The sequence below is a fragment of the Allobosea sp. AAP35 genome, assembly GCF_001295925.1.
Classification (GTDB): Bacteria; Pseudomonadota; Alphaproteobacteria; order Rhizobiales; family Beijerinckiaceae; genus Allobosea.
Map to the genome: position 1 here is coordinate 113,415 of NZ_LJHQ01000022.1, position 42,336 is coordinate 155,750.

Sequence of the window (42,336 nt, forward strand, 5' to 3'; positions counted from 1 at the left end):
CGCGCGCGCCGTCCAGGGTCGCCGACATCACCAGGATGCGCAGATCCTCGCGCAGGCCCGCTTGCGCATCGAGCGCCAGCGCCAGCCCGAAATCGGCGTCGAGCGAACGCTCATGGAACTCGTCGAAGAGCACGGCGGCGATGCCCTCCAGCGCCGGATCGTCGAGGATCATCCGGGCGAAGACGCCCTCGGTCACCACCTCGATGCGCGTCTTCGGGCCGATCTTCGAACCGAGGCGGACGCGCAGGCCGACAGTGTCGCCGACACGCTCGCCCAGCGTCTGCGCCATCCGGTTGGCCGCGCCGCGCGCCGCCAGCCGCCGTGGTTCCAGCACGATCAGCTTGCCGCCCTGGGTCCAGGGCTCGTCGAGCAGCGCGAGTGGCACCCGCGTCGTCTTGCCGGCGCCGGGCGGCGCCACGAGCACGGCGTTGGGCTGCGCGCGCAGGGCGGCCGCGAGATCGCCGAGCACGGCGTCGATCGGAAGGGGCGTGTCGAAGGCGCGCATGACCCGCGGGATGTGACGCAGCCCGGCGTCCTGCGCAAGCGCAACCCTCTCGCCAGCCCGCGCGCGTCATGCTAACCGCTCAGGCCATGACCAATCCCAGTATTTCCGACATCCAGACAGCCACCGGCCAGGCTCACATCCAGGCCCGCTTCCAGGCCTGTGCGAAAGAGGGCCGCGCCGCGCTGGTGACCTTCGTCACAGCCGGCGATCCCGACTTCACGACGGCGAGCGCCATTCTGGCCGCGCTGCCCGGGGCCGGCGCCGACATCATCGAGCTCGGCGTGCCCTTTACCGACCCGATGGCGGACGGCATTCCCGTCCAGCTCGCCGGCCAGCGCGCGCTGCATGGCGGCCAGACGCTGAAGAAGACGCTGGCCATGGTCGCGGAATTCCGGGCCAAGGGCCATGACACGCCGATCGTGCTGATGGGCTATTACAACCCGATCTATGCCTATGGCGTCGAACGCTTCCTTGGGGACGCCCGCACCGCAGGCGTCGACGGGCTGATCGTCGTCGATCTGCCGCCGGAAGAGGATGTCGAGCTCTGCCTGCCGGCGCTCGCCGCCGGCATCAGCTTCATCCGCCTGGCGACGCCGACGACCGACGACAAGCGCCTGCCCAAGGTGCTGCAGAACACCTCGGGCTTCGTCTATTACGTCTCGATGAACGGCGTCACCGGCGGCGCGATCGTCAATTACGACGCCGTCGGCGATGCGGTGGCCCGGATCAAGCGGCATACCGACCTGCCGGTCGCCGTCGGCTTCGGCGTCAAGACGGCCAAGGATGCGGAGGCGATCGCGCGCGGGGCCGACGGCGTCGTCGTCGGCTCGGCGCTGGTCGAGCGCCTGCGGCTCTCGCTGGACGCGGAGGGCAAGGCCACGGAAAAGACCGTTTCGGCTGTCACCTCGCTGGTTTCAGAATTGGCTGCGGGCATCCGCTCGGCCGCGAAGGCGGCGGCCTGAGGCCTTCGGCCCTGCCCGCCCTCCGCGCCCCAATCAGGATTTGATCCATGAACTGGATTTCCGAAGTCGTCCGGCCGCGCATCAAGACGCTGTTCAAGCGCGAGAGCCCGGAGAATCTCTGGATCAAATGCCCCGATTCCGGGCAGATGGTCTTCCACAAGGATGTCGAGGCCAATGGCTTCGTCATTCCCGGCTCCGACCACCATATGCGCGTCACCGCGCAGGACCGGCTGAAGTTGACCTTCGATGACGGCAAATGGCTCGACGTGCCGCTGCCCGAGGTCGCGACCGATCCGCTGAAGTTCCGCGACGAAAAGCGCTATATCGACCGGCTGAAGGACGCCCGCGCCAAGACCGGCGCGGCGGACGCCTTCAAGGTCGGCTATGGCCGGGTCAAGGGTTTTGCGCTGACGATCGCGGTGCAGGATTTCCACTTCATGGGCGGCTCGCTCGGCATGGCGGCGGGTGAAGCCTTCATCAAGGGCGCGCTCACGGCGATCGAAAAGAAGACACCCTATGTCGTCTTCGCCGCCTCGGGCGGGGCACGCATGCAGGAGGGCATCCTCTCCCTGATGCAGCTGCCGCGCACCACCGTCGCGATCCGCATGCTGCGCAAGGCCGGCCTGCCCTATATCGTCGTTTTGACCAACCCGACCACCGGCGGCGTCACCGCCTCCTATGCCATGCTCGGCGACATCCACATCGCCGAACCCGGCGCGCTGATCGGCTTCGCGGGCCCGCGCGTGATCGAGCAGACGATCCGCGAGAAGCTGCCCGAGGGCTTCCAGAGGGCGGAATACCTCAAGGATCACGGCATGGTTGATATGGTGGTGCACCGCCACGACCTGCCGGAGACGCTGGCGCGGCTCGGCCGACTTCTCACCAAGCAGCCGGCGCCAGTCAGCGAGGCCGCGCCGATGCTGCCGCCCCAGCCCGTCGCCGAAGCCGTCTGACGCGGCTGCCTGGCCTGATGGGTTCGTCCGACGCGGTCCTGGCGCGCCTGCTGGCGCTGCACCCCAAGCTGATCGATCTCTCGCTCGGGCGCATCCTGACCCTGCTCGAGCGGCTGGGCGATCCGCAGAAGCGGCTGCCGCCGGTGATCCACGTCGCCGGCACCAATGGCAAGGGCTCGACCATCGCCTTCATGCGGGCGATCCTGGAGGCGGCGGGGCTACGCGTCCATGTCTACACTTCCCCGCATCTCGTGCGGTTTCACGAGCGCATTCGGCTGGGAGCGCCTGGCGGCGGCCGCTTCGTCGATGAGGGCGTGCTCGTCGAGGCGTTGGAGCGCTGCGAGCGCGTCAATGCCGGCGACCCGATCACCTTTTTCGAGATCACAACGGCCGTGGCGCTGCTGCTCTTCGCCGAGATCGAGGCCGATGTCGTGCTGCTCGAGGTCGGCCTCGGAGGGCGGTTCGATGCCACCAACGTCATCGCCAATCCGGCCTGCACGGTGGTGACGCCGGTCTCGCTCGACCATGCCGAATATCTCGGCGACAGCGTCACCAAGATCGCGGGCGAGAAGGCCGGCATCTTCAAGCGCGGCGCCCCGGCCGTGATCGCGCCGCAGGAGCCCGAGCCGACCGCCGTGCTCGAAGCCGTGGCCGAGCGGGCCGGCGCTTCCAAGATCCTGATCGGTGCGCAGGATTTCTCCGTGCACGAGGCCGGCGGGCGGCTGGTCTATGAGGATGGCGACGGGCTGCTCGATCTGCCGCTGCCGAAGCTCGCCGGGCGCCATCAGCACATCAATGCCGGCACCGCGATCGCCGGCCTGCGCGCTGCCGGCTATGGCGGCCTGCCGACGCGGGCTTTCGAACAGGGCATGCTGGAGGCCGACTGGCCGGCGCGGCTGCAGCGGATTGCGCGCGGCAGGCTCGCGGAACTGGTGCCGGGCCGGGCCGAGCTCTGGCTCGATGGCGGGCACAACCCCGATGGCGGCCGGGTGCTGGCCCAGGCCATGGCTGATCTCGCCGACCGCAACCCGGCGCCGCTGGTGATGATCGCCGGCCTGCTCTCGACCAAGGATGCGGGCGCGACGCTCGGCCATTTCAAGGGGCTGGCGCAGATGCTGTTTGCCGTCCCGATCCAGAACCAGATCGTCGCCCGGCCGGCCGAGGAGGTCGCGGTTCTGGCCCGCTCAGCCGGTCTCACCGCCGAGGTCGCGGGCTCCGTCGAGCAGGCGCTGCGCGAGATCGCGGCGCGCGACTGGTCGGCCCCGCCGCGCATCCTGATCTGTGGCTCGCTCTATCTGGCGGGCGAGGTTCTGTCGGCGAACGGCACGCTGCCGGCCTGAGTCGGAGCGCCTCGGCAGTGTATTTCAGCCGACCTCGTGCGGATCGCGGCGATGGCCGTCGCGGTCATCGTGCGCAAGGCTTAAATCCGCCGCAGCCAGCGCGCGATACGCCTCGATCGTGATCAGGACGTGAGACGTCCTTCCCTGCTTCGTAATGAAGACCGGTCCGTTGCGAGCGGTTTTCTTGACCGCACCGGTTCTGCGGTCAAGTTCGCGGCTGGAGATCGTCGTCTGCATCGAGAGTTCCGTTTGGGCGAGGATCCTGAGGGTCTCGCCGGAGTTGGATTATAATCAGGAATGTTTGCCAATGATACACGCTCTGCGTGCGTCCAATGGAGTGACCCATGACAGACAAGCCGTTCGGAACGACCCGCCGTGATATCCCCGCCATCGGGCAGGGCAGCTGGTATATCGAGCGTGGCGACCGCAAGCAGGCCATCGCGGCGCTGCGGCGCGGGCTCGATCTCGGCCTGAACCATATCGATACTGCCGAAATGTATGGCGACGGGCAATCCGAGGCGATCATTGGCGAGGCCATTACGGGGCGGCGCGAGGAGGTGTTCTTGGTGTCGAAGGTGCTGCCGCACAATGCCTCGAAAAGCGGCGTGCGCGCCGCCTGCGAGCGCTCGCTGCGCCACCTCAAGACCGACCGGCTCGATTGTTATCTGCTGCACTGGCGCGGACCGCATCCGCTGCCCGAGACCTTCGCGGCTTTCGAGGCGCTGAAAAGCGAGGGCAAGATTTTGTCCTGGGGCGTCAGCAATTTCGACGAGGACGATCTCGACGAGGCGCTCGGCGTCGCCGGCCCGGGGCAGATCGCCTGCAATCAGGTACTCTATCACCTCCGCGAACGCGCGATCGAGCATGCCGTCATTCCCTGGTGCGAGCGCCATGGTGTGGCTGTCACCGCCTACAGCCCGTTCGGACATGACGGCTTCCCGGCCTCGGGGAGCGCCGGCGGCAAGGTTCTGGCCGAGATCGCAGCCGCCCAGGACGCCAGCCCCCGGCAGGTCGCGCTCGCCTTCCTGACGCGGCGCGACAGCGGCTTCGCGATCCCCAAGGCCGGGACGCTGGCCCATGTCGAGGACAATGCCGGCGCGCTGCGGTTGACGCTGACGCAGGACGAACTCGCGCGGATCGAGGCTGCCTTCCCGCTGGGACGCAAGCCGGCCTCCCTGCCGATGTTATAACGCGCCTTGGCTCAGGCGGCGCGGGCGAGCCGCTCCAGCGCGGCGCCGGGGTCGATGCGGCCGTCATAGAGGGCCCGGCCGGTGATCGCGCCTTCGAGGATCGCGGCGTCCGGCGCCATCAGGCGCTCGATATCGGCCATGGAGGCGAGGCCGCCCGAAGCGATGACGGGGATGGTCAGCGCCTGAGCGAGGCCTATCGTGCTGTCCCAGTTGATGCCCTGCAGCATGCCGTCGCGGGCGATGTCGGTGTAGACGATCGCCGCCACGCCGGCATCCTCGAAGCGCCGGCCGAGATCGGCAGCCGCCAGCGACGAGGTCTCGGCCCAGCCTTCCACGGCCACGAAGCCGTCGCGCGCATCAATGCCGACCGCGACCTGGCCCGGAAAGGCCTTTGCCGCCTCGCGCACGAAGCCGGGATCGCGCACGGCGGCCGTGCCGATGATGACGCGGGCAATGCCCTTAGACAGCCAGCCTTCGACCGTCTTCATGTCGCGGATGCCGCCGCCGAGCTGAACCGGGAACGCGACTTGGCTCAGGATGGCTTCGACTGCGGCTGCATTCATCGGCTTGCCGGCAAAGGCGCCATCGAGATCGACGACATGCAGCCATTGGAAGCCCTGGGCCTCGAAGGTGGCCGCCTGTGCGGCCGGGTCGTCGTTGAAGACCGTCGCCTGCTCCATGTCGCCCTGCTTGAGGCGCACGCACTGGCCGTTCTTCAGATCGATGGCGGGGAAGAGGATCACGGCTTCCATCCCAGGAAATTGGCGAGCAGCTTGAGGCCGAGGGCCTGGCTTTTTTCGGGGTGGAACTGCGCTCCGGCGATGTTGTCGCGGCCGACCATGGCCGTGACCGGCCCGCCATGGTCGGTCACGGCCAAAACCTCCTGCGGATTCTGCGCCGCCAGCGCGTAGGAGTGCACGAAATAGGCGTGCAGGCCGTCGGGCCCGGTCTCGATGCCGTCGAGCAAGGCATGGTCGCTCTGCTTGCTCAGCGTATTCCAGCCCATATGCGGGATCTTGAGCCCTTCGCCTTCCGGCACGATCAGCGTGACATCGCCCGCAATCCAGCCAAGGCCGTCCGTCACCGTGTATTCGAGACCGCGCGAGGCCAGGAGTTGCATGCCGACGCAGATGCCGAGGAAAGGCCGGCCCTTGGCAAGCACGACGTCTTCCAGCACCTCGACCATGCCGGGCACGGCGTCCAGGCCACGGCGACAATCGGCGAAGGCGCCGACGCCGGGCAGGACGATGCGGTCGGCGGCGCGGACCTCATCGGGCTCGCTGGTGACGCGGATCGTCGAGGCGATGCCGGATTCAGCCGCCGCGCGTTCGAAGGCCTTGGCGGCGGAGTGAAGATTGCCCGAGCCGTAGTCGATGATGACGACGGATTGGCTCATCGCCCCCGTGCCTCGGGGAAGAGTCCGATGATCGGGACGGGCCCGGCCGGCTGCGGACGAGCCGCCGGCAACGGCAAGCGCGGCGGCACGGCCTCGCCGGCCAGCGCGCGCTCGAAATAGCGCCGCTCGGCCTCGGGCAGATCGCGCGCCTCGACGACGTCGGCCAGACGCCAGCCCTGGCGCGCCAGCTTGCGCGCGATGAGGTTCTGCCCCTCGAGCCCGAGGAACAGTGCCATCGTCCAATGGGCGATCATCAGCGCGCCGGTCGTCAGTCCAAGCCGGTTGCTCGCATACAACAGCGCGCCCCAGAGCAGGGCGTAGACCAGCGTCGCCAGCCACAGCCGCTGGACGAGCAGCCAGAGCCCGCCGAGGAAAAAAGCCGACCAGGTGAAGGTCTCCGGCAGCAGCCGCGCCTGCTCGATCTCGTCACGCGCGCCGCCAGAGCCCGGCGGCGGGATCATCACCGTGTAAAATGCCATGACCCGATCCTTTCAGAGTGCGCCCTTGGTCGAGGGCACACGGCCGCCCTCGCGCGGATCGACTTCGATCGCACGCCGCAGCGCGCGCGCCAGCCCCTTGAAGCAGCTCTCGGCGATATGGTGGGCGTTGTCGCCATAAACAGTCTCGACATGCAGCGTGATGCCGGCATTCATCGCAAAGGCCTGGAAGAACTCGCGCACCAGTTCGGTGTCGAAGGTCCCGATCTTCTGCGCCTCGAAGCGGGTGCGGAAGACCAGGAACGGCCGGCCCGAGACATCGATGGCGACGCGGGTCAGCGTCTCGTCCATCGGCAGGTGGATGTCGGCATAGCGGCGGATGCCCTTCTTGTCGCCAAGGGCCTGCTTGATCGCCTCGCCCAACGCGATGCCGGTGTCCTCAACCGAATGATGGTCGTCGATCTGGGTGTCGCCGGTGACCGCGACCTTGAGATCGATCAGGGAATGGCGGGCGAAGAGGTCGAGCATATGGTCGAAGAAGCCGACGCCGGACGAAATCTCGGCCTTGCCGGTGCCGTCGAGAACGAGCGAGACCGCGATATCGGTCTCGTTGGTGCGGCGCTTCACTTCGCCCAAACGCATGATGGCCTCTGTTTTCAAAGCAATTCTCGTGGCTTTAACAGGCAAGGCCAGCGAAGGCCATGCTCTGCGACATTTCCGCGGAGCATCCGCTCGTCCAAGCGACGCCGTCATTCCGGACAAGCCGCAAAGCGGCGCCGCTCCGGAATCCATCATAGAGCGCCGTCGGTGCCCTATGATGGATTCCGGGTCTGCGCTTCGCTTGCCCGGAATGACGGCATGGTTGTCGCGGACAGCACCGTCTTCTGCATCTTACACCCCGGCCAGCGCGCGCTCCAGATCGGCCACGAGATCATCGGCGTGTTCGAGGCCGACCGAGAGCCGGATCAAGCCTTCCGATATGCCCATGCTGGCGCGGATTTCCGGCGAGAAGCGCTGATGAGTCGTCGTCGCGGGGTGAACGATCAGGCTCTTGGCGTCGCCGAGATTGTTGGAGATGCGGATCAGCTTGAGTCCGTTGAGGAAGCGGAAGGCGCCGGCCTTGCCGCCTTCGACCTCGAAGGCGACCAGCGTGGACGGGCCCGTCATCTGCCGGGCGATGATGTCCGCCTGCGGATGAGACTTCAGGCCGGGGAAGATGACCCGGAGCAACTGCGGCTGCGCGACCAGCCAGTCGGCGACGATTGCGGCGTTATGCGCCTGCTGACGCACCCGCAACGGCAGCGTCTCCAGCGCCTTGAGCATCACCCAGGCGTTGAAGGGCGAGATCGCCGGGCCGGTCTGGCGCAGATAGGTCTGCACATGCGTCTCGATGAAGTCCTGCGAGGCGAGGATCAGCCCGCCGAGGCAGCGGCCCTGCCCGTCGATATGCTTGGTGGCCGAATAGACGACGCAGTCGGCGCCCAGTTCCAGCGGGCGCTGATAGAGCGGCGTGGCGAAGACGTTGTCGACGACCAGCGTCGCGCCGACCTCCTTGGCCAGCGCGGCGACGGCGGCGATGTCGATCACCTCCAGCGTCGGGTTCGACGGGCTTTCCAGAAAGAACACCTTGGTCTGCGGCGTCACGGCCCGGCGCCAGGCATCGATGTCGGGCCCGTCGACCAGCGTCGAGGTGACGCCATAGCGGGGCAGATGCTCCTCGACGACATAGCGGCAGGAACCGAACAGGGCCTGGGCCGCCACGACATGGTCGCCCGCTCGGACCTGACCCATGATGGCGGCGGTGACGGCGGCCATGCCGGTGGCCGTGGCACGGCAGGCTTCCGCGGCCTCGAAGGCAGCCATGCGCGCTTCCAGCATGGCGACGGTCGGGTTGGAGAAGCGGGCGTATTGGAAGCCCGGATCCTTGTTCAGGAAGCGCGCCTCGGCCTGCTCGGCGCTGTCATAGACATGGCCCTGGGTCAGGAACAGCGCCTCGGAGGTTTCGCCGAACTGGGAGCGCATCGTTCCGGCATGAACGAGACGTGTCTCGGGATGCAGGCCGGCGATGTCGCCCCTGGGTGCCGACATGATGAAAACTCCAAACCGTTCGTTTTAACGAACCGGTGGCGTATCATCCTGCGCCGAGCCCGTAAAGGAGAACGGCATTCTCCCGCTTGGGCCCAATCAGCGTGCCAGCGGCGTCAGGAAGCCTGTCAGATCCGAGGTGACGTGGTGGACATGGCCGGCCTCGACGGCGGCCTGCTCCCAGGCTTCGCGGAAGGGATCTGGCGTCTGCGGGATGATCAGCACCGTCTTCATCCCCATCGCGCTGGGGACCAGCAGGTTCTTCTCGATATCCTCGAACATCGCCGCCCGACCGGGGTCGACTGCATGTTTGGCGAGAAAGAGTTCATAGGTCGAGCGCTCGGGCTTGGGCGTGAAGCCGGCCGCGACGATGTCGAACACATCCTCAAAATGCTCGATGATGCCGAGCTTGCCGGCGACATTGCGGGCATGGGCGACCGAGCCGTTGGTCAGGATCAGCTTGCGCCCCGGCAAGGCCGCGATCGCTGCGCCCAGGGCCGGATCGGGCTCGAGCAGGCTGAGATCGACGTCATGCGCGAAATCGAGAAAGTCGTCGGGCTCGACCCCATGCTCGACCATCAGGCCGTTCAGCGTCGTGCCGTAGCGGTGATAATAGTAATTCCGCAGGGCATGGGAGGAGAGGCCGTCGAGGCCGAACAGCTCCTGCAGGAACAGGGTGATGCGCTGATTGACCTGCGGCCAGACCCGGCTCTCATGCGAATAGAGCGTGTTGTCGAGGTCGAAGACCCAGTGATCGACATGCGCGAACGCCTCGACCTGGAGCGGCGGGATCGCGACGGGTGAGGCAGCTTGCGTGGTCATTGCGGTCTTGCGCCAGAGCGGCTCCGTGATGTGGGGCTGCGAGCCTGACATGCAAGTCCTGACATGCAAGTCCTGACCCAGCCCTTACCAGCCGATCAGCTTCGGCAGCCCCGTCGCCAGGCCGGGAAACAGGAAGACGACAAGCACAGCCAGGATCTGCATGCCGACAAAGGGGACGACGCCGCGATAGATCTCGGCGGTGGTGATGCCGGCTGGCGCCACGCCGCGCAGATAGAACAAGGCCCAGCCGAAGGGGGGCGTCAGGAAGGAGGTCTGCAGCATCACGCAGATCAGCGCCGCGATCCAGACCGGGTCGGTGCCTGCGTTCTGGAAGACCGGCAGGAACAGCGGCACGGCGATGTAGCAGATCTCGATCCATTCGATGAAGAAGCCGAGCACGAAGACGATCATCAGCATGAACCAGACATCGGCATTGGCGCCGCCGGGCAGGATCGCGAACAGATCCTCGACCAGCCTTTCGCCACCGAGCCCGCGAAAGGCGATGGCGAAGATCTGGGCGCAGATCAGGATGAACATCATCTGCGCGGTGATCTTGGTGGCGTCATAGACGGCCTCCTTGACGATATTCAGCGAGAAACGGCCGCCGATGGCGGTCACGAGCAGCGAGCCGAGCGCGCCCATGGAGGCCGCTTCCGTCGGCGCGGCGATGCCGGCGATGATCGACCCGAGCACGCAGCCGACGAGGCCGAGCGGTGGAAGCGCCACCCGCAGCAGCTTGGTCAGCAATTCGCGCCGGCCCATCGCGTCGCGCTCGGCTTGGGGCACGGGCGGCACCATATCCGGCCGCAGCAGCCCGAGCCCGAGGAGATAGGCGATGTAGATCAAGGAGAGCAGGAGCCCCGGCAGCACGGCGGCGGCAAACAGGGTGCCCACGGATTCGTTCATGATGTCGGCGAGCAGAATCAGGATCAGGCTGGGCGGGATGATCTGGCCCAAGGTGCCGGAAGCACAGATGACGCCGCAGGCCAGCCCCTTGTCATAGCCGCGCTTCAGCAGGCTCGGCAGGGTCAACAATCCCAGCGTGACCACGGTGGCGCCGACGATGCCGGTCGTCGCGCCCATCACGATCCCGACCAGGATGATGCCGACGCCGAGCCCGCCCCGGGTCTTGCCGGCGAGATGGCCGACCACCTCCATCAGATCTTCCGCCAGGCGCGACTTCTCCAGCATCACCCCCATGAAGACGAAGAGCGGGATGGCGAGCAGCGTGTAGCCGGTGACGACACCATAGATCCGGCTCGGCAGCAGGTTGAACAGGCCCGCGCCGAAGCCGAGATAGCCGAAGACGAAGCCCGACAGCGCCAGCGTCAGCGCCACCGGGAAGCCGACCATGAGGAAGCCGAAAAAGGCGACCAGCATCGCGATCGCGTAGATCTCATTCATCGGCACGGGCAAAGGCTTTCGAGACGGCGGGCCTGCGAGGGAAGGCTGGGACGGCAGGGCTGCAAGGGTTGGACGGTGACGGCCCGGCTCAGGCGGCGAGGCGGCGCAGACGCGCGAGATGGCGCAGGCTTTCGGCCAGCATCTGCAGCAGCAGCAGGGCGAAGCCGAGCGGCAGCAGGCTCTTCAGGGCCCAGCGATAGGGAATGCCGCCGGGATTGGCCGAGCCCTCCGACTGCCCAAAAGACTGCGCGACATAGCGCAGGCTGAGCCAGATGATGATCCCGGCCAGCACGGTGAAGGCCACCGCGCAGCCGAAATCGATTGCCGCCTTCGTGCGCTCGCCGAAGCGGGCATAGAAGATGTCGACGCGGACATGATCGCCATGGAGCAGGGCATAGGACATGCCGAGCAGGCAGATCGGCACGAACAGGTGCCATTCCAGCTCCTGCGCCCAGACCGAGCCGAGCGAGAAGCCGTAACGGAGCAGGACATTGCCGGCCATCACCAGGACGAGCGCGAAGAGGCAGAAGGCCCCCAGGCGCCCGCCGGCATCGACGACACGCTCGAGCCGGGCTGCCGCCCGCTCCAGCGCGCTCATCAGAGCCTGACCTTGTTGTGATAAACCCCCTCCGAGAGGGCGGTCCAGGGCTCGTATTTTGCCTTGAAGGCGAAGTAGCTGTCATGGACCTTCTTGGCGACCGGGTCCTTGGCGATCGCCTCCTCCAGTACCTTGCCGGTGATCTCGCGCAGGGAAGCGACGACGGCATCGGGCAGCGGCGCGGCGATGACGCCCTGGTTCTTGACCAGATCCTCGAAGGCCTCCGAATTGTTCTTCTGGCACCAGGCCTCGCTCACCGCGTTGCAGGCATCGGCCGCGCTGGTGACGATCGCCTGGAGGTCCTTGGGCAGGCTGTCCCAGGCCTTCTTGTTGATGACGAGCTCGGAGACGGTCGCGGTCTCGTGCCAGCCGGTGGTGTAATAGTGCTTGGCAACCTTCTGCAGCCCGAGCTGGCGGTCGAGGAAGGGGCCGACGAACTCGGCCGCGTCGATGACGCCGCGCTCCAGCGCCGGGAAGATCTCGCCGCCGGGCAGCAGGCGCACATCGACGCCGAGCTGCTGGTAGACGCGGCCAGCGAGCCCGGGAATCCGCATCTTCAGGCCCTTGAAATCGTCGATCGTCGTGATCGGCTTGCGGAACCAGCCGGTCATCTGCACGCCGGTGTTGCCGCAGGGCAGCGGCACCAGGCCGAAGCGGTCATAGACCTCGCGCCAGAGCTGGATTCCGCCGCCCTCATAGAGCCAGCCATTCATGCCCTGGAAATTCAGGCCGAAGGGCACGGCTGTGAAATACTGCGCGGCGAAGCTCTTGCCGGTCCAGAAATAGGAATTGCCGTAGTTCATCTCGACGGTGCCGGCGGACGCCGCATCGAAACCCTCGAAGGCGGGCACGAGTTCGCCGGCACCGAAGAACTGGATCTTGAGGCGCCCGCCGGACATGTCGTCGATGCGCTTGATCAGGTCGGTCGCGCTGCCGGGCCCGACGGAATAGAACGCCGCGCGCGAGCCATAGGCGCTGGTCATCTTCCAGCTGAAGCGGCTCTGCGCGCGGGCAACAGCCGGCGCGGCGATCGTTGCGGCGGCAACCAGCGCGCCCGATTTCAGCAGATTCCTGCGGTCCATTCTCGCCTCCACGATTTTCAAGTTTCGCAAGGCGGTCAGCAAACGCTGTGCCAGCGCGAGAACGCAGAGGTGGAGAGGTCGAAGAGCGCCGGCAGGGCTCCAAAAATACCAAACCCCGCCTCAAATTGAGGCGGGGTCTGCATCAATCGCCCGAGGAAGCGCCAGAGGCTCAGCGCAAAGGGATCGACACCGGCGGATCAGCGCCGGATGATCGTGCCCGAGCCCGTGTCGGTGAAGAGCTCGATCAGCACCGCATGCGGCACCTTGCCGTCGAGGATAACCACGGCCTCGACGCCCTTTTCCAGCGCATAGATGCAGGTCTCGATCTTCGGGATCATGCCGCCCGAGATCGTGCCGTCGGCGATGAGACGCCGGCATTCCTCGACCGTCAGCTCGGGAATGAGCTCCTTGTCCTTGGTCAGGACGCCGGGCACGTCGGTCAGCAGCAGCAGCCGCTTGGCGTTGAGCGCACCGGCGATGGCGCCCGCGAAGGTGTCGGCGTTGACGTTGTAGGTCTGGCCGTCGGCCGCCGCGCAGACCGGCGCCAGAACCGGGATCAGCTCGGCCTTGAGCACGGAATCGAGCACGGAGGTGTCGACCCTGTCGGGCTCGCCGACGAAGCCGAGATCGAGCACCTCCTCGATTTTCGAATCGGGATCGACAATGGTGCGCGTCACCTTGCGGGCGGTGACCATGTTGCCGTCCTTGCCGCAAAGCCCGATCGCCTTGCCGCCCTCGCGCGAAATGTAGCCGACGATCTCCTTGTTGACCGAGCCGGCCAGGACCATCTCGACGACGTCGACGGTGGCGGCATCGGTGACGCGCAGGCCCTGCTTGAACTCCGACTGGATGCCGAGCTTGGTCAGCATCCGCGCGATCTGCGGCCCGCCGCCATGGCAGACGACGGGCTTCAGCCCCGATTGCTCGAGCAAGACGACGTCCTCGGCGAAATCCTCGGCGGTCGCCGCGTCGCCCATGGCATTGCCGCCATATTTGATCACGATGATCTCCTGATCGTAGCGCTGCATGTGGGGCAGCGCCTGGACCAGCAGGTCGGCCGATTGCGACGGCGTCAAATGGGCGTGGGCGGGGTTGATCATCGGTCGGGGCTCCGCGACGGCGCGCGAGGCATCCGCGCCGGGTGCGGTGTCTAGCGGAAGAAGCGGGCGCAAGGAAGCAGGCAAACGATCCGCTTCAGGCGCGGCGCGCGGCCTTCCGGATCGCGTCGGCCATGCGCGCGCGCCAGTCGGCGCCGTCGCTCTTGTAGGTTTCAATCAGGCTCGGCTCCAGGCGCAGCGTCACGACCTGCTTGGCCTCGTCGAGCCGGGGCCGGCCGGGACCGCGCGTAAGGGTGCCCTGGGCCGGACGGATCACCTTGTCCGCGATCGCGAACTCTGCACGGGCGATCTGGTCGTCGGTCCATTCCGGCCCATCATCGGGGTCAACGAAGGGCTGGGAGGACACGCTGTGCTTCGCGTTCATGACAATGCCTCATCGAAATTATATGTCGCGCCTCGCCGCGCGGCGTCCAGACCACCATCACGAGACGGCCGACGAGAAGCCCGTAAGTCAGGAAGCGCTCTTCGCCATAGCTGAAACGGTCGTCCAGCTGTGTCAGAACCGGACCGGCGAAAAGGGGCGCCGCATCGACGAAGTCGAGTCCACGCTTCCAAGGTCGCGTTACGTTTCGTGTCGTGGAACGTGATCTTCACAAGAGCTAATTATAGGGTCTGCTCGCCCGGCAAGTCAATTTTCGTATTACGAAAATGTCAGCCACGCCGTGCGAACAATGCCGACATCGCCAGCACCAGCCAGCCCCCCAGCATCAGGAAGCCGCCGATCGGCGCGGCGCGCGGGAACAAGGCCTCGCTGGAAAAGCCGCGCCGGGAGAGGTCGGCGGCGAAGAGCGCGACGCCCAGGATGATCAGGGAAAGCGCGATGCGCGCCACGAGATCGACGAGGTAGCCGGCCTTGCGAGCGGCGGTCGCGCCGAAAACCAGCGGCGCGTGAAACAGCAGCATCTGGCCGGCTGTCTGGACGTTGCTGGTGCCGGTGACATGGGCGGCCGAGGCCAGCAGCGCCACGCCGGCCAGCCCCATTAGGGCGGCCAGGACGAGATGGATCTTGGCTGCGGTCATCGGGGGCCCCTTGGCTGCACGCCTTTGCTGCGCCCCGTGGCGAGGCGAAGGCACGCTGGCTGGGTGCCGGGGCGGGCCGCCGGGGTCAAGCGGCAGCGGCAGCGTCCCGGTGACGCGGCGCGCGCCTTACTGCCCGTCGAACCAGGCCTTCCACTGCGGCACGGCCGTGGCGAAGGTGCCGCGATGGCTGGTGTCGCCGGTCGGCACCGCCTCGACCGTGTCGTTGCCGATCGCCTTTTGATAGGTCATCGGCAACTGGCCGATCTCGATGCGGATCGCCTCGTCGGTCAGGCCATAGAAGTTTCGCACCGGTGTCTTGATCACCCAGCGATAGGCGCTGGTCTGGGCCACGAGCCGGCCATAGGCCGAGTTGGCGAAGAACTGGGCGTCAAAATATTCCGGCCGGATCAGCTTCTTCAGGTCGGTTGGGACGTCGTTCTGGTTGAAAGGCTCGCGCAGATAGGCCTTGCGCGAGATCTCGTAGGTCTCGTCGGTCAGGACCGAGCGCGCGAGGCCGGGAATGTTATGGTAGTTTTCGAAAGAAAACACGTTGAGGATGAAGATCGTCGTGATCCAGCTCGCGTCGATCTTGCGCGGGAAATTCAGGAAGCCGTTGAAGGCTGCGAAGGCGTCGGCAGGCGCGCTGGCGGTGGTCGCAGCCTTCACCGGCATGCCGACCGCCTCGAGCCGCTCCAGCATGGCAAGCGTGACGAAGCCGCCCTGCGACCAGCCGCTGAGGAAGAGCTTGCTGTCCGAAAGCTTGAGATCGGCGAGCACGGCGCGGCTGGCGACCAGCATGTCGTAGGTCGCCTGCTGGTGGCTGCCCTTGACGAGATAGCCTTCCGGCTCCTTCGAGGCGCCCATTCCGAAGTAGTCGGCGCCGGTGACGAGATAGCCCTGCCCCGCGAACTGGGCGATCATCAGTTGCGTCTCGGGTGACTGCTCGGGAAAGGACGGGACCTGTTCCTTCCCGTAAACCGTGCCGTGCTGGTAGGAGACCATCGGGAAGACGGTTTCGGCCGTGTCCGGCACGGCCAAAAGCCCGGTGGCGGCGATCGGCCGGTTGCCCTGCTCGGGGACCACCGACGGATAGCTGACGCGGTAGAGCTTCACGGCATTGCGCGCCGGCGTGTAGCTGACGGTGACGCCGGCGAATTTCGGTGTGTCGGTGGTCAGGATCTGGTTGAGCCTGGCGACGTCCCAGCGCCCGATCAGTTCGTACTGGACACCCGACGTGACCTTGATCGGGGCCGACGGGGCCGGGGCTGTCGGAGCCGGAGCGGCCGTCTGGGCCTGGGCCGGGAGGCCGAACGTCATAACCGCCGCCAGCAGCGTGGCGAATGAGCGAATGCGAATCGATGGCGACATCAAGGCTCCCCCAGGGCCGCCGGGACGGAACGGACATCAGGCCCGACCGTCGCCGCGACGTGTCCGGCACCCTGCACAGCCGATGTAAAGATTTGGTGGCCGGCCCTCTATCAGGCGCGCCTCAGCCGCGCTCCGCCAGAACCCGCCCAACGGCGGCGCGCAGTTCGGGGATGCCGAGACCGGTCTCGCTGGACGTCATCAGCACTTCGGGGAAGGCGGCGGGGCGGCGCTTGATCTCGTCATAGGTCGCCTCGCGCATGAACTGCTGGTCGGCGGGCTTGAGCGCGTCGCCCTTGGTCAGCACGACCTGATAGGACATCGCCGCCTTGTCGAGCGTCTCGAGCACGGCGTTGTCGACGTCCTTGAGGCCGTGGCGGGCGTCGATCAGGAGATAGACGCGCATCAGATTGGGCCGGCCGCGCAGGTAATTGTGGATCAGGTTCGTCCAGGAGGCGACCTTGGCCCGGCCGACGGCGGCATAGCCGTAGCCCGGCATGTCGACGATGGTCAGGCGCTCGTCGCCGCCGACCTGGCGGAAGAAATTGAGCTGCTGGGTGCGGCCGGGCGTATGCGAGGTCCGCGCCAGGGCGTTGCGGCGCGTCACGGCGTTGATCAGGCTCGACTTGCCGACATTGGAGCGGCCGGCAAAGGCGATCTCGTGGCCGACCATGCTCGGCAGGTCGTCGATATGGGTCGAGGCCCAGACAAAATCCCACGGCCCCTCGAAGAGCTTGCGGGCGGATTCGATCTCGTCGTCGGTGAAGGGTGTGGTCAAGCTGGAGGTCATGGGTCGCGATCTTGGCTTCTGCCTGTTGATCAAAAACAGAAGCCCTCATCCTGAGGAGCCGCAAAGCGGCGTCTCTAAGGATGCTTCAGATGGCGCTGGCTGGAGCATCCTTCGAGACGCAGCCTGAAGGCTGCTCCTCAGGATGAGGGCTGAGGATGTCCTGTGTTCTACACGGCCGCGCGCAGCGCGTCGATGTCGGCGCCGGCGATCGCCGCGACATTGCGGCCGATCTTGTCGGCCTCCCAGTCCCACCAGGCGATCGCCAGGAGCGCGGCGACCGTTTGCTCGGGAAAACGCATTCTCGCGACACGCCCGGGATTGCCGACAACGACCGCATAGGGCGGCACATCCCGCGCCACCTGCGCGCGGGTGCCGATGATGGCCCCGTCGCCGACGGTGACCCCGGGCATGATCACCGCCTCGCGGCCGATCCAGACGTCGTTGCCGATGATCGTGTCGCCGCGATGGGGCTGGTTCTTGACGTCGGGTGCGCAGTCGATGCCGAACATCTGGAACGGATAGGTCGAGAAGCCGCCCAGCGGGTGGTTGGCACCGTTCATGACGAATTGCGCGGCTTGGGCGATCGCGACGAATTTGCCGATGATCAGCCGGTCGCCGATGAAATCGAAATGGTAGCGGACGCAGCGGGCGACGAAATGCTCGGGGCCACGCGAGTCGTCATAATAGCTGTAGTCGCCGACCTCGATCAGCGGGTGATCGACGATCGCCCTCAGGAAAGCCGTGCCCTTCCAGCCGGGGATGGGATGGCGTGTGAGCGGATCGGGCAGCGGCATCGGTTCTAAAAGGCAAAGGGCGGGAAACCCGCCCTTCGCTCCTCACTTCTTGTTGCTGTTGGCAGGCTTGCCCGGCGCCGATGCGGGCGCTGGCGAAACCGCAGCGGGGGCCGGATCGGGCTTCTTGCCGAACATGCTCTTGATGTTGTCGAAGAGCTCGATCTTCACCCCGAACTTTCGCATGATGTAGCCCTGCTGCAGGACCGAGAGCAGGTTGTTCCAGGTCCAGTAGATCACCAGGCCTGCAGGGAACGAGCCGAGCAGGAAGGTGAAGAACACCGGCATCCAGGTGAACATCATCTTTTGGATCGGGTCCGGCGGCTCGGGGTTCATCTTCATCTGCACGAACATCGTAATGCCCATCAGGATCGGCCAGGCGCCGATCAGCAGGAAGGCCGGCACGGCGAAGGGAAGCAGGCCGAACAGGTTGAAGATCGAGGTCGGGTCCGGCGCCGCCAGATCGCGGATCCAGCCGAAGAACGGCGCGTGCCGCATCTCGATGGTGATAAACAGGATCTTATAGAGCGCGAAGAACACCGGAATCTGCACCAGCACCGGCCAGCAGCCGGCGAGCGGGTTGATCTTCTGGGTCTTGTAGAGCTCCATCAGCGCCTGCTGCTGCTTCATCTTGTCGTCGGCATAGCGCTCGCGGATGGCCAGCATTTCCGGCTGAACCGCCTTCATCTTCGCCATCGAGGCGTAGGACTTGCTGGCGAGCGGGAAGAAAACGCCCTTCAGAAGCAGCGTGACGACCAGGATCGCAACGCCGAAGTTGCCGACATGCTTAAAGATCCAGTCGAGCAGGAAGAACATCGGCTTGGTGATGAAGTAGAACCAGCCCCAGTCGATCAGAAGATCGAAGCGTTTGATGCCAAGGGTCTGCTCGTAGCCATTGATCGCGGCGACTTCCTTGGCGCCGGCGAAGAGACGTGCCGTGCTTTCAGCGTTGGCGCCCGGCGCGACCGTCACGGCCTCGGCCAGGAAATCGGCCTGATAGGTGCGCTGCGCCCCGGTCTGGACCGAGGAGAAGCGGCCCTCATAGCGGCGGGACTGGTCGGGAACGACGGTCGCGGCCCAGTATTTGTCGGTGATGCCGATGAAGCCGCCGACGATGTCCTTCCAGACGCGGCCATTGGTGCCGGGCGACAGCAGCGGCTCCTTGTCGACATGGTCGTAAGTGAATTCCTGCAGGCCCTGCTCGCCGAGCACGCCGATCAGGCCTTCATGCAGCACGTAATAGCCAAGCGTCGGCGGGCGGCCGTGGCGGACGACCTGGGCATAGGGGAACAAGGTGACGGCGGCGCCGCCCTTGTTCTGGACCTCGTCCTTGACCGAGAACATCGCATTCTCGTCGATCGTCACAATGCGGCGAAACAGCAGGCCCTGGCCATTGTCCCAGGTCAGGGTCAGGGGCTTGGCCGGCGTCAGCACCTGTGCGTCGGGCGTCCAGACGGTCGTGGCATTGGGCAGCGGAACGGATGTGCCCGGTGCTGCAACCCAGCCGAAATCGGAATAATAGCCGTTGGGGCCGCCCAGCGGCGAGAGCAGCACGATGATCGGGCTGTTGGGATCGACCGTCTCGCGGAAGGCTTTCAGCGAGATATCGTCGATGCGCGCGCCAGTCAGCGAAATCGAGCCGGTGACCTTAGGCGTGTCGATCCGCACGCGCGGACTCTGGGCCAGGGCCTGGTCTCGCGTCACCGCGATCGCGCCGACCGGTGCTGCGCCCGGCACCGAGGTCGCCGCCTGGCCGGGCACGCTCGATGGCGAGGGCGCCACACCGGTTCCAGGCGCCGGCTGGCCGAGGGCCTGCTGGTTCTGCTGCGCGATCTGCTGCTGCTTCTCCATCTGCGGCTTGGCATAAAAATATTGCCAGCCGAGAAGGATGACCACCGAAAGCGTGATCGCCAGAAGCAGGTTGCGGTTGTCTTCTTTCATCATGATCGGAAACAGATCTCGCTGACGCCCCGTCGGGCTCTAGGGATTCAGTTGCTCTAGGATGTGGGGTCGGCGTCGCCGGTGTGGACCTTCGGCTCCGCCCCGCTCGGCTTGGCCCCGCTCGGCTTGGTCATATCCGTCTTGGCGGCACCTGCCTTGGACACCATTGCTTTGGACGCACTTGCCTTGGCCGGGCGGGGCTTGCGGCCCTGCCCCTGCGGCCGGGCGCGCTCGACCGCGATGGACAATTCGGACACGAGCGTGGCGAAACTGGCGGTCAATGTCTCCGGCCGCGCGACGATCACGACGTCGCAGGGCGTGCTCGTCTGTGTCGCGAAGGCCTGGTGCGCCGCAACGCGCAGGCGCCGGCGGATGCGGTTGCGCTTGACGGCGTTGCCAACCTTGCGCGACGCGGTCAGGCCAAGACGCAGGCCCTGGGGCTCGGCTGCCTCGTCGGCGCCGCGCTGCGGCGCGTCCAGCACCTGGACGGTGAAGGCGGACGAACGAAAACGGCGGCCTTGATCGGCCGCCGCCAAAAATTGCTTGCGTTGCGTCAGACGGGCGAGGCGCATGGCGATTGGCCAGTCTTCCGGATCAGGCGCGCGGACATTACGCGCCTGTCGCTCAGGCCGAGAGCTTCTTGCGGCCGTGAGCGCGACGAGCTGCGATGACCTTGCGGCCGCCGACAGTCGCCATGCGGGCGCGATAGCCATGGCGGCGCTTGCGAACCAGCTTGCTGGGTTGATAGGTTCTCTTCATCGTCCGTCTCCGGGGCCTTGCCAGCGCGGCGGTCGCGGCTTCCAGAGGAAGCGTGGCCAACCGAGCCTGTCATGCGATAAGGGTCCGCGCCACCCCGAGGGCTGCGCAAGTCGCGGGCTTATGACGGATGGGCCGGTCCAAGTCAATGCCGAAGCGCGCGGCTGCGACGAAGCTTCGCGGCTGTTTCCGGGCTGGCGAAAACAGTTGGGCGCGCTTGCGCTGGCGCCGCATATCACCGATATAGCGCCCGGGAGGTTGGCGAGGGACGTCTCACTCGCCAACCGGGTCAGGTCCGGAAGGAAGCAGCCCTAACGAGACCGAACGGGTCTTCGTCCAGCCTCCCACCTGCCAGCTGATGTGTCGGTGCGCTGTCCAGGGTGCGCGGTCGCGAAGGCGTGCGCTTGATGTCGATTAGACACCGATTTGCGAGCCCGATCGCCGTCGCCGTGTTTCTCATTGGCTTGACCGGTTTCATACCATTTTGCATCCGCGCAGCGGATTGCAGCCAGCACGGTGCGGGCCGTTCAGGCTGAAAGTGGCAGATCTGAGCGGGTCGCATACTTCTGGGATCTCAATGAGGATTGCACTGTCAAGCGAGGCTTCAACGTCCGCGTCGGGCGGATGCCGAGGCATGGCACGGTGCGTCTGGAAAAGGCGCAGGCGACAATGACAGAGCAGTGGGCTCGTCAAGCCAGTTCGCCCAGGCGCTCGACTCTTGCAACACGATGCATGGGCCGGACGGTGGCGGTGATATACGCCTTCTACCAGTCTCGTTTTGGCTATGTTGGGTTCGATGATCTGATGCTGATCGTGGCGTCTGCGGATCGCGCAACCGAGCTTCACAGAGAAATTAGACTCGCAGTGAAATAGGCGGCTCGTCGATCCGGCGATAACGTGTGTTGACTGTGTCGCCACGCTCGGGCGTGATGCCAAGACAAGAGAGCGGGGTGTCGATGCGGCGGTTGACTGGACTGCACATGATTTCCGGCGCCAGCATTCTCGCGCTCGGCTTAACAGTCGCGTCTTCGGCACGGGCGCAATTGGAAGTGACAAGTGATCGCATGGTTTCGCGTTTTGTCGCGAGTGGCAAGGAAGAGAGAGTTGGGTTCTTTTGGGGCCTCAACGACGATTGTACGGTCCAGCGCGGCTTCAACGTCAGCATTGCCCAACTGCCACGGCAAGGTCAGGCTAGGCTTGAAAAGACGCTTCAGGTACTTGGTCGTCGATTGCTCGCACGGATCTCGGGAAGTGGCCTTCAGGCCGAACGGCTGCGTCGTTGCGTTGGTGTCGAAGTCCCCGTCATTTCCTTGTTTTATCGTTCCCAGCCGGGCTTTGTCGGCTTTGATGAACTGGTGGTCTTGAGAACAACGCCTGATGGACGCCGTCAGCAGCGGCGTGACGTCCGGATCGCCGTGAGGCCCTGAAATGCGATCAGCGGCGAAGGCCGCGAAACGGGCGTTGACCCCCGCCCGGCGAAACGCCACACCAGACCCATGAGCGACGACACGCACGCAAGCCCGCCCGCCGATGAGCCGGGCTTCGCCGGCTTCGACCCGGCGCCCGTCGTCGTGCCTGCAACTGCCCCGACCATGTCTGCAATCACGCCTGTCTCGCCGTACCGCGTCCTGGCGCGCAAATACCGTCCGGCGCATTTCGGCGATCTGATCGGCCAGGATGCGATGGTGCGGACCCTGACCAACGCCTTTGCGGCCGGCCGAATTCCCCAAGCCTGGATGCTGACCGGCGTGCGCGGCGTCGGCAAGACGACGACCGCCCGCATCCTGGCGCGGGCGCTTAACTATCAGACGGAAGATGGCGGCGGCGCGCCGACGACCGACCTCCGGGAGTTCGGCGTCCACTGCAAGGAGATCATCGAGGGCCGGCACATCGACGTGCAGGAGATCGACGCGGCCTCCAACAACGGCGTCGACAACATCCGCCAGATCAACGACGCGGTGCGCTACGCACCCGTGTCGGCCCGCTACAAGGTCTACATCGTCGACGAAGTGCACATGCTCTCGACGGGCGCCTTCAACGCGTTCCTCAAGACGCTGGAGGAGCCGCCGCCGCATGCGCGCTTCATCTTTGCGACGACCGAGATCCGCAAGGTGCCGGTGACGGTTTTGTCGCGCTGCCAGCGTTTCGACCTGCGCCGCGTCGATGCCGGGCTTCTGGTCTCGCATCTGTCGGGCATCTGCCGGGCAGAGAATGTCGAGGCGGAGGACGAGGCACTCGCAGCAGTGGCGCGGGCAGCGGAAGGCTCGGTGCGCGATTCGCTCTCGATCCTCGACCAGGCCATTGCGCATGCGGCCGGCACGATCACGCTCGAAGACGTCCGCTCGATGCTCGGGCACGCCGACCGGGCCCGTGTCATCGACCTGTTCGAGGCGGTGATGAAGGGCGATATCGCGGCTGCGCTGGGTGAGCTTCGCGCGCAGTACGATGCGGGGGCCGACCCGAGCGTGGTGCTGACCGATCTCGCCGAGTTTACCCATCTGGTGACGCGGCTCAAACTCGTGCCCGACGCGGTCAAGGACAACAGCCTCGCCCAGGCCGAGCGCGTGCGCGGCGGCGATTTCGCCCAGCGCCTGTCGATCCGCATCCTCGCCCGGACCTGGCAGATGCTGCTCAAGGGCCTCAGTGAGGTCAAACAGGCCGACCGGCCGATCATGGCGGCCGAGATGGTGCTGGTGCGCCTGGCGCATGCCGCCGACCTGCCGACGCCCGACGAAGCGATCAAGATGCTGCGCGATGGCACGGGCGCGGCGCCGTCGGGCCAGGGCGGTGGTTCGGGCCAGGGCGGCGGCGCGGGTTATGGCAATGGCGGCAATGGTGGGGCTTCGGCGCCGCGCGCGGTTTCGGGCGGCGGCAACACGGCGCTGGCCGCGCGACCGATCCTCGCCAGCGCCAATCCGATGCCTGAGATGGCTGCCGCGCCGCGCGCCCAGGCGCAGCCCGCCGTCATGGTGGCCTCGCTGGAGGATGTCGTCGCGCTCGCTTCGCAGCATCGCGACGTCACCTTAAAGCTTGCACTCGAGCGCGATGTCCGGCTCGTGCGCTTCGAGCAGGGCCGGATCGAGTTTTCGCTGGCGGCGGGCAGTTCGCGCACGATCGCGACCGATCTTTCGCGCCGCCTCAAGGAATGGACCGGCCAGACCTGGATGGTGGCCGTGGTCAATGGCGAGGGCGGCGCCACGCTGCGCGAGCAGGCCGAGGCGGTGAAGGGCCGGCGCGAGAGCGACGCCGCCTCGCACCCGGCCGTGAAGGCGGTTCTGGAACGCTTCCCCGGCGCGCGCATTGTCGATGTGCGCGACCCGCGCGCGGCTGAAGCCGACGTTCCGGCCGTCGCCGCGGTCGCCGACGAATACCTGCCCGACGGCGAGCCGCTCTTCGACGATGGCGAGCCGGATTTCGACGGCATCGATTTCTGACAGATCAAGGGAGACGAACGCGATGCGCGACATCATGGGCCTGATGAAGCAGGCGCAGGAGATGCAGCAGAAGATGGCCGATGTTCAGGCCGAACTCGACATGATCGAGGTCGAGGGCTCAGCCGGCGGCGGCATGGTCACGGTGACGATGACCGCCAAGGGCGCGATCAAGGCCGTCAAGATCGACCCCGCGCTGATGGTGCCCGATGAGCGCGAGATCCTCGAGGACCTGATCGTCGCCGCCAGCACGGATGCCCGCTCGCGCGCCGACCGCGTGATGCAGGAGCGGATGGCCGAGATCACCAAGGGCCTGCCGATCCCGCCCGGGATGAAGTTGTTTTGAGACAAGTGCGAGCCGCTCACTGTCTTTCCGGAGCTTCGCGCAGCGAAGAACCCGGAATCCACGACCTGGCGATTGCGGAAGCGAGAATGCTGGCGAAGGTGTTTACCCAGTCGTGGGTTCCGGGTTCGGCCTGCGGCCGCCCCGGAATGACAGCGTAGATCGATGTCGCGAGCCATCGCCGGCCCCGAGATCGAGCGGCTGATCCAGTTGCTCGCCAAGTTGCCGGGGCTAGGGCCGCGCTCGGCGCGGCGCGCGGCGCTGCATCTGGTGAAGAAGCGCGAGGCGCTGCTGGGGCCGCTCGCCGAGGCGATGGCCGTCGCCAGAGAGCGCATCGTCGTGTGTTCAAGCTGCGGCAATGTCGATACCAGCGATCCCTGCTCGCTGTGCCGCGACCCGCGCCGCGATGACGGGCAGATCGTCGTCGTCGCAGATATCGGCGATCTCTGGGCGCTGGAGCGTTCAGGCGCGGTGGCGGGGCGCTATCATGTGCTGGGCGGCGTGCTCTCGGCGCTGGACGGAGTCCGACCGGAGCATCTGGCACTCGAATCGCTGGTCGCGCGTGCCTCGGAGCCTGACGTTCGCGAGATCATCCTGGCGCTCAGCGCCACGGTCGACGGCCAGACCACGGCGCATTTCATCACCGATCTGCTGGCCCATCTGCCGCTTAAGGTGACGAAGCTCGCCCATGGCGTGCCGGTCGGCGGCGAGTTGGACTATCTCGATGACGGCACGCTGGCCGCTGCGATCCGCCAGCGCACGGGCTTCTGAAAACGCTGTCAGAACTTGTAGCCGACGCTGGCGCGCAGCGCATGCGTCGTCGGTTCGTGGCGGACCGTCAGTCCGAGCAGGGGGCCGCGCCCGGTCTGGTTGATCTTGCCGAAATCGGTGTAGCGGTATTCGGCGCCCAGGATCAGGTTGTCCGTATAGGCGAAATTGACGCCCGCGCCGGCCGTCCAGCCGGTCCGCGACCGGTCCGCGGTCTCGGCGAGCCCCGTGGCGGCATTGGCCAGATGATAGTCGAAATCGGTGAAGCTCGCGCCGCCGGTGGCGTAGATCATGAAACGGTCGAGCGCAAAGCCGACCCGGCCGCGCAGCGAGCCCTGCCAGTCGCGCTTGACCCGCGCCGCGATGCCCGGCGCGATCAGCGTCTCGCCGGTATCGAGCGCCTCGATATCGCCCTCGACGCCGAACACGATGCTGCCCGCCTGGTAATTGAAGCCGGCATGGGCGCCGCCCAACGCGCTGTCGGAGCTCTGGCGGAAGGCCAGGCCATTGAAGGCGCGCCCGATCGTGTCGGAAAAGCGGGTGCGCTCCTGCCCCCAGGCATAACCGGCCTGCACGCCGAGATAGACGCCGGTCCATGAATAGAAGCCCGGCAGCGCGGGAGCGGGCGGCAGCAGGCGCGACGACGGCATGTCGGCCGCGGATGTCACCGAGGCCAGACAGCTCAACGTGCCACAGAGGAGGGCGAGGCGTGCAAGGCCCGGCTTTGGCTGGATCGTCATCGCGGCCTCTACTCATCAACGACACGGACAGGCCCGCCTGTCGGCAGCGGGTATGCCGATGATCAGAAAGCATTAAGGTTAATGACCGCCTAACTGGCCCCCGCCGGTGACCCGGGAACCTTCGCGGCCGGACCCTGTTGATTTGCGGTGCCGCCGCGACGAAGCTGCCGCGGCAGTGGAGAGCATCTTCGCATGGGGCTTCTGAAACGGATCACGGGCGCGGCCGGCGCCGGCGTTGCCTTGGGCTACGTCGCCGAGGCCGTCACGAACCGGCTGTCGCGCCGCAGGCGCGAGAGCGCGCGGGGCCGCATGGCCGACACGCCCTTGCAGATGACCTGGCTCGGCTGGAAGGACGTTCTGCTGCGCTTCGGCGGCAATGTCGCCGATAACCGCATCAGCTCGCTGGCCGGCGCGGTTGCCTTCTTCACCCTGCTTTCGCTGGTTCCCGCCCTGTCGCTGCTGGTGACGATCTATCGCTACATCACCGACCCTGCGACCATCGCCGAGCAACTGGACGCGGTGACCACGGTCTTCCCGCAGGCGGCCCGCGAACTCATTCACGAACAGGCCATGCGGCTGGCGGCTCAGGACGTCTCGGCCTTATCCCTGACCTTCCTCATCAGTTTCCTCGTCGCGTCCTGGTCGGCCAATGCCGCGGTGAAGGCCGTGTTCGATGCGCTCAACATCATCTATCGCGAGCAGGAGAAGCGCAGCTTCCTGAAGCTCAATCTCATGTCCTTTGCCACGACGATCAGCGGGATTTTTCTTCTCGTCACGGCCTTGATCGTCATTGCCAGCCTGCCCGTGGTCACGGCGCTGTTTCCGCAGGCTTTCGAGGTCGAAAGGCTGATACGGCTCGTGCGCTGGCCGTCCTTCTTTGTCATGGCGACGCTGGCCATCGCCTGCCTCTACTGGATCGGGCCGAGCCGCGAGCGCGCCCGCTTCATCTGGGTGATGCCGGGGGCTGTTGCCGCCGCCCTGCTGTGGGCCGCGGCCTCCTGGGCGTTCTCCTGGTACGTCGGGACACTGGGCAACTACACCGCGACCTATGGCTCGCTCGCCACCGTCGTGGTGTTCATGACCTGGCTCTGGCTGTCGGCCATGATCGTGCTCGGCGGCGCCGAGCTCAATGCCGAACTCGAACACCAGACGGCGCTGGATACGACCACCGGCCGGCCAAAGCCGCTGGGCCTGCGTGGCGCGATGATGGCCGACCGGATCGGACCTCCTGCCGCGCGCGAGAGCCGCAGGTCGATCCTGGGCTGATGGCTTTCGTATGAAGCCGATGCCGCTGGTGCCCCGCAGCGAGGCATTGAAGATCAGCGGCCGATCCGGTTGCGATGCTGCAACCATGGACTTGCAGGAGATGGGGGAGACAGAAGGCGCGGGGCGGCGCATTCAGCTATCGGGCCGCAACGATGCCGCCAGTGATAGAGGCCGCGATGTTCAGCAGCGAAGATCGGATATCACCCGCGCCTGCCGGCATGGAGGCCCTGGATGCGCCGTGGCATATCGGTGCGGTGACTTTGCGCGTTTTCGATCTTGCCGGCATGACCGCATTCTATCGTGACGCCATCGGCCTTTCCCTCATCGACCGTGGCGAGACATCGGCAGTCCTGGGCGTGGGCAGCACGGTTTTGGTGCGACTGGTGCAGGGCGCAAGGCAGCCCAGCTCACCGGCCGGCCTGTTTCATCTCGCGATCCTGCTGCCCTCACGCCGGGATCTCGCCGACTGGCTCGCCCATGCGGTGGCCAGCGGTGTGCCGCTCGAAGGCGCTTCGGACCATCTCGTCAGCGAGGCCATCTACCTCTCGGACCCGGAAGGGAACGGCATCGAAATCTATCGCGACCGGCCGCGTAGCGCCTGGCCGCGTCGGGATGGGGCCCTGCTGATGGCGACCGACAGGCTCGATCTCAACACGCTCCTGGCGGAAGCCGGCCAGCGTGCCTATGCCGGGGTGCCGTCGGAAACACGCATGGGACATGTCCATCTGCGGGTCGGCGATACGACCGCAGCCGAGGCCTTTTATTCAGACGTTCTCGGACTGGATGTGATGGTGCGCTACCCCGGCGCCAGTTTTCTCGCCAGCGGCGGTTACCACCACCACGTTGCCGTCAATGTCTGGAACAGCCGTGGCGCCAAACCAAGGGAAGCCGGCGATGCGGGGTTGGAGAGCTTCGAACTGATGGCCCAGGACGCGACCGCTTATAATGCGATGCACGCGCGCTTCCTGTCGGCGGGAGGCTCAAATTCGGCCGAAGGGCCCGTGATCGCCGATCCGTGGGGCAACCGCATCATGCTGACGGTCGCGGCGGCCAGGCTTAAGCCTCTGCAGGGCTGACCATCTGGACGGCCTTGCGCGCTTCAGGCGGTCTATCGGTGCCCGGCGAGGCGACGGCCTCCGACACGAACCGCACGATCTCATACGTGGAAAACGGCTTCCGCAGGAAGCGGACATTGCGCAGGGGTTCCGGCACCTCCCCGGGCGTCGAACCTGAAACGAAGGCGAACGGCGTACCCTTTTTGAGAAGCCTTGCCGCGACCTCGAATGTTTTGCCGCCGACCACGTCGATGTCGAGGAGCGCGCAGGACAATTTGGCAGCGGCAGCGCGCTGAGCCTGCGTGACCGATTCGACGATGATCAACTCGGCTACGGGGCCAAACTGCTCGGCGACGGCCGTTTCGATATCCATCGCGATGAACGGATCGTCTTCAACGATCAGGATGCGGATTTCAGTCATGATTTCCGGCTCCTTTCTGGCGCTGCCAAGCGAATCATTGTCAGGGCAACGTCATCGGGTGATCAATGTTCCTAGCCGCGACATGATGCCGGTCGCAGTTGAATCAAATTCTCCCGAATTTACGTTGCCAGGGTTAGCAAAACGTAACCCTGGCAACTGATGGGACAGGTCAGCGGCGCCGAGCAGGGCGAACCAACGACAATTCGAAGCCGGTTACGCCGATCGCGACATTGATGCCGCGCGAGCCCTGCAGCGAGAGCGGCTGCAGAGTGACTTCATTGTTGTTGCCGCCGACGAGCAGGTTGGCGCTGCCGCCGACGCCAGCCGAGGCACCCGCCGTCGCGCCGCCATAGCGGCCCGACAAGGCGCCCAGCGGCGCACGGGCATAGGGCCCATAGACGCGCCAGGACATTGCGCTGCTGCGGATCGTGCCGAGATCCAGCCCGAAATTGCGGACAACGCCGACATAACGCTGAGCCGGGCCACGCCGTGGGGTGAAGGTGCAATTCATCGGACGCTGCGACGTCACCACCAGACCGATGCCGGCGCCGACATTGCAGTTGAGGCGCCCTGTCGGGGCCCCCGACTGGGCCGATGACGGCAACGTTGAAACCAGGAGGCCCGCTGCCGCGACGAAGGCCGCGAGGACCGGCGAGGCCGGCCGGAAGTGCCGAATGATCATTTTGAGCTCCTGTCATGATTGCGGCCATGAAACGCCCCATGGCAGGCACAGTTCCAGCCAAACTGGAACAGGCAGGCTTGAGCCGCGTTTACACGACCTCGTGTTTTCACAATCATCCGGCTGAAGAAAGGTCGCGTGTGGTGCATTCGGATCAGACCCGCTTTCCCACCGAGTTTCAGGCTGACGGCGGATCGCAGACACCGCCCTTCTGGGAGCTCGAGAGGCTGATCGACCAGGGTTTCACGCGCGATCTGGCGCTTGACGTTCTCGCGACGCGGCCCTTGCCCGCGCGCGCGTCGCTGAGATTTCTCCCGAGGCACGGCGTCCCGGCGCGTACCGATCTTTCAGCCAGACTTCACTGACAGAAGCGGCTCGATGCGGCGCGCCGCGGCTGAATGTCGACATGAATATGATTGGCATGGGCGGCGTCCGAACCGGGGCCGAGGCTGGTCATGAAGGCCCCGCAGGCGGACTGCCTGATCGCGGTCAAAAACGCGCCATGGCCCGGACCATCGGGCTTTTCGACCATCACCACCTGCTCGTCCTTGCCCTCGCCGACCACCACCGCGAAGATATCGAGTGCGCCGCCGGTGGAATGCTCGCTGAGCTTGCCGGTCGCAGCTCGGTTGCGCCGCCTGCATTCGTGACCGCCGCCGACACGCAATGCCGTCAGATCCCGGTCGAAATGCCCCTTCGCCAGTGGCTGGACGCTGGTTTCCAGCCAGGCCGCGACCGTGGTCGCCATTGTGCAGCTCACAACAATCGGGGGCTGCAGGGCAATCCGGCGCCGCGCCGTCGCTGGCCCCACCATTACCCCGGCCATGACCACAGGCTCGACCACGGCGCAGGCGGCATCCTTGGCCTGTGCCTTCCCTGCTTCCACCGTGCCTGCCCGGACCTCGTCGCCGTGGACGGCGATCAGCGCTGCAAGGCAGCCCGTCTCGGACACCGGCGCCGCGCTGGCGCCTGGCTTGCCAGGTTCCGGGGCGGCGACTGCCGGGTCGGCGACAGGGGCCTGAACGGGCTTCGGCGCCGGCTCGGTGGAAGGCGCTGGTGGCGATGTACGGGCCGGCAGATCGGCAGGGCGTCGCGGCGGCAGGGTTTCTGCCGAGAGCGGCTGCGCCCACGCCATGACCGGGCTCCCGAGTAGAACGGCAAGCAGGGTCGATGCCAGATAGCGGCACCAACGCTTTCGTGTCGGGAGCAACAGGGACGTCAGATGTCGAGCGCCGCGGCGCTGGCGACGGCCACAGCCGTCACGGCCGCCAGGGCCACGGACAGCACCTGGCCGGTCAGGGCATCTGGCGGGACAATGCCGCCGAAGAGTGCCGCGCCAATCGAGGCCGCAGCAATCAGGGCCGCTATGCAGGTCATGGCCATGGCGTTTCGCCTCGCGGCATGAGGATTCGCGCTTTATGCGTTTGCAATCCTTAACGCTGACGCCAGCCGCTTGTTCCACGACGAAGGGGCGACTCTGCCGGCTCATGCAAAAGCCCGCGGCGCCGGGCGCCACGGGCCTTTGACAGTTAGGGTTGAGCCAATCAGGCGGCCTTGCGGCCGGCCCGACGGTCGAAGAACAGAGCCTGACTGATTGCGGCTTTCACAGCCTCGGGCTGGAACGGCTTGGTGATCAGGAAAGCGGGCTCCGGCCGGTCACCCGTCAGAAGCCGCTCTGGATAGGCGGTGATGAAGATCACCGGCACATCGATCGTGGCAAGGATTTCATTGACCGCGTCCAGACCCGAGCTGCCATCGGCGAGCTGGATGTCGGCAAGAACCAGCCCGGGGCGCTTCTTGGCGACGAGCGCGATCGCCTCGCGCTGTGTCCTGGCGACACCGGTGACGGTGTGGCCGAGTTCCTCGACCATGGTCTCGATGTCGAGCGCGATGATCGGCTCGTCCTCGATGATCAGCACGTCGGTGGCGACCTGCTCGGCGATCTCCTGCCCGGCCGTCTGGACGAGCGCGGCCGCATCGGCGGGCGAGACTTCCATGATCGCAGCGACTTCATCGATCGAGAAACCCTCGACCGTGCGCAGTAGGAAGGCCTGGCGCGGCCGTGGCGTCAGCGCCTCGAGGTTCCGCTCGACCGGGGTGCGGTTCAGCGTGACCGGCGCGCCGGGATCGCTGGTGTTGAGACCAAACGACGACCACAGCGTCAGAAACGTGCGATACAGCCCAAGGCGCGGATTGATATCGCGCGGGAAGGCGGCGGGATCGAGCACGAGCGCCTCGAGCATCGCGACGACGTAAGCGTCGCCGCTGTTTTGAGTACCGGTCAAGGCGCGAGCGAATCTGCGCAAATAGGGCAGATGCGGCGCAATTTCCTTGGCAATCGACATGGAGATGTCCCTTTTAAACGTGCCGGAAATGAGCACCGCAGATGGCCTGCTGACAAGTAATTTATTTTTTCGCGGAACCGGAACCATTTGACGAAAGGCCCGTTGAACCGAGCTACCAGTGTCGGTATCGCCCACCGACGGGGCATACGACCAATATCGAAATGACCGGGACCTGCTGGAAAAGCAGGCCTGGATTTGGCGCGAGGGCTGACATGAGCGACGTGGATTCAGGAATGGCAGCGCCCGAGGGCGGAGACCATGACCATGAGGTGATGCTTGATCCAAGGGTCCAGGAATCGATCGGACGCTCGCTGAAAGCCCATTACGACGACATCGTCAGCGCGCCCGTGCCCGACAAGTTTCTGGTGCTGCTGGCCCAGCTCGAGGCAACCGAACACCGCGCCGCCGGAGTATCGACCGATGAGCGCAACTGAGTTCAAGGACGGCCTCATCAAGGAGATCCCTAACCTGCGTGCCTTTGCGGCCTCGCTGTCGGGCTCGATGCAGCTGGCCGACGACCTGGTTCAGGATACGCTGCTGAAGGCTTGGGGCAACTCCGACAAATTCGAGCCGGGGACGAGCCTGCGCGCCTGGCTGTTCACCATCCTGCGCAACACCTATTACTCGCTGTATCGCAAGCGCGGTCGCGAGGTGCAGGACAGCGAAGGCACCTACGCCGAGCGGATGGCGACGCATGGCAACCAGGAAAGCCATCTCGACCTCGCCGATTTCCGCAAGGCTTTGGCCAAGCTGCCCGAGGAACAGCGCGAAGTGCTGATCATGGTCGGCGCGACCGGCCTGTCCTATGAAGAGACGGCCGAGATCTGCGGCGTCGCGATCGGCACGATCAAGAGCCGGGTCAACCGCGCCCGGACCAAGCTCGCCGAGCTGTTGTCGATCGGCAGCCTCGACGATCTCGGGCCCGACCGCCAAAGCGCAGCTGCCATCCAGAGGGTTGGTTCCGAAATCGTCGGACCCTAATGCGGCTCTCGCGCTTTCGCACCGTTCGCGGACGGCTTTTGGCTTTGCTGGTGGCGATCGCCTTGCCGATCGCCTGCCTGACGGCTTTGGCGGCGCTGACCACCTACCACACCGTGATCGCCGCCATCGAGGTTGCCCAGGCCCGGACGGCGGATGATTTCGCTGTTCGCACGCGTGTCTGGCATCGCGGTGTTCTGCGAACCCTCTTGGCATCGGGATCGGTGATCGCAAGCAGCGGCCTGGCGGGCGTCGATTGCCAAGCCTCGATCCGCGGCCTGCTGGCCCATACCCCGGGCTACCGGGCCATCCGCTTCGTGCTGACCGATGGTCGAGTTTGCTTTGCTTCGACCGATCCGAGCATCACCGAAACCGCCGCTTTCGACATCGCGCAACGGCTGGACACGCTGCCGCGATCCGTCACCCGATCGACGGTGGGTCTGCCGGCCGCCCGTTTCGACCAGGTCTCGGTCGATGGACGCGACCATCTTGTCAGCCAGGTTCGGCTGACGAGCGATGCGACCCTGCGCGAGGGGCTGCTACTGGCCGATCCCGATCTGCTCGACCAGGTCTTCGATCTCGGCGGGAGCGGGGATGGCGTCAATGTCGCCATGGTTTCGCGCGGCGATACCATTGTCATGCATCGTGACGATGGCGGGGCCGACGATGTGTCCTGGCTACCAGAGCAGAGGGTCTTCCCCGACCACGGCCAGCGCTGGAAGGGACGCAGCCGGGCCGGCGTCAACCGCACCTATGCGGCGAGGCTGGTCACCGCGCCCGATCTCTATATCGTCGCCAGCTTCAGCAACATGCCGGAGCAAGCGGCCCGCACTCAGTTTCTCGTGCTGCTGATCGCGCCGATCCTCACGCTGGTCCTTTTGTGTCTGGTCTATCTGCGGGCGATCGACCAGCATTGCATTCGCTGGCTGCGCGGTATCGAGGGCGCCGCGCGGGCCCGCTCGACCCAGCCCAATGTCAGGGCCGAGATCGCCGACGACATGCCCGCCGATATCCGCAGTGTCGCGGAAGCGTTCAATACAATGGTCAACGAGCAGGAGGTGCGCCAGCGCCGACTGCAGACCGCGCTCGACGATAATCGGTTTCTGGTTCGCGAGCTGCACCACCGGGTGAAGAACAGCCTTCAGGTCGTGCAAAGCTATATCGGCCTGACAAAGCGCGAGTCTCGGGGCGAGGCCCGGCTGGCACTCGCCGATGCGGAATGCCGCGTGCATGTCCTGTCGGCGGCGTATCGGTTCACGCTGGCTGATGGCGAAATGCAGCCGGTGCGCGTCGATCTGTTCATCGAGGACGTGGTGACGATGATCGCCAATCTCGTGCGCGCTCGCGATCAATGGGTCACCAGCCGGATCGAGACGGCAGCGACGCTCTCTGTCGATCGCAGCATCCCGCTCGGGTTCCTCATCGTCGATGTGGCATCGCGGGTGCTTCGCAGCACGCCGGGCGTCAGCATCACGATCATCGTCGCCGATGTCGACGAAACGACGCTGGCGATCACGCTCGAAGCCGATCGCGAGGTCGCGCCCAGCGAACCGCCCAAGCTCTTCGCCGGGCTGGTGGTGCAGATCGAAGCGGTTCAGGTCGTCAAGGCCGAGGGTTGCCGGCTCGGTAGCTGGCACATCAAGCACATCGCCTGACGACGGCGCGCCGGCGCCGACCGGCCGCTCGGGAGAGCATGGCCTCAGGTCGGAGCGTCGATCGCTTCGATCGTGACACCGACGCCCAGACCCAGGAAGGAGCCGGTCAAACCGGTGAAGCTGCCCGAGACGGGCGAGGCGTCCTCCGGCACCCGCGCGACGGCGACCCGCAGGAGCTGCCGATCCGCGACGAGATCATTGGTCGGATCGAACTCGACCCAGCCGTCGCCGGGAATGAAGACTTCGGCCCAGGCATGGGTCAACCCCACGGTCGAGACGAGCCCAGCGCTGTTGGGCGCGCGGTCGTGGATGTAGCCGGTGACGAAGCGTGCGGCGAAGCCCATGCGACGGGCAAGCTCGATGAACACCCAGGCATAATCGCGGCAGGAGCCTGTTTGCCGTCGCAGCGTGTCGGCTGGATGCTGCGTGCCCTCGTCGAAGCGCAGCGCATAGCTCAGCCCGGCATAGATCGCATGAGCGAGATCGCGCAGCAGGTGACCGGTTCCCTGCCCGATGCGGGCCCTGAAATCCGCCAGCCACCGATCGAGCACGCCGTCGGGGTCGGCAGCCGCAAGGTCGAGATAGGGTTGCAGCACCGCGCGTTCGCGATCGGTGTAGACGACCCCGGTCATGGCTGCGTTGGGCTGAAGTTCGGTCCGCGGCAGGGCCGAGCCGAATCGCTGCACCACCAACTGGCTGACGATTTCAAGCGTATCGGCCGGCTGGTCGAAATTAGCGATGGCTACAGAATTGCCATAGGCATCGTGCATCCAGCGCAGCCGTGCCTTCGGCGCAATCGAGAGCGACGTGTCGACGACCCTGAGATCAAAGCTGTCGCGCGGCCTCAGCATGAGGCGATGCGGCCCGAACGTCACAGCCCCGCCATAGCGATAGGTCGTGGAATGCCTGATGCGCAGATACATGAGGTCTTCCTGTGAGAATCGCCTGAAGATTGGAACTGCTGCGGGTCACAGCCAAAAAACAAGCCGCCCGAAGGCGGCTTTAGATGTACGGCGCGATGGATGACGCATATCAACCTAACAAGGGCTCAACTGCCCCGCTGCAGAACTGGAATATCCAGCGCTCTTTAGCGCAGAACGGCGCGATCCGCCTGGAGAAGCATGGCCTGCTGCGAACCGCCGATCGCGCGCCTGGTGACGCCGACCGAACGCTGCGAAGGATCGACGGCCGCAAAGCGCGTATCCATCGGTGCCTGGCGTTCGACCTTGGCCTGCGCGACGGCAGCCGAACTGTTGGCGTTGGTCTCCTGGAAGCCCGAGCCAAGGGTCAGCGCGAACACCGCCGCGCCCATGAAACCGAAAAAGAGGCCAGCGCGCTTGATGGGGGCAAGGCTGTTGTTCAACATCTGTCTCTCCCGACGCCTGGGCCGGGCAAGAGCGACCGGCTTCTGGGGAGATAACGCGAACATACCAGACAGGTTCCAAGAAGGATCTCCGCCACCTTGCAGACCTGATCACATCGGCGCGATCAGCCATATCATGCCGCCTCGTCATTGGCGGCCACCCGGCTCTTGAAGAGATGCCAGAGCGATTTGCCCAAGCGGCGTGAGGTCAGGTGCGCTCCGGCCAGACGCTTCTCCAACGTGATCTTGCGATCGTGAAAATCCTCAAGACCCGGGCGATGGCCGACACTGATCAACGTGGCATGGGCGAGTTCACCCTCGAACAGACCCAGAAGGGAATTCTGGCTGTCCTCGTCCAGAGCCGAAGTCGCCTCGTCCATGATGATGATGTCGGGCCGCTGGATGACGAGCCGCGCGAAGGCGACGCGCTGGCGCTCGCCCCCCGACAGGATCCGATCCCATTTGTCCTCATCGTCGAGACGTTTGGCGAGATAGCTCAAACCGCAACGCTTGAGGGCCGATACCACGATCGCGTCGGGCACCGGTTTTTCAGCCTCCGGATAGAGCAGGACCGTGCGCAGGCTGCCGATGGGCAGATAAGGCTTCTGCGGCACGAAGGCGATCGACTTGCCGCGCGGCACCGCGATCGAGCCCGATCCCCAGGGCCAGAGGCCGGCGAGCGCACGGATCAGCGTGCTCTTGCCGGTGCCGCTTTCGCCCACGATCAGGACCTTCTCGCCGAGCCCGATCACCACCGTGGCGTCGGTGATCACGGCCCGGCCATTGCTGTGTGCGATCGAGAGCCGGTCGAGATGGATGGCGCCGTCCTCGCTCTCCTCGAGCTTGATGCGGGTCTCGCCTTCCATGATCGTTCCGATATCGAGCCCCTCCAGCGCTTCCTGAAGCTCATCGACACGGGTGACCGAGGCAAACCATTCGGCCAGGCGCACGAAGTTGTCGACAAACCAGATCAAGGCCGCCTGCACGGCGCTGAATGCCGCCACGACCTGCATCACAGCGCCCAGCGAGACATCTCCAGAAAGGTATTTCGGCGCGATCAGCAGCAGCGGCACGATCGGGAACAGCGCGCCATTGGTGTTGAGGACGATCGCGATCATGCCCTGCTGGCGGATGACCCGCAGCCAGGCCGCGACGACGCGCCCGTAATTCTCGCCGACAGAGCCGCGTTCGTCGGCATCACCGCGGATCAGGGCGATGCTCTCGGCATTCTCGCGCAGCCGCGTCATTTCGGCCCGGAACTGGGCCTCCGCTTCGTTCTTGGCCGCGATCTTGGCGACCAGCGGCCGCCCGGTGAAATAGGCAGCCGTCGAGGCGATCAAGGCATAACCGATCGCGGCCAGCGCCATATAGCTGGGGATGACGACCTCAACGCCGCCGAGAGTGAATCGCGCCGAGCCTGCGACATGCCAGAGGATCGCCGCGAAGGTCGCGGCGGTGACGGCAGCGCTGATGAGGCCAATGGCGAACTCGACGAGAGGCTCAATGGCCAAGCGCACATCCTCGGCGATCCGATATTCGGGCGCCGTCTGCTCCTTGGCCACAAACTGCAGCCGATAATAGCGTTGGTCGGCGATCCACCAGCCCGCCAGCCGGCCTGTGAGATATTCGCGCCAGCGCGTCTGCAGCAGCATCCGGCTGATCACCAGGGCCGACAGGGTCAGCGCCGACGCCGCCACCAGCAATGGCAGCCAGGCGACGATGCTCCAGGCAGCGGCGATATCGCGCTTTTCCAGCGCATCGAAAAACAGCCGGTTCCAGCCATTGACCGCGACTGCCGTGGCGATCTGCGCGGCCACGAAGGCGAGTACTGTGACGGTCAGCCCCCAGGCGCGCAGTTTCGTCTTGCCGCTCCAGAACGGCAAAGCCACCGCGAAGAAGCGGCGCATGCGCGACCGACCTGGGGCGCGCGTCTCGTCAGTCATCGAATGGTTTCTCCGCCTGGCAGTGTCGTGGTCACTCATGCGATACAGGCCAGGCGATGGCGATGCCCATCTGGCGGTGGCGCTTTGTTGACGTAACGTTTCGTTGCAGTGACAGTTCCCGCAAAAAACAGGCTCTGGGTCTTTGCCTCATGACAAAGGCCGCGAAATTGGTATTGGGATCGCGCGGTGCGACGAATGCACCTCTGCGCCCGGGAGATCGCGCGAGACGATGACGGATATCGCCGCCCATAACGGCCGCAACGGCGTGCCTTGCCTTGCGTGCCCCCTGCGCCTCAAGCCCGCCTTCAAAACCAAGACCGATGATGAACTCCGCTTCGTCCAATCGATGAAGACCGAGCATCGCATCCTGCCGGCAGGAGCCGACATCATCCATCCGGGCCAGGAGGATCCGGAACTCTACACGCTGTTCTCCGGCTGGGCCTTCCGCTACCAGCTTTTGCCCGACGGCCGCCGGCAGATCCTGAACTTCCTGCTGCCGGGCGACCTCGTCGGGCTTCAGGCCTCGCTGCTCAGCGCCGCGCAGCACGGCATCGAGGCCTTGACCGAGGTCGAACTCTGCGTCTTCCCGCGCAAGCGCGTCTGGGACCTCTTCGTCCAGATGCCGAACCTCTCCTATGAAATCGCGTGGCTCGGTTCACGCGAGGAGAGCCTGATCGACCAGAACCTGACCTCAGTGGGCCAGCGCAATGCGGGCGAACGCATCGCCGCGCTGGTGATCTCGCTGCATCGCCGGGCGGAGGCGCTCGGCCTTGTCACGGATGACAGTTTTCGCTTTCCGTTGTCGCAGCAGCAGCTTGCCGATGCGCTCGGCCTCTCGCTGGTCCATACCAGCAAGACGTGGTCGCGCCTGCGCAAGGCGGGTCTGTTTGCCATGGCGGATGGACGCCTGACCCTGTTGAACCCGCGCCTGACCTCGCGCATGGCCCTGCTCTACGAGCGCGAAGTGGCGCCAAGACCGCTGATCTGAAAGACCGCTGATCTGAAACCGCAACGCCGTTCGCGCGTATCAATTTCGGGACGATACCTGTCTTGTCCCGGTTCAGGCCTCAAAACCAACACGCTCATGCAGATAAAGACTTGGTTCTCGGCCGGTCTTGTCCCCATATGACGGGCACGTCACAATCGCGCCGCGTCAGGTCGCGTCCTTTGCGGGGCGATGTCAGAGGTTTCATGTCGCTCACGTCTCCCCGTCGGCCTCCGCAGGGCCCTTCGCTGGCCGCCCGTCTCGGGCAGTCGCGCGTCGCCTTGCGCATCGAGGACGAGATGCGCGTCACGGCAGCCGATCTCGTCGACAGCGTCGCGGAGGCCCGGCTGAAGGTGGCGACCGTTCGCTACAAGGTGCAAGACGAGGTCCGCAGCACAACGCAGAAGCTGCGCAGCCGGGTCAGCGAAGCGCGCGCCAAGCTCGTGGACGAGGCGAGGTTCATCAGATCCTGGATCGACAATCCTTCTCGGACAGGCTCGGTGACGCCGTCCAGCCCGGCCCTCTCGCGGCGGATGGCATCCTTTGTCGATCCCGCATTGCCTGGCCCGGTGATCGAGATCGGCCCCGGCACCGGTCCGGTCACCGAGGCGCTGATCGCGCGCGGCATCAGCGAGGACCGGCTGATCCTGGTCGAATACAGCCCTGAATTCTGCGAGTTGCTGCGGCGGCGCTTTCCGCGCGCCACGGTCGTCGAGGGCGACGCCTATGCGCTCTCCACCACGCTCTCCGGCCATCTGAACGAGAAAGCGATCGCCGTGGTCTCCAGCCTGCCTCTGTTCAATCAGCCTCCAGCGATGCGCAGCGCCCTGGCACGGGATGCCTTCACCCTGCTGACCGAAGGCGCCCCCTTCATCCAGTTCACCTATTCGGTGATCTCGCCCGTGCCGCGCAAAGGATCGGGCTTGAAGAGCTTCGTCTCCGACTGGGTGCTGCGGAACATTCCCCCCGCGCGGGTCTGGGTCTATCGTCAGACGGTCTGACGCTCACGCTCGACGGCGGGCGAGCTTGGGCTTGCTCGAATAGCGGAGACCTGCGCGTGGCGGATGTTGGCGTGAGAGATATCGCCATGACGAATCTCGCACGGCTCGTACGCGACATTGCCGCCGAGATGGCCGGACTGGCCGATCGTGGCGAGGTTGCGACCTATATCCCGCCTCTGGCGGCCGTCGACCCCCGCCATTTCGGGCTTTGCGTGGTCACGGTCGAGGGCGCGATTCATCTGGCGGGCGACGCGCTCGAACCCTTTTCGATCCAGAGCATTTCCAAGGTCTTCGCGCTGACGCAGGCGCTGGGCAAGGTCGGCGAGGCCTTGTGGAGCCGGGTCGGGCGCGAGCCTTCCGGGAGCGCGTTCAATTCGATCGTCCAGCTCGAACGCGAGCAAGGGATACCGCGCAACCCGTTCATCAACGCCGGCGCGCTCGTCGTTGCCGATGTCAATCTCGCGGGGCATGAGCCGCGCATGGCGATCGGGGACCTGCTGCGTTTCATCCGCTATCTCGCCGAGGATGACGGGATCGCCATCGACGAGATGGTCGCGCGCGCCGAGCAGGCCACGGGGTTCCGCAACATCGCGCTGGCCAATTACATGAAGTCCTTCGGCAATATCGAGCATGCGCCGGAGCGGACGCTCGGCGTCTATTTCCACCAATGCGCCATCGCGATGAACTGCCGGCAGCTCGCCATGGCCGGTCGCTTCCTGATGCATGGCGGGCTGCACAGCCCCGGCGGCGCCCGCGTCGTGCCGGCACGCCGGGCCAGGCGGATCAACGCGCTGATGCTGACCTGCGGCCATTACGACGCATCGGGCGATTTCGCCTTCCGGGTCGGCCTGCCGGGCAAATCGGGCGTGGGCGGCGGGATCCTGGCCATCGCGCCGGGCAAGGCCTCGATCGCGGTCTGGTCGCCGGGGCTCAACGCCAATGGCAATTCGCAACTGGGCACGCTGGCTCTGGAGCGCCTGGCCGATGCCACGGGCTGGTCTGTCTTCGGCGTTGGATGACGCAGAGTTCGATGAGGCTGACGCTTGGGCCTTGACGATGGTGATGGGGCCCGGCAGCAAATTCTTAATCATCAGGGGCCAAGACTGTCCATCATATTTTCTTGGCAAGACAGTCGCTTCGACCTCTTGCCATGTCGACCAGGATGGTACCGGTGCAGATTTTTCCCGCCTCGATCAAGAATTACCTCGTTGCCATCATGGTATGCCTTTGCGTTCCGGGCGTCGGCGCACTGGGCTATATGGCCAGCCAGTCCATCGCGGATGTGCGCACGAATATCCGCCTGGCCGATCTCGTGGAGGCCGATCGCGCCTTGCTGATTGCTGGCAACAGCATCCGCGCCAACCGCGGCCAAGCGCAGACTGCGATCCAGGCCGCCGACAATCCCGCGCCGATCATCGAGAAGGTCGAGCTGGCGAACAGGAAGGATCTCGACGAGGCCGTGGCTCGTCTCGGCGCGACATCGCTGACGGACCGGGAGGCCCTGATTGCTGCCGTGGTGAGCCAGCAGAAGGCGACCGACGCCAAATTCGCCGATCTGCGCGCCGAGGCGGCCAAACCCAAGGCGGAACGCAGCCTGGCTGCGACCATGCCGTGGTATAATGGCGTGGGCGATATCGAAGGCGCGCTCGTCAAGGCGGCGGATGCGACCTCGCTTGCCGTCCGGATGGCCGATCCGATCCTGGCCGATCTGCAGAGCTTCAAATCGACCGGCTGGCGCGTCCGCTCCAGCTACGGTGTCCAATGTTCGGTTCTTCGCCCCCAAATCGCTTCGGGTAAGGCATTGGAGCCGGCCCAGATCCGCAGGATCGGCGAACTGCGCGGCGTCGCCGATTCCGGCATGAGCCAGTTGCTTCAGATGGCGCAGCGCCCCGGCGTCAGCGCGGAGCTGGTCAGCAAGATCGGCGTCATGAACAGCGAGATGCAGGCAGCCAACCGCACGATGGACGCGCTTGGAGCCAAGCTCGGCCAGAATGCCGGTCCCCTGATGCCGGCCGAAGACTGGACCAGACTCTGCAATGGCCCGTTCACGGCGATGGTTTCGGCGATCACACAGTCGCTCGACGACATGGCCAGCACGACCAAGGCCAAGTTGAACCGGGATTGGATGCAACTGGCGGTCATCGGCGGGCTGCTGGCCGCGCTCATGGCGATCTCCATCATGAGCTGGCGCGGCGTTCAGCGCCGGATCGCCAAGCCGGTGGTCGCGCTGAAATCGGCTCTCGACGTGATGCAGGCCGGCGATTTCTCCCAGCCGATCCCGGCACCGTCCTCGCCCGACGAAATCGGCGCGCTGAGCGGTGCGCTTGAAACCTATCGCGAGAACGCCTTGTCTGTTGAAGCGAGCCGGCGCGATCGTGAACTCGCCATGCTCGCAGACAGCGAGCAGGCCGCCCACGTCCAGAAGCTTTTGGGCGAGGTGTCGCTGATCGTCAGCGCCGCGCAGAACGGCGACTTTTCCGGCCGAGCCGCCGTCGGCGATGTCGGCGGGGCGTTGGGCAATCTCGTCGCCGGCATCAACGAGATCAATGCGGTGGTCGATGGCGCGACCACTGAGTTCGCGATGACGCTGCAGGCGGTCGCGGCCGGCGACCTGACCCAGCGTGTCGACACCGCCTATCGCGGCCGCTTCGCCGAACTCCAGGGCGCGATCAACGACACGGTCGAGCGTCTCTCCTCGACGGTGCGCACCATCCAGGTGACCTCGGCCGATGTCGGGCTTGCCGCCCGCGAGATCAATATGGGCGCCGACGATCTGTCGAAGCGCACCGAGGAGCAGGCGTCGAGCCT

At 65.7% G+C, this 42,336-nt stretch carries 47 protein-coding genes and 1 other RNA gene (1 of these 48 cut by a window edge); 18 read left to right on the forward strand and 30 right to left on the reverse strand.

Features of this window, described 5'->3' with window-relative positions; translation table 11 throughout:
• A protein-coding gene (gene hrpB, locus IP69_RS09435; RefSeq protein WP_054142559.1) for an ATP-dependent helicase HrpB crosses the window boundary here: on the reverse strand, window positions 1-505 show its 5' portion. It extends 2,006 nt beyond the left edge of the window; the window shows 505 of its 2,511 coding nt (coding positions 1-505); the start codon lies at window positions 503-505; its stop codon lies off the left edge, out of view.
• Window positions 506-591: 86 nt separating this feature from the next.
• Here hrpB and trpA point away from each other — a divergent pair, with 86 nt between their 5' ends.
• From trpA to IP69_RS09450, 3 genes are read left to right on the forward strand one after another with little or no spacing between them, the layout of a single operon-like run.
• Complete coding sequence (gene trpA / locus IP69_RS09440; protein ID WP_054142560.1) at window positions 592-1,467, forward strand: tryptophan synthase subunit alpha; 876 nt, start codon at window positions 592-594, stop codon at window positions 1,465-1,467.
• Between the two features lie 47 nt (window positions 1,468-1,514).
• Window positions 1,515-2,420, forward strand: a complete 906-nt coding sequence (gene accD, locus IP69_RS09445) for an acetyl-CoA carboxylase, carboxyltransferase subunit beta (protein ID WP_054142561.1) — start codon at window positions 1,515-1,517, stop codon at window positions 2,418-2,420.
• A gap of 17 nt (window positions 2,421-2,437) precedes the next feature.
• A complete protein-coding gene (locus IP69_RS09450; protein ID WP_054142562.1) occupies window positions 2,438-3,760 on the forward strand; it encodes a folylpolyglutamate synthase/dihydrofolate synthase family protein in 1,323 nt (440 codons plus the stop codon).
• Window positions 3,761-3,784: 24 nt separating this feature from the next.
• Here the strand turns inward: IP69_RS09450 and IP69_RS09455 are convergent, their stop codons facing one another.
• Window positions 3,785-3,997 (reverse strand): hypothetical protein, encoded by a 213-nt coding sequence (locus IP69_RS09455; protein ID WP_054142563.1) that lies wholly within the window; start codon window positions 3,995-3,997, stop codon window positions 3,785-3,787.
• Between the two features lie 107 nt (window positions 3,998-4,104).
• On the opposite strand from IP69_RS09455, the gene IP69_RS09460 reads away from it, so the two are divergent.
• Window positions 4,105-4,950, forward strand: a complete 846-nt coding sequence (locus IP69_RS09460; protein ID WP_054142564.1) for an aldo/keto reductase — start codon at window positions 4,105-4,107, stop codon at window positions 4,948-4,950.
• Window positions 4,951-4,961: 11 nt separating this feature from the next.
• Here the strand turns inward: IP69_RS09460 and hisA are convergent, their stop codons facing one another.
• The 19 genes from hisA to rpmH all read right to left on the reverse strand — a co-directional run bounded on the left by hisA (window position 4,962) and on the right by rpmH (window position 20,558).
• Complete coding sequence (gene hisA / locus IP69_RS09465) at window positions 4,962-5,702, reverse strand: 1-(5-phosphoribosyl)-5-[(5-phosphoribosylamino)methylideneamino]imidazole-4-carboxamide isomerase (protein ID WP_054142565.1); 741 nt, start codon at window positions 5,700-5,702, stop codon at window positions 4,962-4,964.
• A complete protein-coding gene (hisH, locus tag IP69_RS09470; protein WP_054142566.1) occupies window positions 5,690-6,346 on the reverse strand; it encodes an imidazole glycerol phosphate synthase subunit HisH in 657 nt (218 codons plus the stop codon). Before hisH ends, hisA begins: the two co-directional genes overlap by 13 nt.
• Window positions 6,343-6,825 (reverse strand): DUF2628 domain-containing protein, encoded by a 483-nt coding sequence (locus tag IP69_RS09475; RefSeq protein ID WP_054142567.1) that lies wholly within the window; start codon window positions 6,823-6,825, stop codon window positions 6,343-6,345. Before IP69_RS09475 ends, hisH begins: the two co-directional genes overlap by 4 nt.
• A 12-nt stretch (window positions 6,826-6,837) precedes the next feature.
• Window positions 6,838-7,425 (reverse strand): imidazoleglycerol-phosphate dehydratase HisB, encoded by a 588-nt coding sequence (gene hisB, locus IP69_RS09480; protein ID WP_054142568.1) that lies wholly within the window; start codon window positions 7,423-7,425, stop codon window positions 6,838-6,840.
• Between the two features lie 249 nt (window positions 7,426-7,674).
• The gene (locus tag IP69_RS09485; protein ID WP_054142569.1) at window positions 7,675-8,871 is read right to left on the reverse strand and encodes an O-succinylhomoserine sulfhydrylase; all 1,197 of its coding nucleotides are present in this window, start codon (window positions 8,869-8,871) and stop codon (window positions 7,675-7,677) included.
• Window positions 8,872-8,967: 96 nt separating this feature from the next.
• Entirely contained in the window at window positions 8,968-9,690 is a 723-nt protein-coding gene (locus tag IP69_RS09490; RefSeq protein ID WP_054142615.1) for a pyrimidine 5'-nucleotidase, read from the reverse strand.
• Window positions 9,691-9,774: 84 nt separating this feature from the next.
• The gene (locus tag IP69_RS09495) at window positions 9,775-11,094 is read right to left on the reverse strand and encodes a TRAP transporter large permease subunit (protein WP_054142570.1); all 1,320 of its coding nucleotides are present in this window, start codon (window positions 11,092-11,094) and stop codon (window positions 9,775-9,777) included.
• A gap of 88 nt (window positions 11,095-11,182) precedes the next feature.
• Window positions 11,183-11,692 carry a TRAP transporter small permease subunit gene (locus tag IP69_RS09500; RefSeq protein ID WP_054142571.1) on the reverse strand — a complete coding sequence of 170 codons (510 nt, stop codon included), beginning with the start codon at window positions 11,690-11,692 and terminating at the stop codon, window positions 11,183-11,185.
• Complete coding sequence (locus IP69_RS09505) at window positions 11,692-12,774, reverse strand: TRAP transporter substrate-binding protein (protein WP_054142572.1); 1,083 nt, start codon at window positions 12,772-12,774, stop codon at window positions 11,692-11,694. Before IP69_RS09505 ends, IP69_RS09500 begins: the two co-directional genes overlap by 1 nt.
• Window positions 12,775-12,971: 197 nt before the next feature.
• Window positions 12,972-13,874: an acetylglutamate kinase gene (gene argB / locus IP69_RS09510; protein ID WP_054142573.1), complete on the reverse strand. Its 903-nt coding sequence runs from the start codon at window positions 13,872-13,874 to the stop codon at window positions 12,972-12,974.
• 94 nt (window positions 13,875-13,968) lie between these two features.
• Entirely contained in the window at window positions 13,969-14,256 is a 288-nt protein-coding gene (locus tag IP69_RS09515) for a BrnA antitoxin family protein (protein WP_054142574.1), read from the reverse strand.
• Window positions 14,216-14,392, reverse strand: coding sequence for a BrnT family toxin (locus IP69_RS21385; protein WP_082359184.1), 177 nt, complete (start codon window positions 14,390-14,392; stop codon window positions 14,216-14,218). The genes IP69_RS09515 and IP69_RS21385 overlap by 41 nt, the downstream gene beginning before the upstream one ends.
• Before the next feature lie 151 nt (window positions 14,393-14,543).
• Window positions 14,544-14,912 (reverse strand): DUF423 domain-containing protein, encoded by a 369-nt coding sequence (locus IP69_RS09520; RefSeq protein WP_054142575.1) that lies wholly within the window; start codon window positions 14,910-14,912, stop codon window positions 14,544-14,546.
• A gap of 126 nt (window positions 14,913-15,038) precedes the next feature.
• Entirely contained in the window at window positions 15,039-16,280 is a 1,242-nt protein-coding gene (locus IP69_RS09525; RefSeq protein WP_082359185.1) for an alpha/beta hydrolase, read from the reverse strand.
• A 121-nt stretch (window positions 16,281-16,401) separates the two neighbouring features.
• Window positions 16,402-17,067 (reverse strand): ribosome biogenesis GTP-binding protein YihA/YsxC, encoded by a 666-nt coding sequence (gene yihA, locus IP69_RS09530; RefSeq protein WP_054142576.1) that lies wholly within the window; start codon window positions 17,065-17,067, stop codon window positions 16,402-16,404.
• Between the two features lie 167 nt (window positions 17,068-17,234).
• Window positions 17,235-17,861, reverse strand: a complete 627-nt coding sequence (locus IP69_RS09535; RefSeq protein ID WP_054142577.1) for a CatB-related O-acetyltransferase — start codon at window positions 17,859-17,861, stop codon at window positions 17,235-17,237.
• Window positions 17,862-17,903: 42 nt separating this feature from the next.
• Complete coding sequence (gene yidC, locus IP69_RS09540) at window positions 17,904-19,799, reverse strand: membrane protein insertase YidC (protein ID WP_054142578.1); 1,896 nt, start codon at window positions 19,797-19,799, stop codon at window positions 17,904-17,906.
• A gap of 56 nt (window positions 19,800-19,855) precedes the next feature.
• Window positions 19,856-20,371: a ribonuclease P protein component gene (gene rnpA, locus IP69_RS09545; protein ID WP_054142579.1), complete on the reverse strand. Its 516-nt coding sequence runs from the start codon at window positions 20,369-20,371 to the stop codon at window positions 19,856-19,858.
• A 52-nt stretch (window positions 20,372-20,423) separates the two neighbouring features.
• Window positions 20,424-20,558, reverse strand: coding sequence for a 50S ribosomal protein L34 (gene rpmH / locus IP69_RS09550; RefSeq protein ID WP_054142617.1), 135 nt, complete (start codon window positions 20,556-20,558; stop codon window positions 20,424-20,426).
• Between the two features lie 249 nt (window positions 20,559-20,807).
• On the opposite strand from rpmH, the gene ffs reads away from it, so the two are divergent.
• The 5 genes from ffs (at window position 20,808) to recR (ending at window position 25,100) form a co-directional block, all read left to right on the forward strand.
• Window positions 20,808-20,904, forward strand: an RNA gene (gene ffs, locus IP69_RS21390) — signal recognition particle sRNA small type.
• Between the two features lie 601 nt (window positions 20,905-21,505).
• Window positions 21,506-21,982: a hypothetical protein gene (locus tag IP69_RS21800; protein ID WP_156323371.1), complete on the forward strand. Its 477-nt coding sequence runs from the start codon at window positions 21,506-21,508 to the stop codon at window positions 21,980-21,982.
• A 69-nt stretch (window positions 21,983-22,051) separates the two neighbouring features.
• Entirely contained in the window at window positions 22,052-23,989 is a 1,938-nt protein-coding gene (locus IP69_RS09555; protein ID WP_054142580.1) for a DNA polymerase III subunit gamma/tau, read from the forward strand.
• 22 nt (window positions 23,990-24,011) lie between these two features.
• Window positions 24,012-24,332 (forward strand): YbaB/EbfC family nucleoid-associated protein, encoded by a 321-nt coding sequence (locus IP69_RS09560; protein ID WP_054142581.1) that lies wholly within the window; start codon window positions 24,012-24,014, stop codon window positions 24,330-24,332.
• Window positions 24,333-24,494: 162 nt separating this feature from the next.
• Window positions 24,495-25,100, forward strand: coding sequence for a recombination mediator RecR (recR, locus tag IP69_RS09565; protein WP_054142582.1), 606 nt, complete (start codon window positions 24,495-24,497; stop codon window positions 25,098-25,100).
• Window positions 25,101-25,108: 8 nt separating this feature from the next.
• Here recR and IP69_RS09570 read toward each other — a convergent pair whose 3' ends face one another.
• Window positions 25,109-25,837, reverse strand: a complete 729-nt coding sequence (locus IP69_RS09570) for an outer membrane protein (RefSeq protein ID WP_054142583.1) — start codon at window positions 25,835-25,837, stop codon at window positions 25,109-25,111.
• Between the two features lie 192 nt (window positions 25,838-26,029).
• Here IP69_RS09570 and IP69_RS09575 point away from each other — a divergent pair, with 192 nt between their 5' ends.
• Window positions 26,030-27,103, forward strand: a complete 1,074-nt coding sequence (locus IP69_RS09575) for a YihY/virulence factor BrkB family protein (RefSeq protein WP_054142584.1) — start codon at window positions 26,030-26,032, stop codon at window positions 27,101-27,103.
• A gap of 218 nt (window positions 27,104-27,321) precedes the next feature.
• On the forward strand, window positions 27,322-28,179 hold the full coding sequence (locus IP69_RS09580; RefSeq protein ID WP_054142585.1) for a VOC family protein: 858 nt from the start codon (window positions 27,322-27,324) through the stop codon (window positions 28,177-28,179).
• Here IP69_RS09580 and IP69_RS09585 read toward each other — a convergent pair.
• From IP69_RS09585 to IP69_RS09605, 5 genes are all read right to left on the reverse strand, one after another.
• Window positions 28,160-28,579 (reverse strand): response regulator, encoded by a 420-nt coding sequence (locus tag IP69_RS09585; protein ID WP_054142586.1) that lies wholly within the window; start codon window positions 28,577-28,579, stop codon window positions 28,160-28,162. The genes IP69_RS09580 and IP69_RS09585 overlap by 20 nt on opposite strands.
• 169 nt (window positions 28,580-28,748) lie before the next feature.
• Window positions 28,749-29,261: a DUF992 domain-containing protein gene (locus tag IP69_RS09590; protein WP_054142587.1), complete on the reverse strand. Its 513-nt coding sequence runs from the start codon at window positions 29,259-29,261 to the stop codon at window positions 28,749-28,751.
• A gap of 355 nt (window positions 29,262-29,616) precedes the next feature.
• A complete protein-coding gene (locus IP69_RS09600; protein WP_054142589.1) occupies window positions 29,617-30,393 on the reverse strand; it encodes an extensin family protein in 777 nt (258 codons plus the stop codon).
• Window positions 30,394-30,476: 83 nt separating this feature from the next.
• The gene (locus tag IP69_RS22120; protein ID WP_197279782.1) at window positions 30,477-30,641 is read right to left on the reverse strand and encodes a hypothetical protein; all 165 of its coding nucleotides are present in this window, start codon (window positions 30,639-30,641) and stop codon (window positions 30,477-30,479) included.
• A 161-nt stretch (window positions 30,642-30,802) separates the two neighbouring features.
• Window positions 30,803-31,603 (reverse strand): response regulator, encoded by an 801-nt coding sequence (locus IP69_RS09605; RefSeq protein WP_054142590.1) that lies wholly within the window; start codon window positions 31,601-31,603, stop codon window positions 30,803-30,805.
• A gap of 212 nt (window positions 31,604-31,815) precedes the next feature.
• Here IP69_RS09605 and IP69_RS09610 point away from each other — a divergent pair, with 212 nt between their 5' ends.
• Genes IP69_RS09610 through IP69_RS09620 form a run of 3 tightly spaced genes read left to right on the forward strand, consistent with a single transcriptional unit; the run spans window position 31,816 to window position 34,236 of the window.
• On the forward strand, window positions 31,816-32,037 hold the full coding sequence (locus tag IP69_RS09610) for a NepR family anti-sigma factor (protein WP_156323373.1): 222 nt from the start codon (window positions 31,816-31,818) through the stop codon (window positions 32,035-32,037).
• On the forward strand, window positions 32,024-32,584 hold the full coding sequence (locus IP69_RS09615) for a sigma-70 family RNA polymerase sigma factor (protein WP_054142592.1): 561 nt from the start codon (window positions 32,024-32,026) through the stop codon (window positions 32,582-32,584). Before IP69_RS09610 ends, IP69_RS09615 begins: the two co-directional genes overlap by 14 nt.
• Window positions 32,584-34,236, forward strand: coding sequence for a sensor histidine kinase (locus IP69_RS09620; RefSeq protein WP_054142593.1), 1,653 nt, complete (start codon window positions 32,584-32,586; stop codon window positions 34,234-34,236). The genes IP69_RS09615 and IP69_RS09620 overlap by 1 nt, the downstream gene beginning before the upstream one ends.
• A 44-nt stretch (window positions 34,237-34,280) precedes the next feature.
• On the opposite strand, the gene IP69_RS09625 is transcribed toward IP69_RS09620, so the two are convergent.
• From IP69_RS09625 to IP69_RS09635, 3 genes are all read right to left on the reverse strand, one after another.
• On the reverse strand, window positions 34,281-35,159 hold the full coding sequence (locus tag IP69_RS09625) for a transglutaminase family protein (RefSeq protein ID WP_054142594.1): 879 nt from the start codon (window positions 35,157-35,159) through the stop codon (window positions 34,281-34,283).
• Between the two features lie 164 nt (window positions 35,160-35,323).
• A complete protein-coding gene (locus tag IP69_RS09630; protein ID WP_054142595.1) occupies window positions 35,324-35,602 on the reverse strand; it encodes a hypothetical protein in 279 nt (92 codons plus the stop codon).
• Window positions 35,603-35,733: 131 nt separating this feature from the next.
• The gene (locus tag IP69_RS09635) at window positions 35,734-37,542 is read right to left on the reverse strand and encodes an ABC transporter ATP-binding protein/permease (protein ID WP_197279784.1); all 1,809 of its coding nucleotides are present in this window, start codon (window positions 37,540-37,542) and stop codon (window positions 35,734-35,736) included.
• Window positions 37,543-37,771: 229 nt separating this feature from the next.
• On the opposite strand from IP69_RS09635, the gene IP69_RS09640 reads away from it, so the two are divergent.
• The 4 genes from IP69_RS09640 to IP69_RS09655 all read left to right on the forward strand — a co-directional run.
• Window positions 37,772-38,530 (forward strand): Crp/Fnr family transcriptional regulator, encoded by a 759-nt coding sequence (locus IP69_RS09640; protein WP_082359189.1) that lies wholly within the window; start codon window positions 37,772-37,774, stop codon window positions 38,528-38,530.
• Between the two features lie 203 nt (window positions 38,531-38,733).
• The gene (locus IP69_RS09645) at window positions 38,734-39,528 is read left to right on the forward strand and encodes a methyltransferase domain-containing protein (RefSeq protein WP_248306778.1); all 795 of its coding nucleotides are present in this window, start codon (window positions 38,734-38,736) and stop codon (window positions 39,526-39,528) included.
• A gap of 86 nt (window positions 39,529-39,614) precedes the next feature.
• Entirely contained in the window at window positions 39,615-40,547 is a 933-nt protein-coding gene (locus IP69_RS09650; RefSeq protein WP_054142597.1) for a glutaminase, read from the forward strand.
• A gap of 152 nt (window positions 40,548-40,699) precedes the next feature.
• Window positions 40,700-42,336, forward strand: a 1,637-nt coding sequence (locus IP69_RS09655) for a methyl-accepting chemotaxis protein (RefSeq protein ID WP_197279786.1), incomplete at its 3' end; no start/stop codon positions are given.

What these genes read in the sequence shown, in the direction of transcription:
- IP69_RS09600 (WP_054142589.1), bottom strand. Translation starts at nt 30,393, where the DNA reads ATGGCGTGGGCGCAGCCGCTCTCGGCAGAAACCCTGCCGCCGCGACGC.
- IP69_RS09555 (WP_054142580.1), top strand. Translation starts at nt 22,052, where the DNA reads ATGAGCGACGACACGCACGCAAGCCCGCCCGCCGATGAGCCGGGCTTC.
- yihA (WP_054142576.1), bottom strand. Translation starts at nt 17,067, where the DNA reads ATGACCTCCAGCTTGACCACACCCTTCACCGACGACGAGATCGAATCC.
- recR (WP_054142582.1), top strand. Translation starts at nt 24,495, where the DNA reads ATGTCGCGAGCCATCGCCGGCCCCGAGATCGAGCGGCTGATCCAGTTG.
- IP69_RS09520 (WP_054142575.1), bottom strand. Translation starts at nt 14,912, where the DNA reads ATGACCGCAGCCAAGATCCATCTCGTCCTGGCCGCCCTAATGGGGCTG.
- argB (WP_054142573.1), bottom strand. Translation starts at nt 13,874, where the DNA reads ATGATCAACCCCGCCCACGCCCATTTGACGCCGTCGCAATCGGCCGAC.
- hisB (WP_054142568.1), bottom strand. Translation starts at nt 7,425, where the DNA reads ATGCGTTTGGGCGAAGTGAAGCGCCGCACCAACGAGACCGATATCGCG.
- IP69_RS09640 (WP_082359189.1), top strand. Translation starts at nt 37,772, where the DNA reads ATGACGGATATCGCCGCCCATAACGGCCGCAACGGCGTGCCTTGCCTT.
- IP69_RS09500 (WP_054142571.1), bottom strand. Translation starts at nt 11,692, where the DNA reads ATGAGCGCGCTGGAGCGGGCGGCAGCCCGGCTCGAGCGTGTCGTCGAT.
- IP69_RS09645 (WP_248306778.1), top strand. Translation starts at nt 38,734, where the DNA reads ATGTCGCTCACGTCTCCCCGTCGGCCTCCGCAGGGCCCTTCGCTGGCC.
- hisH (WP_054142566.1), bottom strand. Translation starts at nt 6,346, where the DNA reads ATGAGCCAATCCGTCGTCATCATCGACTACGGCTCGGGCAATCTTCAC.
- rpmH (WP_054142617.1), bottom strand. Translation starts at nt 20,558, where the DNA reads ATGAAGAGAACCTATCAACCCAGCAAGCTGGTTCGCAAGCGCCGCCAT.
- IP69_RS09455 (WP_054142563.1), bottom strand. Translation starts at nt 3,997, where the DNA reads ATGCAGACGACGATCTCCAGCCGCGAACTTGACCGCAGAACCGGTGCG.
- trpA (WP_054142560.1), top strand. Translation starts at nt 592, where the DNA reads ATGACCAATCCCAGTATTTCCGACATCCAGACAGCCACCGGCCAGGCT.
- IP69_RS22120 (WP_197279782.1), bottom strand. Translation starts at nt 30,641, where the DNA reads ATGGCCATGACCTGCATAGCGGCCCTGATTGCTGCGGCCTCGATTGGC.
- rnpA (WP_054142579.1), bottom strand. Translation starts at nt 20,371, where the DNA reads ATGCGCCTCGCCCGTCTGACGCAACGCAAGCAATTTTTGGCGGCGGCC.
- IP69_RS09490 (WP_054142615.1), bottom strand. Translation starts at nt 9,690, where the DNA reads ATGACCACGCAAGCTGCCTCACCCGTCGCGATCCCGCCGCTCCAGGTC.
- IP69_RS09525 (WP_082359185.1), bottom strand. Translation starts at nt 16,280, where the DNA reads ATGTCGCCATCGATTCGCATTCGCTCATTCGCCACGCTGCTGGCGGCG.
- IP69_RS09650 (WP_054142597.1), top strand. Translation starts at nt 39,615, where the DNA reads ATGACGAATCTCGCACGGCTCGTACGCGACATTGCCGCCGAGATGGCC.
- yidC (WP_054142578.1), bottom strand. Translation starts at nt 19,799, where the DNA reads ATGAAAGAAGACAACCGCAACCTGCTTCTGGCGATCACGCTTTCGGTG.
- IP69_RS09485 (WP_054142569.1), bottom strand. Translation starts at nt 8,871, where the DNA reads ATGTCGGCACCCAGGGGCGACATCGCCGGCCTGCATCCCGAGACACGT.
- IP69_RS09625 (WP_054142594.1), bottom strand. Translation starts at nt 35,159, where the DNA reads ATGTATCTGCGCATCAGGCATTCCACGACCTATCGCTATGGCGGGGCT.
- IP69_RS09585 (WP_054142586.1), bottom strand. Translation starts at nt 28,579, where the DNA reads ATGACTGAAATCCGCATCCTGATCGTTGAAGACGATCCGTTCATCGCG.
- IP69_RS09635 (WP_197279784.1), bottom strand. Translation starts at nt 37,542, where the DNA reads ATGACTGACGAGACGCGCGCCCCAGGTCGGTCGCGCATGCGCCGCTTC.
- IP69_RS09605 (WP_054142590.1), bottom strand. Translation starts at nt 31,603, where the DNA reads ATGTCGATTGCCAAGGAAATTGCGCCGCATCTGCCCTATTTGCGCAGA.
- IP69_RS09515 (WP_054142574.1), bottom strand. Translation starts at nt 14,256, where the DNA reads ATGAACGCGAAGCACAGCGTGTCCTCCCAGCCCTTCGTTGACCCCGAT.
- IP69_RS09535 (WP_054142577.1), bottom strand. Translation starts at nt 17,861, where the DNA reads ATGCCGCTGCCCGATCCGCTCACACGCCATCCCATCCCCGGCTGGAAG.
- IP69_RS09560 (WP_054142581.1), top strand. Translation starts at nt 24,012, where the DNA reads ATGCGCGACATCATGGGCCTGATGAAGCAGGCGCAGGAGATGCAGCAG.
- IP69_RS09620 (WP_054142593.1), top strand. Translation starts at nt 32,584, where the DNA reads ATGCGGCTCTCGCGCTTTCGCACCGTTCGCGGACGGCTTTTGGCTTTG.
- IP69_RS09460 (WP_054142564.1), top strand. Translation starts at nt 4,105, where the DNA reads ATGACAGACAAGCCGTTCGGAACGACCCGCCGTGATATCCCCGCCATC.
- IP69_RS09615 (WP_054142592.1), top strand. Translation starts at nt 32,024, where the DNA reads ATGAGCGCAACTGAGTTCAAGGACGGCCTCATCAAGGAGATCCCTAAC.
- IP69_RS09450 (WP_054142562.1), top strand. Translation starts at nt 2,438, where the DNA reads ATGGGTTCGTCCGACGCGGTCCTGGCGCGCCTGCTGGCGCTGCACCCC.
- IP69_RS09495 (WP_054142570.1), bottom strand. Translation starts at nt 11,094, where the DNA reads ATGAATGAGATCTACGCGATCGCGATGCTGGTCGCCTTTTTCGGCTTC.
- IP69_RS09505 (WP_054142572.1), bottom strand. Translation starts at nt 12,774, where the DNA reads ATGGACCGCAGGAATCTGCTGAAATCGGGCGCGCTGGTTGCCGCCGCA.
- IP69_RS09610 (WP_156323373.1), top strand. Translation starts at nt 31,816, where the DNA reads ATGAGCGACGTGGATTCAGGAATGGCAGCGCCCGAGGGCGGAGACCAT.
- IP69_RS09575 (WP_054142584.1), top strand. Translation starts at nt 26,030, where the DNA reads ATGGGGCTTCTGAAACGGATCACGGGCGCGGCCGGCGCCGGCGTTGCC.
- hisA (WP_054142565.1), bottom strand. Translation starts at nt 5,702, where the DNA reads ATGGAAGCCGTGATCCTCTTCCCCGCCATCGATCTGAAGAACGGCCAG.
- IP69_RS09570 (WP_054142583.1), bottom strand. Translation starts at nt 25,837, where the DNA reads ATGACGATCCAGCCAAAGCCGGGCCTTGCACGCCTCGCCCTCCTCTGT.
- IP69_RS09475 (WP_054142567.1), bottom strand. Translation starts at nt 6,825, where the DNA reads ATGGCATTTTACACGGTGATGATCCCGCCGCCGGGCTCTGGCGGCGCG.
- IP69_RS09590 (WP_054142587.1), bottom strand. Translation starts at nt 29,261, where the DNA reads ATGATCATTCGGCACTTCCGGCCGGCCTCGCCGGTCCTCGCGGCCTTC.
- IP69_RS09630 (WP_054142595.1), bottom strand. Translation starts at nt 35,602, where the DNA reads ATGTTGAACAACAGCCTTGCCCCCATCAAGCGCGCTGGCCTCTTTTTC.
- IP69_RS09580 (WP_054142585.1), top strand. Translation starts at nt 27,322, where the DNA reads ATGGAGGCCCTGGATGCGCCGTGGCATATCGGTGCGGTGACTTTGCGC.
- accD (WP_054142561.1), top strand. Translation starts at nt 1,515, where the DNA reads ATGAACTGGATTTCCGAAGTCGTCCGGCCGCGCATCAAGACGCTGTTC.